General features: G+C 40.0%; 51 protein-coding genes and 1 pseudogene. 30 read left to right on the forward strand and 22 right to left on the reverse strand.

The genetic code is table 11. From position 1 onward, the window contains the following. Positions 1 to 608 precede the first annotated feature (608 nt). The gene (locus tag BP621_RS10275; protein WP_292389609.1) at positions 609 to 734 is read right to left on the reverse strand and encodes a hypothetical protein; all 126 of its coding nucleotides are present in this window, start codon (positions 732 to 734) and stop codon (positions 609 to 611) included. Positions 735 to 989: 255 nt separating this feature from the next. Between BP621_RS10275 and BP621_RS10280 the strand changes: the two genes are divergently transcribed. Both BP621_RS10280 and BP621_RS10285 read left to right on the forward strand, forming a co-directional pair. Next, entirely contained in the window at positions 990 to 1,544 is a 555-nt protein-coding gene (locus BP621_RS10280) for a hypothetical protein (RefSeq protein WP_292389612.1), read from the forward strand. A gap of 37 nt (positions 1,545 to 1,581) precedes the next feature. Beyond that, positions 1,582 to 1,707 (forward strand): hypothetical protein, encoded by a 126-nt coding sequence (locus BP621_RS10285; RefSeq protein WP_292389613.1) that lies wholly within the window; start codon positions 1,582 to 1,584, stop codon positions 1,705 to 1,707. A 211-nt stretch (positions 1,708 to 1,918) separates the two neighbouring features. Here the strand turns inward: BP621_RS10285 and BP621_RS10290 are convergent, their stop codons facing one another. Next, complete coding sequence (locus BP621_RS10290) at positions 1,919 to 2,290, reverse strand: PRC-barrel domain-containing protein (RefSeq protein WP_292389616.1); 372 nt, start codon at positions 2,288 to 2,290, stop codon at positions 1,919 to 1,921. A gap of 38 nt (positions 2,291 to 2,328) precedes the next feature. After that, positions 2,329 to 2,544 (reverse strand): hypothetical protein, encoded by a 216-nt coding sequence (locus BP621_RS10295; RefSeq protein ID WP_292389619.1) that lies wholly within the window; start codon positions 2,542 to 2,544, stop codon positions 2,329 to 2,331. 430 nt (positions 2,545 to 2,974) lie between these two features. Here BP621_RS10295 and BP621_RS10300 point away from each other — a divergent pair, with 430 nt between their 5' ends. Further along, positions 2,975 to 3,613 carry a DUF4145 domain-containing protein gene (locus BP621_RS10300; RefSeq protein ID WP_292389623.1) on the forward strand — a complete coding sequence of 213 codons (639 nt, stop codon included), beginning with the start codon at positions 2,975 to 2,977 and terminating at the stop codon, positions 3,611 to 3,613. 49 nt (positions 3,614 to 3,662) lie between these two features. Then, a complete protein-coding gene (locus BP621_RS10305) occupies positions 3,663 to 4,568 on the forward strand; it encodes a hypothetical protein (protein WP_292389625.1) in 906 nt (301 codons plus the stop codon). A gap of 65 nt (positions 4,569 to 4,633) precedes the next feature. Here BP621_RS10305 and BP621_RS10310 read toward each other — a convergent pair whose 3' ends face one another. After that, entirely contained in the window at positions 4,634 to 4,984 is a 351-nt protein-coding gene (locus tag BP621_RS10310; protein ID WP_292389626.1) for a cupin domain-containing protein, read from the reverse strand. A 276-nt stretch (positions 4,985 to 5,260) separates the two neighbouring features. On the opposite strand from BP621_RS10310, the gene BP621_RS10315 reads away from it, so the two are divergent. Then, positions 5,261 to 5,401: a hypothetical protein gene (locus tag BP621_RS10315; RefSeq protein WP_292389629.1), complete on the forward strand. Its 141-nt coding sequence runs from the start codon at positions 5,261 to 5,263 to the stop codon at positions 5,399 to 5,401. A gap of 185 nt (positions 5,402 to 5,586) precedes the next feature. On the opposite strand, the gene BP621_RS10320 is transcribed toward BP621_RS10315, so the two are convergent. The 3 genes from BP621_RS10320 to BP621_RS10330 form a co-directional block, all read right to left on the reverse strand. Beyond that, positions 5,587 to 6,297, reverse strand: coding sequence for an SAM-dependent methyltransferase (locus BP621_RS10320; RefSeq protein WP_292389631.1), 711 nt, complete (start codon positions 6,295 to 6,297; stop codon positions 5,587 to 5,589). Between the two features lie 284 nt (positions 6,298 to 6,581). Next, a complete protein-coding gene (locus tag BP621_RS10325) occupies positions 6,582 to 7,850 on the reverse strand; it encodes a nitrogenase component 1 (protein ID WP_292389633.1) in 1,269 nt (422 codons plus the stop codon). Then, on the reverse strand, positions 7,847 to 9,313 hold the full coding sequence (locus BP621_RS10330; RefSeq protein ID WP_292389634.1) for a nitrogenase component 1: 1,467 nt from the start codon (positions 9,311 to 9,313) through the stop codon (positions 7,847 to 7,849). Before BP621_RS10330 ends, BP621_RS10325 begins: the two co-directional genes overlap by 4 nt. Before the next feature lie 585 nt (positions 9,314 to 9,898). Here BP621_RS10330 and BP621_RS10335 point away from each other — a divergent pair. Continuing rightward, positions 9,899 to 10,081, forward strand: coding sequence for a hypothetical protein (locus BP621_RS10335; RefSeq protein ID WP_292389635.1), 183 nt, complete (start codon positions 9,899 to 9,901; stop codon positions 10,079 to 10,081). Positions 10,082 to 10,488: 407 nt separating this feature from the next. Here BP621_RS10335 and BP621_RS10340 read toward each other — a convergent pair whose 3' ends face one another. Beyond that, a complete protein-coding gene (locus BP621_RS10340; RefSeq protein WP_292389637.1) occupies positions 10,489 to 10,743 on the reverse strand; it encodes a PRC-barrel domain-containing protein in 255 nt (84 codons plus the stop codon). A 194-nt stretch (positions 10,744 to 10,937) separates the two neighbouring features. Beyond that, positions 10,938 to 13,265: a CDC48 family AAA ATPase gene (locus tag BP621_RS10345; RefSeq protein ID WP_292389639.1), complete on the reverse strand. Its 2,328-nt coding sequence runs from the start codon at positions 13,263 to 13,265 to the stop codon at positions 10,938 to 10,940. Between the two features lie 602 nt (positions 13,266 to 13,867). Between BP621_RS10345 and BP621_RS10350 the strand changes: the two genes are divergently transcribed. Beyond that, positions 13,868 to 14,632 (forward strand): NAD+ synthase, encoded by a 765-nt coding sequence (locus BP621_RS10350; protein ID WP_292389726.1) that lies wholly within the window; start codon positions 13,868 to 13,870, stop codon positions 14,630 to 14,632. A gap of 201 nt (positions 14,633 to 14,833) precedes the next feature. On the opposite strand, the gene BP621_RS10355 is transcribed toward BP621_RS10350, so the two are convergent. Further along, a complete protein-coding gene (locus BP621_RS10355) occupies positions 14,834 to 16,120 on the reverse strand; it encodes a tRNA(Ile)(2)-agmatinylcytidine synthase (protein WP_292389640.1) in 1,287 nt (428 codons plus the stop codon). Positions 16,121 to 16,270: 150 nt separating this feature from the next. Here BP621_RS10355 and BP621_RS10360 point away from each other — a divergent pair, with 150 nt between their 5' ends. The 8 genes from BP621_RS10360 (at position 16,271) to cofE (ending at position 25,791) form a co-directional block, all read left to right on the forward strand. Next, the gene (locus tag BP621_RS10360) at positions 16,271 to 17,254 is read left to right on the forward strand and encodes a transcriptional regulator (RefSeq protein ID WP_292389643.1); all 984 of its coding nucleotides are present in this window, start codon (positions 16,271 to 16,273) and stop codon (positions 17,252 to 17,254) included. Between the two features lie 326 nt (positions 17,255 to 17,580). Beyond that, the gene (gene purN / locus BP621_RS10365) at positions 17,581 to 18,189 is read left to right on the forward strand and encodes a phosphoribosylglycinamide formyltransferase (RefSeq protein WP_292389645.1); all 609 of its coding nucleotides are present in this window, start codon (positions 17,581 to 17,583) and stop codon (positions 18,187 to 18,189) included. 623 nt (positions 18,190 to 18,812) lie between these two features. After that, positions 18,813 to 20,051, forward strand: a complete 1,239-nt coding sequence (glyA, locus tag BP621_RS10370; RefSeq protein ID WP_292389649.1) for a bifunctional serine hydroxymethyltransferase/L-allo-threonine aldolase — start codon at positions 18,813 to 18,815, stop codon at positions 20,049 to 20,051. A gap of 24 nt (positions 20,052 to 20,075) precedes the next feature. Further along, positions 20,076 to 20,930, forward strand: coding sequence for a bifunctional methylenetetrahydrofolate dehydrogenase/methenyltetrahydrofolate cyclohydrolase (locus tag BP621_RS10375; protein ID WP_292389652.1), 855 nt, complete (start codon positions 20,076 to 20,078; stop codon positions 20,928 to 20,930). Positions 20,931 to 21,730: 800 nt separating this feature from the next. Further along, positions 21,731 to 22,957: a dihydropteroate synthase gene (gene folP, locus BP621_RS10380; protein ID WP_292389654.1), complete on the forward strand. Its 1,227-nt coding sequence runs from the start codon at positions 21,731 to 21,733 to the stop codon at positions 22,955 to 22,957. 2 nt (positions 22,958 to 22,959) lie between these two features. Next, positions 22,960 to 23,574: a methylenetetrahydrofolate reductase C-terminal domain-containing protein gene (locus tag BP621_RS10385; RefSeq protein WP_292389656.1), complete on the forward strand. Its 615-nt coding sequence runs from the start codon at positions 22,960 to 22,962 to the stop codon at positions 23,572 to 23,574. Between the two features lie 227 nt (positions 23,575 to 23,801). Beyond that, positions 23,802 to 24,680: a methylenetetrahydrofolate reductase gene (locus tag BP621_RS10390; protein WP_292389659.1), complete on the forward strand. Its 879-nt coding sequence runs from the start codon at positions 23,802 to 23,804 to the stop codon at positions 24,678 to 24,680. 301 nt (positions 24,681 to 24,981) lie between these two features. Next, complete coding sequence (gene cofE, locus BP621_RS10395; protein ID WP_292389662.1) at positions 24,982 to 25,791, forward strand: coenzyme F420-0:L-glutamate ligase; 810 nt, start codon at positions 24,982 to 24,984, stop codon at positions 25,789 to 25,791. Between the two features lie 451 nt (positions 25,792 to 26,242). Here the strand turns inward: cofE and BP621_RS10400 are convergent, their stop codons facing one another. Continuing rightward, positions 26,243 to 26,452 carry a hypothetical protein gene (locus BP621_RS10400; RefSeq protein WP_292389663.1) on the reverse strand — a complete coding sequence of 70 codons (210 nt, stop codon included), beginning with the start codon at positions 26,450 to 26,452 and terminating at the stop codon, positions 26,243 to 26,245. Positions 26,453 to 27,394: 942 nt separating this feature from the next. Here BP621_RS10400 and BP621_RS10405 point away from each other — a divergent pair. From BP621_RS10405 to BP621_RS10415, 3 genes are all read left to right on the forward strand, one after another. Further along, the gene (locus BP621_RS10405) at positions 27,395 to 27,532 is read left to right on the forward strand and encodes a hypothetical protein (RefSeq protein WP_292389665.1); all 138 of its coding nucleotides are present in this window, start codon (positions 27,395 to 27,397) and stop codon (positions 27,530 to 27,532) included. Between the two features lie 48 nt (positions 27,533 to 27,580). Beyond that, positions 27,581 to 27,847: a thioredoxin gene (gene trxA, locus BP621_RS10410; RefSeq protein WP_011307280.1), complete on the forward strand. Its 267-nt coding sequence runs from the start codon at positions 27,581 to 27,583 to the stop codon at positions 27,845 to 27,847. A gap of 603 nt (positions 27,848 to 28,450) precedes the next feature. Further along, complete coding sequence (locus tag BP621_RS10415) at positions 28,451 to 28,858, forward strand: DUF1699 family protein (RefSeq protein WP_292389668.1); 408 nt, start codon at positions 28,451 to 28,453, stop codon at positions 28,856 to 28,858. 277 nt (positions 28,859 to 29,135) lie between these two features. Here the strand turns inward: BP621_RS10415 and BP621_RS10420 are convergent, their stop codons facing one another. After that, positions 29,136 to 29,336 carry a hypothetical protein gene (locus BP621_RS10420; RefSeq protein WP_292389670.1) on the reverse strand — a complete coding sequence of 67 codons (201 nt, stop codon included), beginning with the start codon at positions 29,334 to 29,336 and terminating at the stop codon, positions 29,136 to 29,138. A gap of 142 nt (positions 29,337 to 29,478) precedes the next feature. On the opposite strand from BP621_RS10420, the gene BP621_RS10425 reads away from it, so the two are divergent. The 7 genes from BP621_RS10425 to BP621_RS10455 all read left to right on the forward strand — a co-directional run bounded on the left by BP621_RS10425 (position 29,479) and on the right by BP621_RS10455 (position 39,373). Then, on the forward strand, positions 29,479 to 30,498 hold the full coding sequence (locus BP621_RS10425; protein ID WP_292389671.1) for an MBL fold metallo-hydrolase: 1,020 nt from the start codon (positions 29,479 to 29,481) through the stop codon (positions 30,496 to 30,498). A 316-nt stretch (positions 30,499 to 30,814) separates the two neighbouring features. Next, complete coding sequence (locus BP621_RS10430; RefSeq protein ID WP_292389674.1) at positions 30,815 to 31,243, forward strand: hypothetical protein; 429 nt, start codon at positions 30,815 to 30,817, stop codon at positions 31,241 to 31,243. Between the two features lie 453 nt (positions 31,244 to 31,696). Then, positions 31,697 to 33,463, forward strand: coding sequence for a ribosome biogenesis/translation initiation ATPase RLI (locus BP621_RS10435; protein ID WP_292389676.1), 1,767 nt, complete (start codon positions 31,697 to 31,699; stop codon positions 33,461 to 33,463). A gap of 215 nt (positions 33,464 to 33,678) precedes the next feature. Then, positions 33,679 to 35,868, forward strand: coding sequence for an ATP-dependent DNA helicase (locus BP621_RS10440; RefSeq protein ID WP_292389679.1), 2,190 nt, complete (start codon positions 33,679 to 33,681; stop codon positions 35,866 to 35,868). 331 nt (positions 35,869 to 36,199) lie between these two features. Continuing rightward, positions 36,200 to 37,501, forward strand: a complete 1,302-nt coding sequence (hisD, locus tag BP621_RS10445; protein WP_292389682.1) for a histidinol dehydrogenase — start codon at positions 36,200 to 36,202, stop codon at positions 37,499 to 37,501. Between the two features lie 101 nt (positions 37,502 to 37,602). Next, positions 37,603 to 38,010, forward strand: coding sequence for a DUF1699 family protein (locus BP621_RS10450; RefSeq protein WP_095643667.1), 408 nt, complete (start codon positions 37,603 to 37,605; stop codon positions 38,008 to 38,010). Between the two features lie 955 nt (positions 38,011 to 38,965). Next, complete coding sequence (locus tag BP621_RS10455; protein WP_292389684.1) at positions 38,966 to 39,373, forward strand: DUF1699 family protein; 408 nt, start codon at positions 38,966 to 38,968, stop codon at positions 39,371 to 39,373. Between the two features lie 574 nt (positions 39,374 to 39,947). Here the strand turns inward: BP621_RS10455 and BP621_RS10460 are convergent. Next, entirely contained in the window at positions 39,948 to 41,246 is a 1,299-nt protein-coding gene (locus BP621_RS10460; RefSeq protein ID WP_292389686.1) for a TrpB-like pyridoxal phosphate-dependent enzyme, read from the reverse strand. Positions 41,247 to 41,596: 350 nt separating this feature from the next. After that, a complete protein-coding gene (gene thiD / locus BP621_RS10465) occupies positions 41,597 to 43,009 on the reverse strand; it encodes a bifunctional hydroxymethylpyrimidine kinase/phosphomethylpyrimidine kinase (protein WP_292389688.1) in 1,413 nt (470 codons plus the stop codon). A gap of 434 nt (positions 43,010 to 43,443) precedes the next feature. Between thiD and BP621_RS10470 the strand changes: the two genes are divergently transcribed. The 3 genes from BP621_RS10470 (at position 43,444) to purF (ending at position 45,468) form a co-directional block, all read left to right on the forward strand. Continuing rightward, complete coding sequence (locus tag BP621_RS10470) at positions 43,444 to 43,662, forward strand: LSm family protein (RefSeq protein ID WP_011032293.1); 219 nt, start codon at positions 43,444 to 43,446, stop codon at positions 43,660 to 43,662. Between the two features lie 152 nt (positions 43,663 to 43,814). Beyond that, positions 43,815 to 43,985 carry a 50S ribosomal protein L37e gene (locus BP621_RS10475; protein ID WP_095643671.1) on the forward strand — a complete coding sequence of 57 codons (171 nt, stop codon included), beginning with the start codon at positions 43,815 to 43,817 and terminating at the stop codon, positions 43,983 to 43,985. Between the two features lie 49 nt (positions 43,986 to 44,034). Continuing rightward, positions 44,035 to 45,468: an amidophosphoribosyltransferase gene (gene purF / locus BP621_RS10480; RefSeq protein WP_292389690.1), complete on the forward strand. Its 1,434-nt coding sequence runs from the start codon at positions 44,035 to 44,037 to the stop codon at positions 45,466 to 45,468. Positions 45,469 to 45,630: 162 nt separating this feature from the next. Here purF and BP621_RS10485 read toward each other — a convergent pair whose 3' ends face one another. From BP621_RS10485 to BP621_RS10515, 7 genes and pseudogenes are all read right to left on the reverse strand, one after another. Next, on the reverse strand, positions 45,631 to 46,047 hold the full coding sequence (locus BP621_RS10485) for a secondary thiamine-phosphate synthase enzyme YjbQ (protein ID WP_349682070.1): 417 nt from the start codon (positions 46,045 to 46,047) through the stop codon (positions 45,631 to 45,633). Between the two features lie 193 nt (positions 46,048 to 46,240). Further along, the gene (locus tag BP621_RS10490) at positions 46,241 to 46,531 is read right to left on the reverse strand and encodes a hypothetical protein (protein WP_292389691.1); all 291 of its coding nucleotides are present in this window, start codon (positions 46,529 to 46,531) and stop codon (positions 46,241 to 46,243) included. Positions 46,532 to 46,766: 235 nt separating this feature from the next. Continuing rightward, on the reverse strand, positions 46,767 to 48,572 hold the full coding sequence (locus BP621_RS10495; protein ID WP_292389693.1) for a PGF-pre-PGF domain-containing protein: 1,806 nt from the start codon (positions 48,570 to 48,572) through the stop codon (positions 46,767 to 46,769). Positions 48,573 to 49,984: 1,412 nt separating this feature from the next. Continuing rightward, complete coding sequence (locus tag BP621_RS10500; RefSeq protein WP_292389694.1) at positions 49,985 to 50,443, reverse strand: MarR family winged helix-turn-helix transcriptional regulator; 459 nt, start codon at positions 50,441 to 50,443, stop codon at positions 49,985 to 49,987. A gap of 370 nt (positions 50,444 to 50,813) precedes the next feature. Beyond that, positions 50,814 to 51,113, reverse strand: a pseudogene (locus tag BP621_RS10505) (cache domain-containing protein); the annotation flags it as partial. A gap of 18 nt (positions 51,114 to 51,131) precedes the next feature. After that, positions 51,132 to 51,308 (reverse strand): hypothetical protein, encoded by a 177-nt coding sequence (locus BP621_RS10510; RefSeq protein WP_292389695.1) that lies wholly within the window; start codon positions 51,306 to 51,308, stop codon positions 51,132 to 51,134. Between the two features lie 304 nt (positions 51,309 to 51,612). Further along, entirely contained in the window at positions 51,613 to 51,972 is a 360-nt protein-coding gene (locus BP621_RS10515; protein ID WP_292389697.1) for an MATE family efflux transporter, read from the reverse strand. 487 nt (positions 51,973 to 52,459) lie between these two features. Here BP621_RS10515 and BP621_RS10520 point away from each other — a divergent pair, with 487 nt between their 5' ends. Continuing rightward, positions 52,460 to 54,271, forward strand: coding sequence for a KUP/HAK/KT family potassium transporter (locus BP621_RS10520; protein ID WP_292389699.1), 1,812 nt, complete (start codon positions 52,460 to 52,462; stop codon positions 54,269 to 54,271). Positions 54,272 to 54,558: 287 nt separating this feature from the next. Beyond that, positions 54,559 to 56,370 carry a KUP/HAK/KT family potassium transporter gene (locus tag BP621_RS10525; RefSeq protein WP_292389702.1) on the forward strand — a complete coding sequence of 604 codons (1,812 nt, stop codon included), beginning with the start codon at positions 54,559 to 54,561 and terminating at the stop codon, positions 56,368 to 56,370. Positions 56,371 to 56,688: 318 nt separating this feature from the next. Here the strand turns inward: BP621_RS10525 and BP621_RS10530 are convergent, their stop codons facing one another. After that, a complete protein-coding gene (locus BP621_RS10530) occupies positions 56,689 to 57,147 on the reverse strand; it encodes a hypothetical protein (protein WP_292389703.1) in 459 nt (152 codons plus the stop codon). Positions 57,148 to 57,671 lie beyond the last annotated feature (524 nt).

Consider the following 57,671-nt stretch of genomic DNA (forward strand, 5'->3'; position numbering starts at 1 on the left):
AAAGTAAAGCACAACAAGGATAAACACCACAAATCTTTTTGGTTTAGCAATGAAAGATACTGGATCCCTGGCTACTGGTTCTGGAAGTAAAAACGTATAACCGTAGCTGAAAGTTGAATATAAATAAAAAATCCTAACTGGCTGATGTTTAAATGTTTACATTAGCCAGTTGTGCTGTTTTCTTTTTCTAATTCTAATCACTACTATTGGATTTCTTGTGATAGTGGTGTTTTAAATAAGTAATTCTGGCTCTTCGCTGTTTCGAGTGGGTAACTACCACCTATCTCTTAAATGTTAAAGTAACATATCTAAAATATATAAATATTCGTTATTGAAAACCAAATTCAAGCTTGATATTTCTCTTTTTGACTTGGCTACTTTCAAACTCAGCAATTATTTTAACCCATACAAAAAGCGAAGAGCCGTAATTCTCATCCATATCCAGCTGATATTCCAAAATGTCTCAGCATGGCTCCAAACAGATGAGCTTTAGCACCATATTCCATGACCAGATTCCAGAATCTCTGATGTCTTACAGGTGACTCTCATTTCCCCTATGTCCTCGGAATGATGAATCTATCCCGAACAAACTCATAAAACTTCTTAATTTAACTAATTTCATCATCAGTGCATTCTTTTAATTCAAGGCATTTGTCAACAATCAGTTTATGGTCGTAGTCTATGACTTCACTCTTTTTGAGGTAATCTTGAAGATTATTGATTTCAGTGTTCATCTTCTTACTTAGCTATATAAATAACCACTTCAAAAATTTTTCTCTACAAACTTGAATCTTACAGGAAACTACTCTTTTATTAGTACAAATATATAAGCACTCACAAATATCCTTCTAAAAGGATTTACCGAACAGAAGACAAACAGTATTGAAGGATACATTGTTTGATAAGTACTCTTTCAGGATTCTCTTTTCAGGATGCATTAACCGAATCAAGCCAAAGGAGATCCCAAAATTGAGAGTGGGGGCAACGATATGGTAGAGGAAGAAACCTTAGTTGATAAAAAGGTAGAGGATGAAATCCAAATTATGCAAAGAAATGTCGAAAAAGATTTATTCTATGAACAATCCAAAATTCTGGATAGATATTATTCGCTGATAACCCTGATAATTACAACATTTGGTTTCACTATTACGGCTCTCACTTTTTTTCTCAGCAGATTAACCCCTAATATCGGTGAAGCCCTTCGTTCTTATCATGTCTTTTTTTCTTTCTTGTGCTTATTTATGGCTTTTTTAATCTCACTTATTAATGTGCTGGCGATATTTCATCACAGAAAACTAGTAAGAAGAGGTGACATGGTAGTATATAGGGAATATAATGAATTGGTAAATAATAATTTGAGATTATATCTCGATATCTCAAGGCAAAAAAATTACTATATAATTGCAGTTACTCTTATTGGACTTGCACTCACATCTCTCTTTAACCATTTTTCGCAGCATCGTGTTGTAGCCGTTGTGCTTACAACTGGATTTGTTTTGATAGTATTGTTGCTAATACGCAATTCTCGCAGATATCTGTCCTAATTTACGGCAAAGATAGCTTGATGGAACATAAAAGAAGATGGTCTTCAGGATTCTCTTTCAGTATATCTTAGCCGAACTTAGCACGCTTTCAGACAAGAAATACAACAGTGTTAAGGATGTTGTCAAGGAACTCCATATTATTTACATGGGAATTCCTGCGTGAATTTACACCTAAAAAAGTAACTTATTTTCATTTTTTTCGTTTGAATACCACGCAGCAACGGGGTATTTATCTGAAACAAATTATTCAACAGAAGTGGACATATTCTTAAAAATTGTAAGGTTTTCGAGAACCTCAAGTCTTTCCTTTACTCTTCGATAAGAAAATCGGATTGGGAACAACAATTTTCATCGAATCATGCGAAAATAAACTTTTAAATTTCCCAGTAAGGATGAAGTTTATACTGTTCATACACTCTAGTTAAATCATTACGAGTTAAAGTCCACACATCATCATCCAAGCCTTCTGACTCTTCAAATACTCCTTTATCAATTCTAAGGAGATAATCGTCTCGATTTGCTTCAAGAGCTTCCCAAGGAACGGCAAATAATTTACAGGACATACCAAGAAAACAATCACAAGCAAGTACTACGTATGCTATTCTTCCCCGTTCAGAGTCAATCATGACTTCTTCAATCTTTCCGAGTTCTTCATCTTTAACAGTTAAGACTCTAGATCCTTTTATTTCAGTTGCCGGCACAAAAGTCATTTTCTTCATGACTTGCGTTTCTTCAACTATTCCCATACACCTCAACTCCCAATGTGTTATTCACTAATTGTCTTTTATTCCTCTCTTTCAAAAGTACAGAGAAGCGTTACATTCTTTCCGCCTGCCCTTCTCCATTCCAGACTTAAACATATAGGTTTCCTTTCCTGATTACCCCCATGAACTATTCTATCAATAAATAATTCATTATAATATACACTCCTTACGTACTTGAGGTTATGTCCACCAGTAATTAAAATGGTGAGCAAGAGAATGCCTATGAATTTTCCCAAAATGGAGGTATTTTTGCAAATTCATTGCTAAAGTACAGCCTGAAGAAATAGTGATAATTTTTACCAGTATTTGATTAATAATGAATCATTTTTGAAAAGAAAAAAGAGAAGTGCTTAAAGCTCGGAGTGAGCTTAAGAGCATGTCTTCCCTACGCTGTGCCGGATAGTAACGGAAATAAAAAAGAAATTAAAGGAAGGAACCAGAATTGTTACATACCGGCTTGAGCTGGAGATCATCGGGTATTTTATCAAATTGATGAAGCCGAAAATGAAGTGTACGTTTTTGATATTCTGACCGCTGAACAAGCGCATAAGAACTATTCCTATTTATACACAAAGTGTAAATAAATATAGTGGCCAAATAAGAAATGTAGTATGACTTGTGTTTAAATGAAAAAATTCTTTAATATTGTTCAATATTTTCTACATCATGACTAAATTTGTAGCTCCAACTTTCCATTTGCCTGCTTTTACTTGTCCTCATTGTGGTGTTCTTGCCCAACAATGGTGGCGGAATGTTTATAGTGAAGTTCCGGATGGTGAGACTTATCTTGTTGATTTCTTGAAATTCAGTACTTGTTTGAATGATGATTGTAATGAAGTTTGTATTTGGTTAAATGGAGAACTTATATACCCTTTAGGCTCTTTAGCCCCCCTTCCTTATGATGAGATGCCTGATGATGTGAAGAGTGATTTTTTGGAAGCTAGGCTTGTCGTTGGACTTTCCCCAAGATCTGCTGCTGCTTTGCTAAGACTTGCATTACAAAAACTGATGAAACACTTAGGTGAGCCTGGAAAGAATATTAATGATGATATTAAGAGTTTAGTAAAAAAAGGTTTACCTTTGGGGATTCAAAAGGCGTTTGATTCTTTACGTGTGTATGGAAATGAAGCTGTTCACCCTGAAGAAATTGACTTAACAAATGATAGTAAAACAGTTTTAAAATTATTTGGCTTGATGAATTTAATTGTGTATCATATGATTATTGCACCGAAGGAGCTTGATGAATTATTTGAAGGTATCCCTCAGAAAAAGAAAGATGGAATCGTAGCTAGAGACTGTAAATGATCTTATTTAGCGGAAAAGCAATTGAAATATCAGGATAAAAGGATAATCTATGACTAAAGTTTTAGGCGTTATGTCCATTAAAGGAATATTAGAAGTTAGGCCATTAGATGATATTGAATATCAGAAATTTGTAATTGCAAGAACTAAATTATTTGAATTTTCCAAAAAACAAGAGCTATTTAGGCTTGTTGATGCTAATTATATGGAGTACAAGAATGTTCTAAATCAGTATTTCAAGATACATTGTGAAAACTCAGATATACATGGGACATATGTGGAAAAAATGGTGTTTAATATAAATAGACTTGTACTTAATTTTCTTTCGGCTGTTCGTACATTCTTAGATCATGCCGAAACAAATCTAAAAAGAAAGTATGGAGAAAACTCAAATAATTTTCAAATTTTTGATAAAGCTTGCTCTTCGTGTTTTGACCACTATTTTTCCTATAGGTTTCTGTATAAACTCCGGAATTATTCTCAACATGTTGGAATGCCAATTATTGGACTAGAAACGTCTTCTGAAATGGTGAGTATTAATCCATTAGAAGCTGATCATATGTTGAGAACGATTACTTTGAAGAATGATTTATTGAAATATGATAAATGGGGTAAGGTTAAGGATGAAATATTTTTCCTCCCTGATAGAATTGATATCAATCCATACATTGATGAAATGATGCATTGCATTGATACAATTAATACCACTCTTTATGGGAAGGAAGAATTTATTGAATTACTTCAATATACAGCGTTTTTAGACAAATTAATAAAAGAAGCAAAAAGTAAAGACGGTATACCATGTATATTCTTAAAAATAGAAAATATTACTGATACAGAAAAATCGAGCCTTCTTTTTTCAGAGAGATTAAGACTCACTGTTGACCAATTTCCGTTTAATGCTATGGAATTAATTGATTTGTTAAATCTCCGCTCTCAAGGAAATTCTCTGAATTGAAGAACTTCAATTAATTCCACACAGCTTTATCCTACACAATATTATTAGAAATTTTGAAATTATCTTTATTCTTCAGCCCTACGAATCCGTTTTCCACCAAACGCATGAATAGTTCTCGTCCCAGCAATACACTTTCCCCACTGTTCGGTTCCCCTTGGAATGAATAATTCATCCCCTAGATTAAGAACAAACTCCTCGTCATTTAATATTGCTGTATACTGGCCACTAACACAAACCATGTACTCATCAAATTCGTGAATATGTTTCTTAGAAACCCTGCCCGAATAACAGGTCCAGAAAGCCATCTGGCTGCCGCCTGCCCCTTCGTAAAAATAACCGTCAATATCCTCAGTATTTTGCTCTTTACTGTTGATATGATTCCTTTTGTTTTTCATAAACTCCGGGAAATCTTTCATGCCTGAAACCTCCTAGCATTTAAGTAATCTATATAATATCAAATCAATGCATGAATTGTAACGCCAAATCAAAAAAACAACTCATAGAAAACTTGTATTCCTTGTTCGCAAGTTGAGACAACGTAAAGCAGTAATTGCAAAAATATCATAGTATTTATGCTATTGATTTTCTATTTAACATAAACACGGGTTTGTATTAACAAAAACAGTTCAGTATCAGTAAGCATTTCAGTATATTTATTACTTTAGCAGACATCAAACTATTGAGGTGAAAAAATGCCAGCGAGAAAAGTAAAGAATGATAATAAAGAAAGAGAATTAATGGAAAAACTAGAATCAATAGAAGAAAAAAGAAAAGATACAGCAGAACAAATAAACATAGAAGAGGAACCCGATGAAAGTAAAAGGCCTAAATAAACAGTATGTTACAAACAAAAAAAAGACTTGATTTAATATTTTTCATGAGTTAAATTCATCTATATTTATATCTCTTTTTAAATAGAATCAAAAAAGAAAGAAGAAGAAACCTTTTTTATTATTGCCGTATACTGGTCACTAACACAAACCATGTACTCATCAAAATCATGAATATGTTTTTTAGTTTACAATTTAGTAGCCATGAGTGAAACCAGATTAAAGTAATTTCCACCCTCAGCCTTCATCATTCCAATATCTCTGCGAGCATATTCATTGTCGCACAAAAGCCAGTCCTGCCAGGCTTCTTCTAAACACTTTAACTCCTTGCACTCCTGAATCCTTACCGAATCACAAGCTTTCCATAAATTATGCCACCAATCACATGAGTGTAGAGTTAAACTCATATCATCAAACCAGTATGGCTGTAACTCCGCCGGGACTCCATTTGTAAATTCCTGCTTCAAGCCCGGAACTGCAACTGCTATTTGTCCTCCTTTCTTTACAAGTGGAGCAAAATACTTTGTCAAATAATCTTCTTCAATCCCAAAATAGTGATAAGCATCTACACATACCGCAACGTCAAAAAACTCATGAGCAAACGGTAAATCATGAGCCTCGGCATGGATTGGAATTATTTTATCTTCCAGTCCCATTGACTTGATTCTTTCATAATTCTCGGTTGCACTGATCCAGAGGTCAGTTGCAAAAACTGTAACGCCATACTCTTCTGCCAGGAAGATTGAAGTTAACCCTCGCCCGCAGCCAAGATCAAGTACTCGCATGCCTTTTTCAAGTTTTAAAGACTCCGACAATTCCTCAACGATTTTCATTGAGTTTGGACCCATCATGTTTTCTTTAAGAAAATCAGTATCATATTTGCGGCTCTTTTTAAGCATTACTTGAACACCTTTCGCTTATTTATTCCACTTATTCTATATAGTTTGATCTTTATAATCCTGCTATAAACGACATGGTATACTCTAGAACCGCCGCAAAATATCACAACCAGTAATCTTACTAACCACTGACAGATCTTAATAGTGTCGCATAAATAGCAAAATGTCATACAATATCAATCGTAACTATTCAGGATCGTTAAATCTTTGAAGATTGACAAGACATTAGCCTGTGGTAAAAAAGAAAATAGAATGATTAAATTTGGATAAATAATTTATTTTTTTTAAAGTGGAGCTACAAACGCACTTAAGGCATCTTCTAGAAGGCTTACTGCGCCCCTATATCCAGCATAACCCCTATCAATTACAATTCTATCTGTAAAAGGGAAAGACACGCTTAGTTTTGTCGCTCCGAGCTTTGCTGCAAGATCTTTATCAAGAGAACTGCCAAATATGAAATTTGGAGCTTCTTTTTTTACAGAGTCCCAGATTTTTCCGGAATCTGACTCAAATACAACCTCTGGGGAAAGATTGTTCTTAAAACTAAGTTCTTTTTTAATTGAATCTTTGTAATCTTCCGGAACATCATCTGTTATCAGAGCAAGTGAAGGAATCCATCCAAACTCATTTACAAGGAATTTATTGAGGGCTATTGCATAGTTTGAATCCGTAATGGTTACAAATCGGAGCTGCACATCAAAATCCGTAACAAAATCCGCGACTTTTTCAATAGATTTATAGGTTTTCTTTTCTTCCTTTGCAGTAATATCACTCACATCTATCCCAAGTATAGCACCAACCTTTTCCAGGAACGAATTTGTTTCAGTAACTCCTATTGGGAGCGGATTAACAATATAAGGTGTTCCGAATCGTTTTTTTAATATTTCAGCTGCTTTAACACCGACCCAGGGTGATAATACAATATTCAAAGCAGCAGAAGATAAGTCCTCGATTTTCTTTTCGTTAAAGAGCGTGTTAACTTCTAAACCGATACTGTTTAGTATCCGTTCAATCTCTGCAAGGCTTCCTTCCCAGAACACATCCTGAGAAGGTACTATCCCAAGTATATTGACAAGCCTTTCCTCTTTGAGTCTTTCTTCAACTACCTGATCAATGAACGCGTCCAGAAGGATCTCATAACCTATATAGCTTGAGCCTTTAAAACCCGCAGTTTCAGCGTAGATAACTGGTTTATCTTTAAAGTTACGTAATACTCCTTTCACATCATCTCCAATAAGTTCTGCTGTACAGCCAGCAAGTACTACATACCTATCTCCCTCAATAAGCTCAATTGTACTTTCTATCTGCTCTTTCAGCCGCTTTTCTCCTCCAAACACAACTTCTTTTTCATAGGTGTTTGTACTTGGGACACTTACTCCTCCAATCCATCCAGATCCCCTAAAACCTCCAGTAAAACTCTGTCCGTAGAATAACTGAACACCGCATCCAGGTCCAGAGTGAATAATTGGGACACTGCCTTCTATAGCCATGATAGTGCTTAAAGCACCTCCAAGGGCACATGAATATCTTGGCGTCTCAATAATTTTGCTCATAATAATTCCTCCCCTTTTTGGTACTTGAATGGATTTTCACTTAACCAGCTTTCACGATAAATTGGTTTTGAATGTGCAGCAAGCTTTCTGCTGAATGAGGGATTATTGAGTAAGTTAAGTATTCTACTCCCAAATGAGATAACACCATTATAACCAGCATATATGACCGATAAGTTACAAACCATAGCTGTGGGAATTCCTTTTTTTGCAGCCCAAACTGTTTCTCCAATGTGACCGAAATATAAGTCAGGATTTTCTTTACTTAACATATTTATCTGTTCAAATGGCTGTACGTTTGCAACGTTAACACAGAAATCTCCACACCTTTTCTTTAAATTTGCAAAGCTTTCAAAAATTACCTCATCATAGTGATATGCAGTGACTCCCACTATTTCCATTCCAAGATCTGCAAGAAGGTTTGGAATTCCTATTGCCCTTGATTGTCCTGCGCTTACGAATACCCTTTTTCCCTCAAGTTTTTCTCTAAGTTCTTTTATTTTTGGTTCAACCCTTTCTCTTTCTTCTTTTATGACTATTTCCACCTCATCCTCTTTCCCAAGGAATTTCCCAATATCTCTAAGCCACAAATCGGTATTATCAAGACCAATTGGCATTACTTTTTGAGTATATGGTACCTGAAAACGTTCTTCTAATGATTTTGCAAAGTATTCACTGAAAGTTGGGCACATACTTGTAGTAAGGGCTGCCTCAGATGACTTTCCGATCGACTCTGTAGTAGCAAAATTTGGGATGAAATTCGGTTTAAGGCCTAATTTATCCAGAAGTCTCTCTAACTCAACTTCATCAAGTCTTCCAATTGTACCTGGATTAATCACATTGACTAAATCATTCTTTTTTTCTTCAGGTTCCTTTATAAGATGATTCAAGACTCCCTGGAACGATCCATCGTACCCAGAAGCCCATACTTTTGATTTAAATCCGTCACAGTATACAGGAATCACTTTTGCAGATACCTCTCCTTGAATCTTTTTTGTTATGGCGTCAAGATCCTCCCCAATAACTCCAGCAACACATGACGAAAATACGAATATTGCATTAGGATTGTGTCTTTCATCTGCTTCTAAAATTGCTTCTTTAAGCTTATCTTCTCCTCCATGAATAGCCTCTGCGTGAGTAAGATTTGTAGAGATCCATTTCCCAGTTTGTGGTGTTTCTCCTCTTAGAATTTGTCCAAAGCGGTTAAATATATTAATAAATATCAGTGAGCTAATGCATCCCACAGGTGCATGGACAATCATAACAGCATCTTTTATCGTTGCCAATGTTAACAGGGCCAGCCATTCCTGACAGAAAGTTGTCTGGGAGAATGTCCTATCTTTTGCTTTCAAACACTTCCTGTTTGTTAAATTCACAAGTTCACTTGCAGTTCCACCATATGTGATTGTCGTGTTCAGACGATTTTCTCTTATAGGAACTGTGCTTTTGTACACGCTCTTTGCCATTTGATCACTTCTTTAAATTCACATTTATTAAACAATGTATCACATAACGACACAGTATGCGGAAAATTCTCGAATAAGATCTATTTTTAAAATAGTTGGCCATTAAAAATGAGTCTTTTTCTCAAAACTACATTTTGACATGACCCAATCATAACAAAAGGAGGAAACCAATAAGTTCAATCAACAACAGCACGAAAATGTTAAGGATCCGATTATATACGAAGCCAAAGGATGAGCTGATTTGCGATGCCTTAAACCTTTTAAACTCATACTTTTACCTTCTTTAATTCGTATTTTTTTATTTGAGGATTCTTTGTATTTTGCAAATCATAATCATGTTTTTTAATATTTAAACCTGCATTTAAAGGCAAAAAGCGCCTGGTATTTTGTATTAATTTTGTATTAATATATATTGTGGTAAATATACCAAGGAGAAATTACAATTTACTTTCATGAAATATGGAATTTTTTATTCAAAATATATCTTAATAGTGTTATCTAATTACGAGAACTGAATTCCGATAAGTATAATTTTGACAACATGCCAATTAAATAAAATCTAATTGTCTTAATGGAGTAGGTGCGATGGAAAAAACATCTCCTGGAACATATGATACAGATGCAGAAATCAATCCAGAAACAGAAATATACTCTGAATATGGCAGAGAAAAAGTCAAATATAGAAGAAAAAATGCTTTCCTTGCTGCATTATTATCTTGCATAATTCTAGGACTTGGTCAAGTCTATGCAGGTGATCCTCTTCGGTAATTTGCAATAATTGCTGCTTTAGGGATTAGCTTCTGTTTGATGGTTCTTATTATTGAATTTTTTACATTCGTTGGTGCCTGGATATTTGCAATAGTAGATGCATACAATATGGTGAAAAAACAAAACAGTAAATTGGAGTTCCTTAAGTTATATCCTAAATGAAATCTACGCGGTTAAAGTAAGAATCAACATGTGAACACCAAATTGTTCAAATAGTACATATGTAAAACAATTTTGCTGTTTTGATTTTGCAAGCCTCACATGTATTGAAATCTTTAATGAAGAGTTTTACTAGACTGAAAATATTTATTGGGCTGAAAAATAATAGGACAAAATGAATACAAAAACAGGACAGAATAAAGACAAAATCTGAAAGAAGGGAAATTTTCTTTCCCGTCCTTTAGATTTTAGTTTATTTTTGCTTTCATCTTGTCTATTATTATATAATCTTTAATGGCACTTACAGAATCGAAAGGAATAAGGATAAAGTTATCCGCTTTCCTGTACCTGGAAGTATCTAAATTGACATTCGGGGCAACCACCATGTCAATAATATTTCCCCCTTTAATCTCGACTACAACGTTATTCAAAATTCCTATTTCTGTTCCGTCGGTAGCCATTACCTGCTTGTTAAAGAGGTTCTTTGCAAATTCCTTCGACATTTTATCATATCTCCGTTCGCAGTGTGTTATCGGTTTGGGTAAAGCTGGCATTTCACTTTGAAGATTTTATTCCATTTGAAACCAGGATCTTTAAAACTTTTTCCTTTTAAAACTACTCTTCTAAAGAGTTACTGGATTAAATTCTTACCTGTAATTCTTACCAGTAACCCTTACATGTAATTCTTGCCTGTATTTTACCTGTAACCGATATACCCAGCTGTTTCTGTGAGTCTCTGACCTCCCTTGAACTGCGCCTCGATCTTTTCGTAGAACTGAGCAATATTCTCTGTAATCGTGGGTTTTACCTTCTTCAGAGCTTCCCTGAAGTGTCTCATTTCTACATTTTCTACATCGAAGTTCTCCCTCAGGGCAATCATTACAGCTTCCCTGCACACAGACTCAATATCGGCACCAACGTAACCCTCAGTTATATCGGCAAGGGCTTCAAGGTCCACATCGTCAGCAAGGGGTGTATCCTTTGTATGGATCCTGAATATCTTAAGCCTGCCTTTCCGGTCAGGAGAACCTATGTAGACCAGCCTATCAAAACGACCTGGGCGCAGGATTGCAGGATCCAGGAGGTTAGGGCGATTGGTTGCGGCAATTACCACTACATCTCTAAGGGACTCAAGCCCATCCATCTCAGTCAGGAGCTGGTTAAGCACCCTCTCTGAAGTGTGGCTGTCCGTAGATTCCATCCCTGGCATCGAGGCAATCGAATCGATCTCGTCAAAGAAAATCACACAGGGAGCGACCTGCCGGGCTTTCCTGAAGGTTTCCCGGATAGCTTTTTCCGATTCTCCAAGCCACTTTGAGAAAATTTCAGGCCCTTTGACGCTTATGAAGTTTGCATTTGACTCCTTGGAAACAGCCTTGGCTATCAGGGTCTTTCCTGTTCCTGGCGGGCCGTAAAGCAGGATTCCTCTTGGAGCCTTTATGCCCATCTGAATGAACTTTTCCGGATTTTTAATGGGCCATTCCACAGCCTCAATAATGGACTGCTTTGCTTCATCGAGTCCTCCAACATCATTCCAGCTAACTGTGGGCATTTCCACATAAATTTCTCTAAGAGCCGAGGGTTCGGCCTCCGTCAGGGCATCTTCAAAGTTTCTCTTGGTTACAACAATTTTTTCCAGCCTTTCAGGTGGAACTGGTTCATTTTCCAAGTCAAGGTCAGGCAGATTTTCCCTGAGGCACCGCATGGCGGCTTCCTGCACAAGAGCCAGCAGATCTGCGCCTACAAACCCCTGGGTTCTTTCAGCCAGATACATCAGGTATTTATCTGCCTTTTCTTTCCTTTCCCTCTCCAGGGTAGCCTCATCAACTTCGGTTTCGGCTTTCTCGATCTCCTCGGTTTCCTCATCTTTTTCTATGGGCATACCCCTGGTATGGATCTGCAGAATTTCGTACCTGTCCTTGGTATCAGGCACACCTATATGGATTTCTCTGTCAAAACGGCCTGGTCTCCGGAGTGCGGGGTCAATCGCATCCACACGGTTGGTGGCTCCTATAACAACAACCTGTCCTCTCTCTACCATTCCGTCAAGCAGAGTCAGGAGCTGGGCGACCACACGTCTTTCCACTTCCCCTGTTACGTTTTCCCTTTTTGGCGCAATGGAATCGATTTCATCAATGAAAATGACCGATGGCGCATCCTGAGTTGCTTCTTCGAAGATCTTCCTGAGCCTTTCTTCACTTTCTCCATAGAATTTCCCTACGATTTCAGGGCCGGCAATGTAATGGAAACTTGCTCCGGATTCATTGGCTACAGCTTTTGCGATAAGAGTTTTTCCAGTACCAGGTGGACCATAGAGAATGACTCCTTTCGGAGGCTCGATATTCAGGTGGCCGAAAAGTTCGGGATGCTTCATGGGCAATTCTATCATTTCCCGGACGCGCATGATCTCATCCCCGAGGCCTCCTATGTCTTCATAGGTGGTTACGCCCCGGGTTGCCTTTTCGTACCCCTGTACCGGCTTTTTGCGCAGTTCGATAAGCGTTGCTTCTGTAATAAGGACAATTGTGTTTAAGGGATCAGTCTCAACAGCAACAAGGGGGATTACCTGGCTTGTAGTAAGGGATTCTGTCATTGGTTGAGACATCGAGTTTATTATAGGAATGATATCCCCCCTAAAAACCGGCCTTTTGAGGATATGCCGCTTTATGATTTCATTTGCATGTTCCCCGAACTGAAGTTCAGGCCCCCCCTGCATCATGCTTTCCGGAAGCGCCAGAATAAGTTTTTTTGCCTCCGGAGCTTCAACCTTTTTGATGGTTACCTTCTCTCCTATAGAAACGCCTGCATTTTGCCGGATGAAGTTATCAATTCTCACTAGTCCCTGGTCCCAGTCCTGCCTGTCAGCTCTCCATACCTTTGCCGTGGTTTTTTTCTTACCTCTTATTTCCACGATGTCGCCTGGCGAGAGCTGAAGCTTCAGCAAAGTTGTAGGGTCAAGTCGGATAATTCCTCTTCCAAGGTCGATAGGATATGCTTTTTCAACCTTCAACTGTATTTCTTCCATAGATCATCCCGAAAATAGTTGTCTTTTTGATTGTAATTGTTATATTAATAATCGAATAAAATAAAAGGACACTGGGTTTTTCTGATTTCTCCGGACTGCATATTATGAAGCTACCCGTTTTGTATATTAGACGTCTTTTTATTTCAATGCCTTTGATCAGGTAGATTTTCACCCCGGAGGGTTTGTAATGGAACTTTTATGCCTCTTGAATTTTCTGTCCAGTCTTCCTATCCAAAGAAGCCCCCTTTATAGCTTGTAACCCTGTCCGGATAATAATTTGTCGGTAAGAGGCACATTTGAGAATCAATTATTGGTTATAGGTACATTTGGTAATCAGTTATTTATATTATATTACCAGGCATATATTACTCCCTATATCTTCCATTTATTAAATAAGTTTACCATAACTCAATTTTTCCTCTGAGGTTTTATATATCTGGAACTTCTGTGTATAAAATTGCTTAATCCTCAAAATAGTCATTTAAATCTGAACAGTGATTTAAACCTGATATCTTTCAAATTTACTATCCTCAGGATCTTAAATTTAGAGTCTTGAGGTCATTTCAAATTATATGCCTGATGAGTACCCAGGAATTGACATCATGAACCTTGAAATTGCGCAGAACAGGATTATTGATTTTATCCGGAACGAAACCCTTAAAGCAGGCGTAGACGGAGCCGTTATAGGCATCAGTGGGGGAATAGATTCAGCCCTTGCCACAACGCTCACCGTAAAAGCTCTGGGAAAAGATAAAGTGCTTGGGATTCACATGCCTGAATCCGGCCTTACTCCTTCTGAAGACAGCAAAGATGCGAAAACTCTTGCAGACTGGTTGGGGATCGAGTTTAAGACTATTGATATTTCAGGAATTATTTCGGCTTTCATGGCTGCAGTTCCAAAGAATGAATCTGCAGACCGGCTCTCCATGGGCAACCTGAAAGCAAGGATCAGGATGTCCCTTCTCTACTTCCATGCAAACCGGATGAATCGTATGGTCATAGGAACCGGCAATAAAACCGAGATCTTACTTGGCTATTTCACGAAATATGGAGATGGAGGCGTTGATCTCGAACCCATAGGCGGGCTTTACAAAACCGAGGTCTGGGAGCTCTCACGCAGGCTTGGGGTTCCAGACCCTCTTATTACGAAAAAACCCTCCGCAGGTCTCTGGGCAGGCCAGACCGATGAAGCCGAACTTGGAATCTCTTACTTAAAAGTAGATGAGGTACTCAAAAGGCTTGAGCAGAACGAAGATCCTGAAACTATTATGAACACTCTCGGGATTTCAACAGAACAACTGAATTCAGTAATGAACCGTATAAAGAGAAGCAAGCATAAAAGAAATGCTCCGCCGCAAGCCTTTTGAAAAAACTGCTTGACCGCAAGCCTTTTCAAAAAAGGCTTGACCGAAAATGTTGCAATGAAAAACTTACCCCGAACGACGGCGTGATCAACCGGCGCAACGGTTGTGGTGCAACGGTTGCGCTCAAGCGGATTGATTTATAAATAAGGCAGCTTTTCTGTGGTTTTAATTTATTGAACGGGCTTTTTTAGCCCGCCGATTTTTTTAGCGGGCAGGGTGAATCTCTATATCAGATCTCTGTTCCCTTACCAGGGGTCTTGCAAGATGTCGGCGGGCGCAGGGTGGGACTTCATATAATCCTGCTATAAGGTTTCTTTTTGTCTCACATAGGATTTTTGAGGTAGCCTGAGTTCCGCATTTTTTACAGCGGAAGCCCTGGGTTTGGCCTGATGATTTCATATGTTTTCCGCAGGTCGGACATACAGGGTTTTCTTCCCTATAAAGGGAGACGATCTTTTTTATTTCTATTTTTTCGATGTTGATGGTTCCGGAATTTACACTTCCAGATACTACAACCCTATCTCCGGGTCTCAGTCTCCTTATAAGCAGCCGGAAGTTCTTTGTGGGTTCGAAGGCTGCACAGTCAATTTCACTTCCTTCCTTATCCTGAATGGGAAAAATAACGTGTCCCCCGTGAATAGTTTTTGGAACTGCAGAAACTGTGCCTTCAAGCCTGTAGGAATGCATATCCCTTATTTCTGCAATACTTTCCGCGGAAAGCAGGTGCATATCAGTACCCTGATTTGTTCTGTATATGGCAAAACGTTCAACAAGCTCAGCCCTGATAAAGGATGCGGCTTTAGTAACTATGAGTGGATTTTTTCCCCGGATTCCGAAAAGCACGGGATCGGCCGAGTGAGGTACACAGACAACAAGTCTGTTTTTAAGATCCACGGTGTCCCAGGTCTCAGGATAAGTTTCCTTGTCAGCCTCAAAGAAACTTCCCTTTTTGATTTCGCGTGGGGTTCCCCATTTTTCCTTTTGCCTGTATGCCAGGTACTCGAAAGTGTGGTCCCATTCTTCGAGGTTAAGCATAGCCCCGCATGCCGCAAGGGCGCCTATCAATCCTCTTCCGTTTTTGAAACCTTTTGAGGGAATTCCGGATTTAGAGATAAGGCTTTTTGCCTCCTCTATTTCAATCACGTCCTTTACGGCTTTTTCCAGAAAGCTCCTGAGGACAGGCTTGAGTTTATCGTAATCTTTTTCCAAGATAAAAACCGTGCCCGGATTAGTTTTTTCGCATTCCATACGTGCAAATTCTTCTATTCTAGACACGACATGGGCAATTACCTTTTCCGGGCAGCAAGTCTTGATTTCCAGCGCTACTGCAGCATTTCCTCTTGTTTTGTAAGGGATAGTGGGATTCAGGCGTATAAGGAGCGGAAGAGTCTCAACAGTTCCGTAGGCCTGAAGATCATCCAGCAGCAGAGCTCCCAGATACGTTGTACACATTCCTTCGTTTGAGTCGGTATCATCAATTCCGATAATCATTTTTTCGGTTCCAGTTTTTGCCTTTTAGTTTCCCATATGCGTTTCGGGTAATTACGGTTTTCGTTACTCTCCGACGTTTTTTCCCATTGTGAGGATTGTCAAAAGTAAAGAAAAATATATATAGATGTTCAAACAGAGATTGATACTGGAATGACAAAAGAGATTCTCATACATCAAATTATTGATGTATTGGCACGTGCAGGTTTTGCACTCTCCGATCGCTGCAATATTCGTCCGAGGAGCTTTGACGTTGCCGCACGGAAAGATGAAACACTATTACTTTGCAAGGTTTTATTTAATATTGACGGCCTGAATGAAGAAACTGCCAGGGAGATGAAGTACCTGGCCGAATACCTTGGAGGCTCTGCTATTGTCGTGGGGGCAAAAACCAGAGACCAGATGCTTGAAGATAGCGTTGTGTATATGCGCTATGATATCCTAGCCCTGAATGTGCAGACTCTCTATGATTACTTTATTGAGAATGTTCCTCCTCTGGTTTCAGCAGCTCCGGGCGGGCTATACATATCCATAGAAGGAGATATACTTAAAAAAGCCAGGATGGACCAGTCAATGTCTCTTGGGACTCTTGCTGCCATGGTAGGGGTTTCCAGGAGAACTATCAGCAAATACGAAGAAGAAGGCATGGACGCTTCGATAGACGTTGTGCTCCAGCTAGAGGATATCTTTGGGGTTGAGCTTGCAAAGCCCATAAATATCCTGAAATCCTGTGGAAGTAGGAAGCCCCGGAAAAAGGTAGAATCCAGAGCCAAAGCTCAAGAAAAGCCCTGCACACTTTTGCCGGAAGATTTGATCCTGAATACCATTTCCATGCTTGGCTATGACGTCCTTCCGACTGCACAGGCACCTTTTAAGGCCATTTCACGGGACAAATCTTCAATTATCCTTACCGGAGTCAGTGAATTCAATACGACCGTGGTCAAAAGGGCTCATCTGATGAGCAGTATTTCCTGCGTCACGGAGACTCAATCCGTATTTATCATAAACGGGCGCTCAAAAATAAAATCCGTAGAAAACACGGTTATGATCGAGAAAAAGGAACTTGACAGAATAAGTGATTCTGAGGAACTCCTTAACTTTATAGAGGAACGTAGAGAAACTCACGATGAAACGTAAAAGTTGAGTTACCCGAATCCAGTCTCGGGAGGACGGTGCCCTTTTCGCTACACTACGCTTCGCTCAAGAGGGCTGAATTATGGGTAAAATGAATTTTTTTTCAATTTTCTTAACTCGGGATACCACGATCTTACAATGTGGGATGCCTTGAAGTTCTTTTCCTTTTGATGTTCTGAGCCCGAGGATTTTTCTAAATTAAGTATTTTCTGGGTGCTCTGTTTCGCGGATTTTTTATTTTGATTTGTGGAGACGGGCAGAAGCTGTCTAGTCGGATAGAGGATAATTCCAAAACCCTAATATAGCACTGTTTCAATCTAAAAGCTTCGATGACTGTAAAGATTGCAGTGCTGGTTTCTGGAAGGGGTTCGAATCTCCAGGCGATTATGGACAGCATTGAAAAGGGTTACATTAAGAATGCGACAATTAATGTGGTTATTTCCAATAAGGCAAATGCCTATGCGCTCGAGCGTGCAAGAAATCACGGAATAGACGCGGTTTTCCTTGATCCGGGCAAGTACGACCGGGATGAATATGATAGGGCGATCCTGAATGTTCTGAACCAGTACGAGACGGATCTTCTTCTGCTTGCAGGTTACTTCCGACTTTTAGGAAACAAAATAATTAAAGCCTACAGGAACAGGATTATGAATATTCATCCTTCTCTTCTTCCGGCCTTCAAAGGACTTCACGCCCAGAAGCAGGCCTTCGAATACGGGGTAAAAGTTGCAGGTTGCACAGTGCATTTTGTTGACGAAGGATTGGACTCAGGGCCAATAATCCTCCAGAAGTGCGTGCCTGTGCTTACCGGGGATACGGAAGAAATCCTTACTGCCAGAATTTTGGAGCAGGAACACGTTATCTACCCTGAAGCTGTCAGGCTTTTTACCGAGGGTAAACTTAAAATTGAGGGTAGAAATGTAGTAACCGGGATTTGAGAAAGCGCTTAAGATCATGTAAAACCGGAATAGATTTTACCGACTAATCATAGTCTAGTTGGCACACCCCGCCGCAAGCAACGAGGTATGTTCGCGTCACCGCTCTAAATTCCGTTAAAGGAAATACTAACCCTAAACAATTAACTTTGAGCAGAAGTTAGTAACCGAAAAATGGAGTTGATAAATTATATTATCATCAACGGTTACCTGGGAAGTTTTCCATCCCCGCAGCCAAGCTAGCGGGGTATCGACGGAAATAACTTCTTTAATCCCTGATAGTTATAAATATTCCAAACTTATAGGTATTCCACAAAGCCATATAGGCCATTATGGCTTTTCAGGTTTCGAAATCTCCTATCTTCAAGATATTCAGGAGCTTTTTGTCGGAAGTTTTGAGACTTTAGAACGAAAAATCCCCATCAAGAAGGTTATAGAGCCTGTTTAAGTACACTCCCGCTTATCCGGTGGTTCTATCGCTGAACGCCGACTTCTTGAGTAACTTTCCAATCTGGAAGGTGATTCCTGTATATATGCACATGTTAGCACTAATCAACTCATCAATCCAAACCACAAAAACTCTTGATTTTGAGAAATTTTAAAGGAATAGGTTACAGGTGATAGTAATGTCTTATATTGAAAAAATTGATCCGGAATTGTTTGAGGCTATCAAGAAAGAAGCCGAGCGCCAGGAGTATAAATTAAACCTGATTGCATCCGAAAATTATGCAAGCAAAGCCATTATGGAAGCTCAGGGTTCGATTCTGACCAATAAATATGCTGAAGGATATTCCGGAAAGCGATACTACGGCGGCTGCGACTTCGTAGACGTTGCTGAAGACCTCGCGATTGCCAGGGCAAAGAAAATTTTTAAAGCAAATTACGTAAACGTCCAGCCTCACTCGGGTTCAGGAGCAAATATGGCTGTCTATTTCTCGGTTTTGCATCCCGGAGATACTATCATGTCCATGGACCTCTCGCACGGCGGGCATCTTTCTCACGGCAGCCCGGTGAGTTTTTCCGGAAAGCTCTTTAATATTGTACCTTACGGGGTCAGTAAAAAGACTGAGATGCTGGACTATTCCAATCTTATGAAAAAAGCAAAGGAAAGCAAACCGCAAATGATTGTTTGCGGGGCTTCAGCTTATCCTCGTGAAATCGATTTCAAGCAATTCCGCGAAATTGCTGACGAGGTCGGAGCCTATCTGCTTGCGGATATTGCCCACATTGCAGGGCTTGTAGTTGCAGGTGTGCACCAGAGTCCTGTACCTTATGCGGACTTCGTTACCAGCACAACCCACAAAACCCTCCGGGGCCCAAGAGGCGGAATTATTATTTCGAGGACAGAAGAACTTGCGACCGGAATTAACAAAGCGGTTTTCCCTGGCCTCCAAGGCGGACCTCTCATGCATATAATAGCCGGAAAGGCAGTAGCTTTTAAAGAGGCCATGAGTGAGAAGTTCAAACAGGATCAGATTCAGACCATAAAGAACGCAAAAACCCTCTGCAAATGCCTTAAAGAGAAGGGTTTTGATATAGTATCTGGCGGCACGGATAATCATCTTATGCTTGTCAATCTCAATAACATGAATATAACCGGCAAGGATGCAGAAGCCGCTATGAGCAAAGCTGGGATTATTGCAAACAAAAACACGGTGCCCTTCGAAACCCGCAGTCCCTTTGTCACGAGTGGGGTAAGGCTTGGAACCCCTGCCTGTACCACAAGGGGTATGAAGGAAAAAGAAATGGAATTAATTGCCGACTATATTGAAACTGCGATTAAAAATGCAGAAAACGATAAGACCCTGTCTGAAACAAGTGGCAAGGTTAGAGAACTCTGTTCAAGATTCCCTGTTTATCGTTAATCTAAGAAGTGGGATGTTTTACCAATGTCAGACGAAGGGTATGAATCACGAATTATAGATGGGAAAGTTCTTGCAAAGAAGATTGAAGATGAAGTGAAGTCTGGAGTTGAAGCCCTTAAAAGTGGCCGGGGAATTACGCCTGGACTTGCTACTGTCCTTGTTGGCGACGACCCTGCTTCTAAAATGTACGTCCGTCTGAAGCACAGAGCCTGTGAACGTGTGGGCATTCGGGCAGAAGACCACTTTCTTCCGGCAGAAACCAGTCAGGAGGAACTTCTCTCCCTGATCAATACCCTTAACAAAGACAAGAATGTGCATGGAATTCTGCTTCAGCTCCCACTTCCGAAACACCTTTTCCCTCAGGAAGCAATGGAAGCAATAGCCCCTGAGAAAGATGCGGATGGCTTTCACCCCTATAATATGGGAAAGCTAATGATCGGGGATGAAGGACTTGTTCCCTGTACTCCACATGGAATTATCCGAGCGCTTGAAGAATATAATGTGCCTATTAAGGGCAAAAATGTAGTTATTGTCGGGCACAGCAATGTTGTCGGAAAACCCATGGCAGCAATGTTCCTTAACCGGAATGCAACCGTTTCGGTTTGTCACGTGTTCACAGATGACCTTAAAAAATACACTCTCGGCGCAGACATCTTGGTGGTTGCTGCTGGAGTTAAACACCTTATCAAAGCCGATATGGTAAAGGAAAGTGTAGTTATTTTTGACGTGGGCATTACTCAGGAAAAAGATGGCGTATACGGAGATGTAGACTTCGAAAATTTGATCAAGAAAGCAGCTCTAATCACCCCTGTTCCTGGCGGCGTAGGCCCTCTGACAGTTTCCATGCTTATGAAGCACGTGCTTAAATGTGCAGAATGAATTTTTGAAACTTCTTTACGAAGGTCTTTTTACCAGGCCTTTTAATCTTTTTTGAGGCGTTAAAGCATTGGTTATGAGTTATTGAGTTAAGGCATCGAGCTCTCAATTTAAGGTATACATTTCTTATCTTACTCATTTCATACTAAAGCAAGAAAAGTTGATTTTCCCAATTGTGCCAGATCAGGAAAATCAACCTTATTCTTCCTATCTTGCCAGTTTACGATATTAGTAGTTGTTTTTATAGACCATTTTCTAATTAACGTACAACGTTGCTTTCCTAATTGTACCAGATCAATTCTACACATCAATATTTTTATGTATTATTGAAGCTTATACTATTACAATAATGTTTACTGCCAATAATATTCAAAATAATTCTTGAGTTAAATTATATAACCTTCGTATTATATAATATTCGGTCGGCGAAATGAGGCTTGTAGCAAGGCTTAAAACCTGCTTTAATGCTTCTTAAATATACACTAAACAAATATACCTGATAAGTCAGCTTATATATATTAATTAATATATGATTACAGTGATTATTAATCCAACCCTGTAATAATCGATCAAATAAACTCCCCCTATCTGGAAGCCTCTGCGGACGGAATAAAGAAGATTTTTCACGGAATGTAGTAAAAAGCGGAATAAATTATATTTTCGCGATTTAAAGGCATATCGTTGAAACCTACGATGATGAAAAAGCTCTGTGAAGCCGGCTTCCGTTAATATCTGCTTACTAATGCTTATTAAGCGCCAGCTGGCGTAATTAAATTAAAACCTATAGAGCCTGGTTGTCAAAAATGGTCGTTGATACTGAAATCTGCGGTATAAAAATAGGAGATAAATACCCTGCACACGTAATGGGTATTATTAACTTTAGCCCTGAGTCCTTTTACGGAAATTCGGTCATAAGCCCTGACTCCGCGCTTGAGACAGCCCTGAAAATGGTTGAGGAGGGAGCGACATTCCTGGATCTTGGAGCTCGTTCAACATGGATACACGCCGAGCCTATTAGCAGGAAACAGGAACTTGAACGTATTTTGCCAGTGCTTGAAGCACTGGAAGGCAATGTTGATGCTGTGATTTCCGTGGATACGATGTTTTCTGAAATCGCAGAAGAAGCTCTTAAAAGAGGAGCTGATATTATAAATGACGTTTCCGGTTTTACAGCAGATCCCAGAATGATTGAAGTAGTAGCAGATTACGGATGTCCTGCTGTTGTCATGGCCTCAAATAAATTGCCGGGTGACCCCCTCGGGATGGATGCCATTATTGAATCCCTTGATTCTATTATACAGGCTGCTGAGTCAGGCGGCATAAGTCCGGAAAAGCTCATACTTGACCCTGCATCAGGCAGGTGGATCGAAGAAAAACTTTCCATCTACGACTTTGAAACTCTTGACGATTTTGAACGCCTTAAAATTTTTGAAAAACCTTTATTAGCAGCTTTCTCAAGAAAATCTTTCATAGGAGATGTACTTGGAAAACCTGCAACTAAAAGGCTCTACGGTAGCCTGGCTGCAGCAGCTATTGCAGTCTACAAAGGTGCTCATATCGTCCGCACGCATGATGTACCTGAGACCGCTGATGTTGTAAAGCTTTCAGGAGCTATCAGGAGTAGGCCAAGTATAGTAAAAGAGGGCAGGTATGAGGTCTCTGTGGTTGAAGTAAAGACACCACAGGATGCAGCCATTGCAATGCGGAAACTTGGGGCTACCGCGACAGGCTCAAAGGTAATGCAGGATAAAAGCATCCATCTTATGCTGAAAATTCATAATCTTACAACTACAGAGGCTTTGATAATAAAACAGGAAATACTTGCCAGGGGAGGGGATGCAGCCCTGACAAGGAATGCAGTTTCCCATGAAACAGAAATGACTGATGTGCTTGTAATGGGCACTCTGCTTCAGCTTTGGCGCCTTGCCAGGAAACTTGAAGGTCAGGCGCGCTCCCTTCCACTTATTGCCGAAATGATCCGCGAATGTATTGCAAAGCGGAGCGATCTGGAATATCGATACTTGAGGTAGTTATGATTATAACTTCAGCAAAACCCCTTGAGGAAATCCTGACCCTGTTAAAGGACGAAGATGACATATTTATTATCGGATGCAACGTCTGCGCTGCAAAACTGAAGACAGGTGGAGAACCCGAAGTGCTTGAGATGATCAGACAGCTTGAGAAAAACAGAAAGCATGTAGTAGGCTGGGCTCTCCCCACCGCAGCCTGCAGTGTCCGGTCTTTTGACTCTCTAGTCCAGAAAAATGAGAAAATAAATGAGGCTCGCTGTATTCTGGTTATGGGCTGCGGTAGTGGAGTTTCAACTGTTGCCAGTGTAACGGAAGTGCCTGTGTTTGGCTCAAACGACACGCTTTCTCTGGGAGGTTCGAGCGAGGGTAAGCTGCTTTCAGACCAGTGTATAATGTGTGGAAAATGCACAATTGGTGAATTTGGGGGAATCTGTCCTAAATCGCGGTGCCCAAAAGGACTTCTAAACGGGCCCTGTGGGGGAGCCATTGACGGAATGTGTGAAGTCAACAGAGAGAACGATTGTGTATGGACTTTGATTTATAATAGGTTGAACAAAATCAAGAGGCTTGATCTCCTTTATACAGTTCATGCTCCTCAGGAGCATAGAATCGATTAAATTCATTTATAGTTTTTTATTTATTTTTTAATCAGATCTATTTCCAGTGCCTGAGACGATATCTTTTACGCATCAATGAAAGTCTGCTGTAACCTCATTGAGTTACAAAAATGGAGCGATGCGGCATTAAAGGTTTTTTGGAAATAATAGAAACAGTGTTAACCGACTGACAGTGAACGATCCCGGAGCATGGCTTTAAATAATTTCATATCTAATATTCTTACTCAATGCTTTTTAATTTACGTGAAAAACTGAATTCCAGCAAATTTCTGGTTACTGCTGAAGTCTCACCTCCCAGGGGCACAAAATTTTCAGTTCCCCTAGAAGATGCTCGCCAGCTCAAGGGTATTGCAGATGCTATAAACGTTACGGACAATCAGTGCTCAATTATGCACATGAGTTCCCTGGCTTTTAGCAAGCTTCTGCTTGATGAAGGGCACGAGCCTATTATGCAGCTTACCTGTAGGGATAGGAACAGGATAGGACTTCAGTCCGATCTTCTTGGAGCTTATGCTCTTGGTATACGGAACATTTGTGTGATGACAGGAGATTTTCCTTCGTGCGGAGACCACCCAGGTTCAAAACCTGTATATGACCTTGATTCCGTACAACTCATGCAACTTGTCCGGAAGCTTGATTCAGGCATTAATTTTGCAGGAAACAATTTGGATGGAGGCACTTCTTTCTGTGCAGGTGCGGTTTCTGGCATAGACCCTGAAAAACCTCTGCAGCTCATAAAGCTTGAAAAGAAAGTAAGGTGTGGAGCTGATTTTATCCAGACTCAGGCGGTCTATGATGTGGGCATGTTTGAGGAATTTATGGAGGCTACAAGCCACCTTGAAGTGCCTGTAATTGCAGGCCTGATTCCTCTTAAATCTCTGGGTATGGCCGAATTTATGAACAAAAATATTTCGGGAATTCACGTGCCTGAAGAAATCATGTTTCGCATAAAAGATTCACCTGATCCTGTCGAAGAAGGTCTCTCAATAGCTTCAGAGACTATAAAGGAGCTTATGAAACTCTCAAGAGGAGTTCATATTATGCCTGTAGGCTCTCATAAAAATACCCCAAGACTGCTTTCTATGGCTGGAATTTCCGGAAAATAATTTTCGTAAAGGTTTAAATCACTCTCTATCCCGGAAGACTCTTTTTCCTCTTTTTCAGCAGTAAGATCTTTTACTTCCTGTATTCCCTGCCTGAGGTTTTTATTTTTCTAGAGCACTTTATCTGGACATATTCTCGAATCTTATTTGGACATTTTTTGCATCTTTTTTGGATATCTTCTTGCATCTTTTTTGGGATTTTGGATACATTTATCAATATCTTCCGGTATTTTACGATTTGATTTCGTATTTATTTTTGATTCAGCAAAGCAATTAAATCATTAGCTTCTAAAGGCAGCAGAGTATGAGTTTAGAAAATACTTCCATCCAGATGTTCGGGATTAAGACCCCTATTATCAGGGAAGGGGACGATATCGTACAGATTATAGATAAGGCTCTGGAGGAAGCAGGGCTTGTCCCTATTGATGGGGATATTTTCGTGCTTGCCGAATCTGCGGTTGGCACGGCGGAAAGAAGAGTTGTCAGGCTTGCAAGCGTGACTCCAGGCGAAAGGGCAAAGGTGCTCGGGGAACAGTACGGGATCGATCCCAGAGAAATGGAACTCGTGCTTCAGGAATGCGATGAGATTTTTGGGGGTGTTCCCGGAGCTGCCCTTACAATTACAAAAGGCGTTCTGGCTCCGAATGCAGGGATCGATGCTTCCAATGCCCCTGAAGGTTATGTGATCCTGCTTCCGGAAGACCCGCGAAAAAGTTCTGAGATTATCAGGGATCGGCTTGAGCAGCTTTACTCATGCAGGCTGGGGGTAATTATAGGAGACAGCAGGACCCAGCCCCTCAGGCTTGGTTGCTCGGGAATTGCTCTTGGAGTCTCAGGCTTTGTGCCTGTGGAGGATGCACGGGGAACTGACGATATCTACGGGAAACCTCTCCGTATTACGTACAAGGCTGTAGCAGATAACCTTGTTTCGGCTGCCGAACTCCTTATGGGAGAAGCCGGGGAAAGAGTGCCCTGCGTGCTGATCCGTGGTGCTCCTGTAAGTATGATAAACGAGTCCCCGGATATGCCAACGATCCCAATGGAAGGCTGTATGTATTTCGGCAACATAATTAAAGGCCATGCTAAGGATAAAAGCAGCGGGAAAAATGTTTAATCCTTAACAAGTTCCCCGATAGAAACAATAGAAACAAATTTTTTTTAACAGTTTGATATTTATATATAAATAATATGGAAATTAGATGAATTTGTTCATGTATTTTTGGAGCTCTCGGGGATCTGATTATGACTGTGCACTCCATCAAATTGAATATCTTTTAGAATTAGCAAGTCTTCTTGCAGGAATTGTCACGCTAGTAAACTTAATAAACGGAGTGCCAAGTCCAGATCCCATTCCTTCAGGAACTTCCATTGGAGAGCCTGCAGCAACTTCTCAATTTTTAAAAAGTGATCAAAAGAAAGGAAAAATAAATAGTCATCGGTTCAAGAAAAGACAAGTTTCAGGGACTTGTCCGTCATAGGGACTTGTCCGTCATGCCGTGAAAAGATAGCTATTATGCTTTTTCCCTTCATACTTAGTAATTTTTTCAGACTCGGCTGTTATTATATCAGTCCCAGTCGAAGTCACGACCACATCCTCTTCTGCGGCCACAGCGACGCCCTCTTCTGAATCTATCATCACAGTCAAAACGGCCACCAAAGCCGCAGCCGTCAAATCCACCACAGCCTCCAAAGCCGCCAAAACCGCCGCCGCAACCATCAAACCCTCTTCCTCTTCCAAATACTCCAAATCCTCCACCCATTGTATTTGCCTCCATGATTTTACGATGTTCTTTTTTGTTCTTTTTATATTTTTTTGCTTTATATTCTTGCTTTATATTCTTAATACTCGTTCTGCATACTGGAGGAGATGATTTTTAAAATCAGGATACAATCTGATCAAATGGAGATGATTTTTAAAATCAGGATACAATCTGATCAAATTCCTCATCGACCTCCCCAATCCTGTAATATACCCACGGCAGTTATTTATAGAAATGATTCATTTTTCTCCTTTCTATTTGAGATAAAATGTTCAACTTTAATTGACATGAGTACAGGTATAAATATAATTATATATTATATAATAGTAATAGAATATTTATTCCTTATTAATAATAACTTTGAAGAATTTGTACTTATTAGCTAAAAAATAGGTTCAGTTTCGTATTAACATCCGAAAATTTTTAATTCCTGCCCAATTAGGCTAACTATAGAAATGTAGTATATAAATGCAGTAAAATGTAGTATATAAATGCAGTATTATGTATGAAATGCAGTATATAAATGCAGTATTATGTATAGAAATGCAGTATTATGAATGGAATCCGAAGAAAACCACAAACTGACGCGAGCAATAAGTAATGCTTTATGAGCAGCTTTATCTCCAAATTGGAATATAGAGCTCTCTGGTATTGGAAAAAATACTTGCAAATTGGCACTTTCAAACCATTATCCGGATAGTGTATTGCGACTATCTCAGTTCTAATTTGGTTTCAATGGATTGTATCGAACTTATCCTTTTTGCGAGATCATACACGATAGAAATATAAATGCAGCGATCAATATAAGACTATTGCACTTCGATATGGAAATAATTCACCTGGGGATTCCAGGGTAGAGCCTGTGGACTTATTCTCGGTAGAGAGAAATATGAAGCAGGAAGAAACAATTGGATATATGAAAAATTATTTCACATCATCGAAGATAGTATACAATTATTGAGTCCCGACCCTGTATTTGGTAAATCCAGCTTTCATGTCGCCTATCATCAGGATTGGGCTTCCGGCAGCTTTGTCGTACAGGCCCTTGAAGCTGTATACGTACGACTCTTCGGTATGCTTCCCGGAATGGATTAAACAAAAACAGAGAAAGTCTCAGACGTTTCAAAATATAAAGGTGATTTTATGAAACCGATGTTATTGGACTTTTCCGCAACATGGTGTGGACCTTGCAGGATGCAAAAACCGATTCTTGAAGAGCTTGAGAAAAAGTACGGGGATAAGGTTGAGTTCAAGGTTGTCGATGTGGATGAAAACCAGGAAATGGCTTCCAAATATGGCATACACGCTGTCCCGACACTGATTATTCAGAAAGATGGGACAGAAGTAAAGCGCTTCATGGGAGTTACCCAGGGCAGTGTACTGGCGTCAGAACTCGATAAGATCCTCTGACCCTCAGTTTTTCTGACAAAAGACCGCCCGGGGTTCCAGAAACCTGGGGCTAATCTTTTTCCATATCCGTTTTTATCTGTTTTAGGGCTTTCTATAATTCCTAAAGTGGAAGAAAGTCTTACTACCTGCATTTCTCAGTATTTAGAAACTGAATATATTTACTAATAGTGTTTTCAAAACTTATTTTAATAATATAAGACCTAAATGGAAAATTGATGGGACTTAATGCTATCGTTTTTTGTTTTTAAATTAAACTATGTAGCTGTTCTCAACTTCTTATAGAAGCCCAGTAAATTCATGTTAAATCGGAAAACAATACCAGAGCAACTATGTATATACAAATTTTGCTGCGGAAAGCGAGTCGCTGAGATCCCGAGCTGAAAAGTTATGAAATTCTGTAGATATCATAATTATTTTATAAGTTTTCATAAAATAAGTTTATAAGTTAACTGAAAAATTTTGATTAAAAAAATGTTTCTTGAATCAAAAATTCAGAATACTATCTAAATAATGTTAGTTTAATGGGATAAATATTTATAGTCAGTATATCCTAATAGTATCAATGTAAAAACGTAAAAAAATTTAAAGTGAGATGAGAAAAACATGAAGATCCGAGTGGTTAGTTCCAGAGAAGAAATATTTACACTTAATCCGAATGAGCGCATTGTTCACCTGGCCTTCAGGCCGTCGAACAAGGACGTTTTGGGCCTGGTTGAGACCTGCCCAAAAATTGAGGTAATTCAGTTACCGAAATCCTATATGGCTACAGTTTCGAAATCCATAGAAATGTTCCTTGAGATGCAGAGAATCCAGCTCATCGAAGGCGACGTCTGGGGCCACAGAAAAGATATAAACGAATATTACACCATTCCGTCCTCAGTGACTGAAAAAATAAAGGAAATGAGATCCGAAGGGATATCCACTGAGGATATTGAAGCAAAGGTTTCAAGGGAAAATATGCTTAACCCTGAAATGGTCGCTTATATCATAACCAAGGAATCCCCTGCCTGAATTTGAGCAGGATAAATACGCTACCAGGCGTTTCACTGGAGATTAAACCGCAAAGGCGTTGAATTTTCGCGTTTTCGCGATCTGATCTCCGGCTTAAATCTTCTACTTTAGAGAAGGCTTATGTCTGGAGAAAGTGAGAAAACCCGAAAGCATAATTGAGATCCGCTTTTCAAGAGGATTTCTTATTTATTAATTTCTTTTACTACATTTTTTAAGAGATTTAGAATATGGGAAGAAATTGGGACTCCCAGTGTTGCTGTCGAAGTTGCTGTCAACACTAACTAGAAAATGAATTTTTACGATTTTTTTCAGCGGCGTGACCCACGAGAATTTCATTCGTGACATCTTTTCCAAATGATTTTATGGGATGTTTGACTTTATCGAGTACTGACCTTACTTTCGAGATGCTGGTTTTTGATTCTTCTTTTTCTTTCAGAGACGCAGAAGAGTTTTTGATTTCTTCAATCAGTGCATTCATATTTTTGAGTACTTTTTCAAGGAAATTGATAATATCCTTGACAGGCTGGATAGTTACCCTATTTTTATAAACCAGTCCCTTAGGAATCTATCGTTTTTCCCTAACCTTAAATACCTTAAGTATTATTTCCTCAAGGATTTGCGTGATTTCTAAAAAACTGATTGATCTTGGTGTGCTAGCGCTCAGGCAGCGTAATTCTCGCGGGACTTTTAAACCGCATATCTCACTCCGGTTCAGGGACAATGCCGGAGATTTGCGCACCTTTTCCATTGATACTACCAGGACGCTGGGAAAGCATCCTCAGCCCGATGCCTATCTGATCACCCATGCCCATTCCGACCACCACGGAAAATCGGCTATGCTTTCTCCCAATGCAGTTTGTTCGGAAAAAACCGCGGTGGCGCTTGAAATCAGGCACGACAGAAAATATGCGGGCAGCATGTGCACGCTTGGGGATGAAATCGATATAGATGGAACAAAGATAAAGACCTTCCCTACTGAACATACCGCAGGCGCGACTGCTTTTTACTGGGAAAACGATGTCGGGACAAAGATTCTGGTTACAGGTGACGTTAAAGATGCAAGCAATCTTCCTCCCTGTGATGTCCTTATCACTGAAGCTAACTACGGAGACCCTGCTGATCCCTCCTGCTATTTTGCAGATGACCTTGAAGGCATGAAATCTGCCCTTTTTGAAAACGGACCTGTAGCCTTTGGAGCATATGAATTTGGAAAGACACAGCGTGCAGTCGAACTCATAAGAGGCTTCGGATATGACGGCGCCATTTGTATGGAGGCGAGGACAAGGGCTCTTACCCGCAACATGCTTGAGGATGCCGGAGAACTGGCAGGGCTTGATTCCGGAGAAGGTGACGGGGTTTTCATAGTTGCTCCCTGGGACCTTGACAAGTTGCCCTGGAGCATGAAAAAATACGTGCTGAGTTGCCGCATGGATTACCCTTACCCAACAATCAGGATAAGCGACCATCTTGATGCTTGCGGACTTGAAAATATGGTCAGGAAACTTTCCCCTGAAGTCACTCTTGTCTATCATCCAGCAGGGAATAGACCTTCAAAATTTTCAAAACATTTAAATTCAATAGGAATTGATTCGATATCTATAGATCAGATCGGTAATGTTTTAAGTAATGAATTTATTTAAAGCTGTGAAGTCCAGTCTTAATACTTAATCCCAATAATTCAATTTAGAGAATCTTGTTTCAGAAATGAATTCCAGAATATAATTCCGTATCGTAATTCCAAGAATCTTATTTCAGCAATAAATCATAATAACTTAATAAATAATTTAATTATAATAATTTAAATACAATGATTTTAATCTGATATCTCAAATCCGCAAATTAAAATCTTTTCGCAAACTGAAATCTTATAATTCAGGTCTAATTTTTAATTGAGATTAGATCCTGACTATGATTACATCCCGGGAATGTCGATTGCCGTTCAGGAGAGTATACAGGTTGAGTAAGCAAAATCCGAAGTCAAAGTCCAGAAAGGAACCTGCAAAAATAACAGAGGGTACTTCAGAAGTTCCTGCAGCAAAGATTGAGACTCCAGAGAAGAAGACTCTAATTAAGGAAAGGACGCCTGAGGAAAAGCAAAAGGAGCATAGGGACGGAATTATAAAGACGATAGTAGCCGCAATACTTGGCACAATCGCAGGAATTTTATATTTTCACTTGTATGGAACCGGAGAAAACAATATCTGGTATGTGGAACTTACGATAGTCATTGGATTTACGTATTTCATACAGAAGTTTCTCTATCCTCAACTTCAGATCAGTACAAAGGAGTTCAAATTAAAGGACTGGTTCTACGTAGAGTTTATAGTGGTTGATTTCTTCCTTGTTGTCTGGACTATCCTCCTGAACTTAAGTCTTCGTTCCTGAACTGCAAAAAGACTCTCTTAAAGTCAAGGACCTTTCATACAGCCTTTTTATCACAGGCTTTTTCCTTTTTAATTTTCTCAACACCTGTATTACCTGGCCGTTTATTTCATTAAACTCCTGCATGACTGGTATTTTACGCCTGCAATAGTCCAACGGTTCATATACCAGAGCAGGCATTTCATAACCGATGACTGCTCTATAAGATAACTACTGTATTGCGAAATATCTTTCAAATAACTGCTGTGTATGCACAATACTCTCAGATAACTGCTGTATATATGTGATATACTCTTAACATACTGGACATTATTATCAACTGCCTTGCCGTGACAACCGTCTTATGCTATAGCAAGTACTTACATTGCTACGCTCCGGTTACGCTTGAAATCACAGCAGGCGCTTCATCTAATATTATTAACAAATTAACGAAAAACGTATTTTTCGGGGACTATCATGAGAATAGCTATACTTAATAAAGATAGGTGTCAGCCCAGACGGTGTAGTAAGGAGTGCGAGAAATATTGCCCGAGGGTCCGGACAGGGGATGAGACAATTGTTTTTGAGGAAGACGGGAAACCCGTCATTTCCGAGGAACTCTGTGTAGGCTGCGGAATTTGCATTAACAAATGTCCTTTTAAAGCCATTATGATCATAGGGCTTCCTGAAGCCCTGAAGGAACCCACTCACAGGTACGGAGTAAATGGTTTTGCCCTTTTCGGGCTGCCTGTGCCAAGGGCAGGAAAAGTAACAGGGATTCTCGGCCCTAACGGGATAGGAAAAAGTACGTCCGTCCAGATCCTTTCAGGAACTTTGATCCCTAACTTCGGACAGGAAAAAGGCGATTGGGATACTGTGCTTGAACACTATGCCGGAACTGCACTTTATGACTACTTCAAAGCTGTCGTGGATGGGAAGTTTAGGGTTTCCCAGAAACCTCAGTACGTGGACCTCATCCCTAAAGCTTTCAAAGGAAAAACCTCAGAACTGCTCGAAAAAACCGATGAAAGAGGAGTCCTTGATGAGCTTATCGACTATCTCGATTTAAAAAGTGTAGTTGACAGGAAAATCTCGGAATTGAGCGGTGGAGAATTGCAGCGTGTGGCAATAGCAGCATGTGCGGCAAAGGATGCCCAGTTCTATTTCTTTGACGAAATTAGCCCCTACCTTGACATCTACCAGAGGATTAACGTCGCCCGCCTTATCCAGAATATTTCAAAGGACAGGGCTGTGCTCGTGGTAGAGCATGACCTTGCGATCCTGGATATGCTCACAGACGTCATTCACATTGCCTACGGAGAGCCTGCAGCTTTCGGTGTGGTTACTCTTCCAAAGAGCGTACGTGTGGGGATCAACCAGTACCTCAAAGGCTATCTCCCTGAAGAAAATATAAGGATCCGGCCTGAAGCCATTAAGTATGAAGTCCATCCTCCAAGGGAAGACTACCAGTTAAGGTCCATGGTTACCTTTAATGGTTTTTCTAAAAAATTCGGGAACGGCTTTTCCCTGAAAGCCACAGGCGGTAGCCTTCGGGAAGGAGAAGTGCTCGGAATAGTGGGTCCTAATGGTATAGGAAAATCAACCTTCGTAAAAGTGCTTGCAGGGGAAATAAAGCCTGATGAGGGCGATCCCGGCATAGACGTCAAAATTTCTTACAAGCCTCAGTATATTAAAGCCGATATCCCTATGCGCGTGCAGGACTTCCTGCGCGGGATCTCAAAGCAGTTTGGAACCAGCTACTACGAGGTAGAGATTTCGAACCCGCTCCAGCTTGATAAGATATATGACAGCCTGCTAACGGATCTGAGCGGCGGAGAACTGCAAAGAGTTGCGATTGCAGCCTGCCTCACCCAGGAAGCCGACCTTTATATTCTGGATGAACCCAGTGCCCACCTTGACGTGGAACAGCGTTCCATGGTCACAAAAGTCCTCAACCGTTTTGCTGAAAACAACCAGAAGACAGCCCTCGTCGTAGACCACGATATCTACATGATAGATATGATGAGCCAGCGACTCGTGGTTTTTGAAGGTAAGCCTTCTGTATACGGTGAAGCACACGGCCCGTTCAGCATGGAAAACGGTATGAACAGATTCCTGAAAAACCTGGGCATAACCTTCCGCAGGGACGAGGAAACAAAGCGTCCGCGTGTAAATAATCTGGGCTCAAGGCTTGACCGGGAACAGAAAGAGAGTGGAAACTACTATTATTCTGCAGAGATTTAAATTCGGGATCAGTAAGTGATGTTAAGTAAATGATGTTAAGTAAATGATGTTCAATAAGTAATGTTCGAAAAATCTTAAAGAATCGGGGTTCCCTTAACAAGGGACCAGATTTTTGCAGAATCTTTTGAAGAAGTTTCTGCAGATACTAAATTTTTCGATACTGGCGTGCAATTCCAAAATAGTTTTTTATCCAATGTGTGAGTTTCTGATTTTCAATGAAGATAGAAAGTCTCGATCTGCCCAATGAAGTAAAGCGGTTTTATCTTGATTCCGGGATTCTGGAACTTTATCCTCCTCAGGCAGAAGCCGTGGAAAAAGGGCTGCTTGAAGGAAGAAACTTGCTTGCTGCAATCCCAACAGCTTCAGGGAAGACTCTCTTAGCCGAGCTTGCAATGTTGAAGTCTATCCGTGCAGGAGGAAAAGCACTCTATATTGTGCCTCTTAGAGCTCTTGCCTCCGAGAAGTTCAGGCGATTCCAAGAGTTTTCGGAACTTGGAATCAAGGTTGGTATCTCAACAGGAGATTATGACTTGCGGGACGAAGGGCTAGGAGTAAACGACATTATTGTTGCAACTTCAGAGAAAACCGATTCACTGCTCAGGAACGAGACCGCCTGGATGCAGGAAATTTCGGTTGTTGTGGCAGATGAGGTGCATCTTATAGACTCGCCGGATAGGGGCCCCACGCTTGAAGTTACCCTTGCAAAGCTTAGGAAAATGAACCCTTCCTGCCAGATCCTTGCACTGTCTGCAACCGTCGGGAACGCCGACGAGCTAGCAGCCTGGCTGGAAGCCGAGCTTGTAGTAAGTGAATGGAGGCCTACCGAACTTCTTGAAGGGGTATTTTTTAATGGGACATTCTATTGCAAAGATAGGGAAAAACCTGTTGAGCAGTCCACAAAAGACGAAGCCGTGAACCTTGTACTGGATACCCTCCGGAAAGATGGGCAGTGCCTGGTTTTCGAAAGCAGCAGAAAAAACTGCATGGCCTTTGCAAAAAAGGCGGCGTCTACTGTTAAAAAGACGCTTTCAGCAAAAGACCGGGAAGTCCTTTCAGAAATTGCAGGCGAGATCCTCGAAAACAGTGAAACCGATACTTCAACGAACCTTGCGGCCTGTATTCGTTCAGGAACAGCTTTTCACCATGCGGGTCTTACCACGCCTTTAAGGGAACTTGTTGAGGACGGTTTCAGGGCTGGAAAGATCAAGTTAATTTCGAGCACGCCTACTCTCGCAGCCGGGCTCAACCTGCCTGCTCGACGCGTAATTATCCGAAGCTATCGGCGCTACTCCTCTGAAAGCGGGATGCAGCCTATTCCTGTGCTTGAGTACAAACAAATGGCAGGCAGGGCAGGCAGGCCGAGGCTTGACCCGTACGGAGAAGCTGTGCTTGTTGCAAAATCATATAATGAATTTGTTTTCCTTTTTGAGAACTATATCGAGGCCGAAGCTGAAGATATCTGGTCCAAACTCGGAACCGAAAACGCCCTCAGGACCCATGTGCTTTCTACAATCTCCAACGGTTTTGCGCGGACCCGTGACGAGCTCATGGATTTTCTGGAATCAACATTTTTTGCTTTCCAGTACTCAAACTTCGGGCTTTCTACTGTTGTGAATGAGTGCCTTAACTTTTTGCGTCAGGAAGGTATGCTTGAGAAAACTGACGCCCTTATTCCTACAAACTTTGGAAAGCTTGTCTCAAGGCTTTATATCGACCCCCTGTCGGCCGCCCGCATTGTAAAGGGACTGAAAGAAGCAGAGGACCTGAGCGAGCTTACCCTGCTGCATCTGGTCTGCAGCACGCCTGATATGCGCTTGCTCTACATGCGAAACCAAGATTATCAGGATATCAACGATTACGTAATGGCTCACGCCAGCGAGTTTGTAAAGGTGCCCAGCCCCTTCGATGTTACGGAATATGAGTGGTTCCTGGGAGAAGTCAAGACTTCCCTTCTTCTGCTTGACTGGATCCATGAAAAATCAGAAAATGATATTTGTTTAAAGTTCGGCACCGGGGAAGGTGACATTCATGCAATTGCGGATATTGCGGAATGGATAATGCACGTCGCCGCCCAGCTTGCCGAGCTCCTTGACCTCAACGGGGCAAAAGAAGCAGCAGAACTTGAAAAACGTCTTCATTACGGAGCAGCCCCCGAACTCATGGATCTGCTCGGCATTCGAGGTATAGGGCGCGTGAGAGCTCGGAAACTATATGAAGCAGGCTTCAGGTCTTCAGCAGAACTTGCAACGACTGATCATGAGAAAGTGGCTGCTCTTCTGGGACCGAAAATTGCAGACCGGATTTTTAAGCAGATTGGGGACAGAGAGGTAGTCCCTGGAATTATTGAGCCTGAACCTCCTGAGAAAAATCCTTTCTCAGGGCAAAAAACAATAAGCGATTATTGATTTTACCTGCTCCATATTTATTATTTTTTATATGTTTAGTCTATTTTACAATTTTTCCTCTGTTAACGGACCCAGTAAGGGATAAAATATTAAATGAAAGCAGGGATTTAATGGGATTGAACTATCAGGTTAATCGATTATCTGATTATCCAGTGTCAGATTAATCAATTATCTGGTTATTCGTTCTCAGATTAACGAGTTATCCATTTGTTCGGGTCTCAGATTATTGATCACCAGTTTGTAGTAGAGTCATTTTATATCGGATTTGATTAGCACTTTATGTCAAGTTCAGATTTCAACCTGTATCAGGTCCTGTTAGGTTCTTTGAGAGATGGTCATGATGTTATTCAAAAAGTTATCTGATGTTTCGGAAGCTGAAATGCAAAAATTACTCTCCCGGGGTTCCGGGCTTGAGAATGTAGCGAAAACCGTTTCATCCGTGCTTTCGGATGTGCGTACCAGAGGAGATGCCGCGCTCAGGGAATATACGGCTAAATTCGATAAAGTCGAACTTGCAAACTTTGAGGTGAGCGAGGAAGAGTTTGAACAGGCCCTTTCCAGAATAGAGCCTGAACTTCTGGATCACCTTAAGTCCGCAGCTGCAAACATACGGGCTTTCCATGAAGCTCAGCTTCCGAAAGCTACCTGGTTTATGGAACTCAAACCAGGGATCGTACTGGGTCAAAAGGCAACGCCTCTGGAAAGTGTGGGTGCATATGCCCCTGGGGGGCGGGCTTCCTATCCGTCAACGGTGCTCATGACTGTAATTCCTGCCAGGGTTGCAGGTGTGGAGCAGGTCATAGTGTGTACGCCTCCAAGGCCTGATGGCTCCGTTCACCCACTTACGCTTGCTGCCGCAAAGGTTGCAGGAGCGGATAAAGTCTTCAAACTCGGTGGTACACAGGCTATAGGGGCAATGGCTTATGGGACTCAAACGGTTCCTAAGGTGGATAAAATCGTAGGACCTGGAAATGTTTTTGTCACATCTGCCAAAATACAGATCAGGGATGTTGCAGAGATTGATTTCCCTGCAGGCCCAAGTGAGGTACTTATAATTGCAGATGAGTCGGCAGATGCCGTCATGGCCGCCTCGGATATTTTAGCACAGGCCGAACACGATCCAAATTCAGTTTCGATACTCGTTACAGGTTCGGATACGCTAGCGGAAGCTGTAAAAAGAGAAGTACTTGTTCAGGCTGAACAAGCTGTAAGAAGCAGCATTATAAAGGCTTCTCTTGAGAATGCTGCAATTCTTATTGCAGATTCCCTGGAACAATGTATTAGCTTTAGCAATAAATTTGCTCCCGAACACCTTGAGATTATGGTATCGGATTCGGATTTCGTACTTGACAGGATTAAAAATGCAGGATCGATTTTTATAGGAAACTATTCTCCTGTTCCTGTTGGAGATTATGCCTCAGGGACAAATCACGTGCTTCCCACGTCCGGATACGCCAGAGTTTACTCAGGTCTCAATATAAACCATTTTATTAAATACTCAAGTATTCAGAGAATCAGCAAGAGTGGGCTTGAAAGTCTGAAAGAAACTGTAATCGCATTAGCCGAGGAAGAGGGTCTACAGGCACATGCTGATGCTATTAGAACTCGTTTTGGGTATAAACCCTCTAAATAATATCTTGGCTAATCGATATGTATTTAAAATGTAAATGCGTAAACAAAATTTGACTTTTAAATAAATGAAAATCTAATTATTAAATAAGGAGTGGGGATAGTATGAAGATAAGAGTAGTTAGTTCACGGGAGGAAATTCCTACCCTGAATCCGAACGAGAAGGTTATCCACCTTGCTTTCAGGCCATCTAACAAAGACGTATTCATGCTTGCGGAAACATGCCCGAAAATTGAAGCGATACAGCTTCCTAAATCTTACAGAAGGACGGTTTCCAAATCAATTGAAATGTTTCTGGAGATGCAGAAGATAAATCTTCTGGAAGGGGATGTATGGGGACACAGGAAGGACATAAACGAATATTATAATGTATCTCAGAATGTCCTGGAAAAAATACAGGAATTAAAAGCCGACCGCTTTACCAATGAGGTTATTGCCGAAAAGCTTTCGAGAGAAAGTAAATTAAATTCGGATATGATCCTTTACATCCTGAGCAAAAGAATTGTGGATTAATCTGTTAATTCTTTCGCTATCTCTCTGGAGTATATTTCAGGATATGACCTTTTCCGACATTATCCTGTGAAAGGTAGTGAACAGGAAGAAATGAGCATTTCTTCGAAAAGGAGTAAATGGACAGACCTTCAAATAGGAATTAATAGAAATAAAATAAAACAAACTGAAATAAAATAAACAAAAATAAACTAAAATCTATTAAAAGGGTCTGATGTTTTCTAAAGCATTTAAACCTAACTTCCGCCTTTTTAGGCGCATATATGCTTTTCCGTGAATTGAAGAGGTCAGGTGAGCCATTTATAGATTTTGCTTTGCATCTGATGTGTTTAAGTTTAAGCGCATGTATCGATATCAAGCGACATTTATGTGCTTAAAAATGTGGAACTAAGGTTTAAAGTTTGAATCCTTCTTTTCCGGATGGAATTCCTGATTGGAATTTCCATCTAATATGTACTTTTCTCAAATTATTCTTAAATTTTACAGTTGGCAGAGCTGTGTTTCGCTTTTGTTTGAAGACGGATCAAGGGTCTTAATTGTAAACCTTATTTCTCACTTCACCTCTCATGCCTTATTTTCCATCTCAGCTTGTGGGGCTTTCATTCTTCAAGCTATTTTCATTTTTTCCTGAAACATTCCTGTACTTTGGGCATAATATGTTATAGTATTTTAATTTTATTTCTTTTAAAATAATATCTTGATGCAATCTCTTATACCATACTCTCAAGACATTCTTTTTATAGTTAGGAAGAATATTATAATTAATTTATAAACATTTGAAACACGAGAACTTATTTTTACTCAGCGTTTTTAATTTCTACTTTTTCCACATACTTTTTTTGAAGTATTCTCAAATTAACAGGACAAAATCAATGAGTATACATAGAAAATTATTTAAATAAAGTAGTGTAACTTATTTTATTGATTCTTTAGTTAAGTTTTGGGTCGGGGGATCTATATGAAAATAAGAGTTATCAGTTCAAGAAATGAAATTCTGTCACTGAATCCAAATGAAAAGGTCGTTCACTTTTCATTCAGGCCGTCGAATAAAGATATTTTTCTGCTTGTTGAAACCTGTCCGAAACTGGAGATAATCCAGCTTCCTAAGTCATATAGAAGGACAGTTTCAAGAGCCATAGAGATGTTTTTGGAAATGCAAAAGGTTCAACTCTTGGAAGGCGATGTCTGGGGACATAGGAAAGATATAAACGAGTATTATACTGTTCCTCCGTCCGTAATTTCAAAAATAAGAAGCATGAAAGCTGAAGGCATTCCCGATGAAAAAATTGCGGAGAAAATAGCGCATGAAAGCAAACTTAGTCCTGAAATGGTTTCTTACATTCTGGACAGAAAAGATTTAGAGTAAGACATTAGTCTCCGCCCGAGTCCCGCAAACCTTTTGGAAAAACTACTTGCAAGCCTTTTTTCAAAAGGCTTGACCGAAAACCACTGCAAAATCTAAAACATCGGTAGTCGGCGTGATCAACCGGCGCAACGGTTGCGGGTCAACGCTTGTGCTCAAGAGAACTAATTTAAATTCAGAATCAAGCGAAAGATCACAAAAGGAGACCATATATAATCAAATGATTACGAAATTTTAAAAAGTTTGAGTTTTTTAAGGAAAGTGCGTTTTTTTACGAAGGTGCCTTACTATATAAACCTGTGTAAGGAAATATAGTTTTCAATCCTAAATATTAAATTCTTAATTACTCTTAACTATCCTTGAGGCAAAAACATCCTGGAGTATTTTGGGTAACTTGAGATTCCACGGAGTGCTCCCGACCCTTTTGGCTATATCTGTACAGATGCAGTTTTTATAATGTATTTCTTCTCTGTAGCATTGCAAGAGAGGTAGAAGGGTATGAATTTACTGATTGTTAGGATGCCTTAAAGGCATCCTGTTTGAGTTCTGTCCTGATTTTTGATTTTTATCAATTGTTTTAGGTAAGTTCCTTGTTGAAATATTTATCATAGGAACTCATGTCGAAATGCCCATGTCCGCTGAGGTTGAAGACGATTGTTTTTTCTTCTCCGGTTTGTTTGCATTTGAGAGCTTCGTCGATTGCACAGCGGATAGCGTGGGAGGATTCCGGAGCAGGGACTATGCCTTCGGTCCGTGCGAACTGCACAGCGGCATCAAATACCGGATACTGATCATATGAAACAGCTTCAATAAGCCCTTCAGCGCAGAGTTTACTTATGATTGGAGAGGCCCCGTGATAGCGAAGCCCACCCGCATGGATGGCAGGAGGCACGTACTTGTGGTCCAGAGTATACATTTTTAGAAGCGGAGTCATTTCAGCGGTATCTCCATAGTCATACTTGTATTCTCCTTCGGTCAGGGATGGACAGGCTGAAGGTTCGACTGCTATTACTCTTGCATTGCCCTTTCCTTCAAGCTTGTCTTTAATAAACTCAAGGGATATTCCCGCAAGGTTGCTTCCTCCTCCGCAGCAGCCTATGACTATATCAGGATAGGTTTCAACCTGCTCAAGCTGTTTCTTGCTTTCAGCCCCAATTACTGTCTGGTGGAGTATAACATGGTTGAGCACGCTTCCGAGAGAGTATTTAGTGTTATCGTGAGCGATCGCATCCTCTACGGCTTCACTGATTGCTATTCCCAGGCTTCCCGGGGTTTCCGGCTGCTCCTTCAGAATCTTTCTCCCGAATTCGGTATCTTCACTTGGCGAGGGCACAACATTTCCTCCCCAGATCGCCATCAGGGACTTCCGGTAAGGTTTCTGGTAATAGCTGGAACGGACCATATAGACTTTACATTCGAGATCAAAGTAGTTGCAGGCAAGAGATAATGCACTTCCCCACTGCCCTGCACCGGTTTCGGTTGTGATCCTCTCGGTTCCTTCTTTCATATTATAATAGGCCTGGGCAATCGAGGTGTTTGTCTTATGGCTGCCGGCAGGGCTTACCGCTTCATTTTTATAGTATATCTTTGCAGGGGTCTTGAGAAGCTTTTCCAGCCTGTGAGCCCTGTAAAGAGGGCTGGGCCTCCAGAGCTTGTAAATTTCTAGTATCTCGTTAGGGATATCGATAAATCTTTCACTGCTCATCTCCTGCTTGATGAGAGCTTTTGCGAAAATCGGCTCAAGAGCATCGGGACTTATAGGCTCCCAGGTCCTTGGATCAAGAGGCGGCTCGATAGGAGAGGATAAATCTGAAAGGACGTTATACCATTGCCTGGGCATTTCATTCTCGTCAAGGATAATCTTGGTCTGTTCCATAGGTTTTCTCCGTCATTCGTATTTGCACAAATTCGTACTTCGACGTATATAAGTGTTATTTATTTTACAGTTAAGGTGCGTATATTCCATTTATGTACTTTTGGCAAAAAAGGATGTTTGAAAGAAATCTACTTATCAAAAATAGAGCCTGAAATAAGAGAGACTGCCAGAAACAGGAATCAAAAAAGGAAAAACAGTTAGAAGAAAAAACTGGGAAATAAGTAAAGCGGACAGAAATAGGGACCGAATAAAACAAAAAAGGTCAGAATCAAAATCTTGATTCAAAATAAGTTTTTGATTCTAAAAATTTCACTCGATCCTGAGCGTTTTCACTTGAGATTCTGAGCGTTTTACTTGAATTTAAGATGGCTTGTCGATACCTGAAATTCTTGATTCTTAACCGGATTTTTACTGTATCTTTTCTGCAAGNNTGCAAGCTCCACAGCAAGTTTTGCCACTTCAGTAGCACATCTCCCGAGCAGGCGTATCATTGGTTCTTTTCCCGGGCCCCCTTTGTCATAGATGACTCTCGGGACGCTTCCGTACTTTTTGATTGCTGCGGCTGTACCCCAGTCCATAGTACTGGAGTTTTCCGGTTCTTCGGCTCTGTCAAAAAAGGAAATTCCAAGTTTCATCTCTCTGCAAGCTGCAAGGGCCTCCCTGGAGTATTTTACGTTAATTGCTGCCCTTATTTCAGGATTATAACGAAGAGACGCGAGAATAATCCTTGCTACATGTCGGCTGGCCCCAAAATCCACACAGCCTACAGGAATTGCCCGTCCTCTGTGCCTTACTATCCTGCCTTCGACGGCCGCAACGTCTTCGTAGCTGTCAGCTTCGGGAATAGCCATTCCTATGTTACAGCCTACTTCGGGAATCAGTTTTGAAAAATCAGGGCTGCCTTCAAGAATCAAAACTGCTTCTTTTAATTCTCTTAAAACCAGGTAGCGATCTTTTTCCTCCAGAATCGCTCCAAGCTGGTTTACAGGACTTACTCCCCTGCCTGCAGGCCGGCTCCTGAGGATTGCCTCTTCAACGAATTTCTTTGCTTTCCTTGCAGCCCCCTCCAGGTTCTCTCCTGAAGCTAGGAAGGCAGTCACCGCCGCAGAGTAAGTGCAGCCCGTGCCGTGTGTTCCTCCTTTAACAAAAGTGCCTGGAATATGGGTAAAAGTCTCAGAAGCAGCTTCATAAATTAGGTCAGTGGCGTCCAGATGTCCTCCTGTAACAATGACAACTTCGACACCCAGATCCGCGATCTTCCTGGCTGCAACTTTCGCATCCTGAGGGGTTTTGACAGCCATGCCAGCGAGTGCGCCTGCTTCGGACGCATTGGGTGTGGTAACCTTGCAGAAGGGCAGCAGTTCTTCAATAAGGACAGAGAAAGCTTCTTTTCGCAGCAGGTCTCCTCCTGCCTCAGCAGCCATAACAGGATCCAGCACAAGGGAAAGCTCGTATTTCCTGACTTCTTTTGCAACTTTCCTTACGATCTCAGATGATGCAAGCATACCGCTTTTTGCCCACCTGACCTCCATATCGGTGCAGACAGCTTCAATCTGACTGGCGACAGTCTCTGGAGTGAGGTCAAAAGTCTTCAGCACTCCAGTAGTATTCTGCGCAGTAACCGATGTAATAGCGCAGGTTCCATGCACTCCAATAGCGGCAAACGTCTTCAGATCCGCAGCAATTCCGGCTCCTCCCCCTGAATCCGAACCTGCAATAGTCAGAACAATCGGGTTTTTTGTTTTTAAGGTTTTTTCGGTCATGGATTTCTCTCTTTTTTTCGTTCGTTTTCCTACTACTTTCTGGAACTTTTTCTTCTGGTAATGAGAAGTTAATTTAATATCGTGCCTTTCAGGAAGATTTTGTTAATTTTGATGGAATTGTTTATAAAAAATCTTCTCAGCAGGTTTAAGTGATACTTGTTTTCTTCTGGAGGATTGTTTCTGTCCTGAAGAAATTCTCGTTTATTTCGCGTTAATATCAGTATATTCTGAAGAGAATTCTGGTTGACATCAGGGTTTTTTCTGTATGATAACTTAAAAAATGATATATTGCTTCGATACATTTATATATTGTATTTGCGACTTTGATGCAACTAATCATAGTTAAGGCGCAGCGATCAATTTAAATCTGGATTAACTATTTATATTGATATAGATAATGACTTGATTTATAATGTTTTAAGGGGACTGTAAGGATGGCAAACCGACCTCTGGATATTTTGAACAACGCACTGGACACACCTGTAATCGTTAGATTGAAAGGCGCACGTGAGTTTAGAGGTGAGCTGAAAGGATACGATATTCACATGAACCTCGTGCTTGACAATGCTGAAGAGCTAAGAGAAGGAGAAGTTGTAAGCAAGTTCAGCAGTGTCGTTATTCGCGGTGACAACGTGGTATACGTATCTCCGTAATCTATATCAAGCACTTCATCTATTATCGTTAAACCTCGGTAAGCACCAGGACTTATTGTGACTGGCCGCAGGGAGTAAATTCAGAAAAATAGAATCGCTTCAGATTATCGAATATTGCTCTAGCAAATTAATTTTTATCAGGAGATTTAGGAATGAGTAAAGGTACGGCATCAATGGGAAAAAGGCAGAAACGCACACACGCCAAATGCAGGCGCTGTGGGAGTGTTTCTTTTAACGTGCATACAAAACAGTGTACTTCATGCGGTTTTGGAAAAACATCTCGTATGAGAGCTTACAAGTGGCAGGCAAAGTGCAAGTACTAAACCCGTCTGTTTCACTTTTTCTATTTTTTACCTTTATTGGAGGTCAAAATTGAAAGAAGAATGTGGCGTTGCAGGCATAATTCTACCAGGCGACAGGCCACAATCCAATACTGTCGCATTCAAGCTGTATTACGCCTTGTATGCCCTCCAGCATAGAGGACAGGAATCCACTGGCATAATGGTATATGACGGTACATCCTCTCATTCCATTAAAGGCATGGGTCTTGTCCCTGATGTGTATAATAAAGAATCTCTGGGGCGCCTGATCGGAAATGTAGGAGTAGGACATGTCCGCTACTCAACTACCGGAGGATCAAAAATAGAGAACTGCCAGCCCTTTATCCTGAAATTTAAAGGAGGAGCAGTTGCAATTGCCCATAATGGGAACCTGGTTAATGCCAGAACGCTCAAAGACGAACTGGAATGCGAAGGTCGTATCTTTATCAGTGATTCCGATACCGAAGTTATCGGCCATCTTCTTGTAAAAGAATTGATAAGACACGATCCTATAGAATCAATCCGGAACGTCATGCGTAAACTTGTCGGTTCCTATTCCCTGGTTATCCATATCGGCGGCGTTATATATGCTGTGCGGGATCCTCTCGGTCTTAAGCCGCTCTGCTTCGGGAAAGTCGATGGTGGATACGCAGTCTTCTCGGAAAGCGTAGCTCTGGATACTCTTAACGGTACCCTTATCAGGGATGTGCGGCCAGGTGAGGTAATAGTCTTTACGGGCGATGGCTTTGAGAGCTACCAGATAGGAAACGAGCCTCATCCTGCACATTGCGTGTTTGAGTTTATCTATTTTGCAAGGCCTGATTCTATTATTGATGGAAAACTGGTCTACAAAGTGCGGGAAAATATCGGGAGAGAGTTAGCCAGAGAGCATCCGGTAGAGGCTGACATTGTTTCTCCTGTTCCAGACTCTGGGATTACTTCGGCAATTGGCTATGCCAGGGAATCAGGCACCAAATACCTTGAAGGCCTGATGAAGAACCGTTACATAGGGCGTACATTTATCCTGCCTGGTCAGGAATTGCGTGAAACCGCAGTCCGGCTCAAAATGAATGCTATTCAGGATAACATCAAAGGCAAACGTGTGGTTCTGGTTGACGACAGCATTGTCCGGGGTACAACCTCAAGGCGAATTATAGATATGGTTCGCAGGGCAGGTGCGTCAGAAATTCATGCAAGGGTTGGAAGTCCTGCAATTATCGCTCCCTGCTATCTGGGTATAGATATGGCTACTCGACAGGAACTTATAGCCTCGTATAAGACCGTAAAAGAGGTCGAAAGCCTTATTAATGCAGATTCCCTCGGATATCTGAGTATTGATGGACTTATGAGGGCTCTTGAATGCGATAAGAACGACATGTGCATTGGCTGCCTCACGGGTGAGTATCCTGTAGAAATTCCGGGAGAAAACTGCATAAGAAAGCAGACACGCCTGGATGATTTCAACAATAATCAGGAAAGTTCCTGAAAGGCTCTTTCAGGCAATTCGTAAGGAACTTTCTTCACTATTCTTTTTGATTTCACAATGATTTTTTGAATTTTCTCACTATTTCTTTGATGTCTCACTATTCTTTTTGATCCGCCTTGACTTTTTATCCATTCTACATTTATTTTTATCGTGTTATCACGTTTATTCTTTATAGCGTTCAGCCCTTAAAAGCGTAACATTAACTGTCCTACTTCTTGGCCCATCCATTTCTGCAAAAAAGATTCTCTGCCAGGTCCCAAGCTCAAGCTTTCCTTCTGAAACAGGCAAGCCTTCACTTGCTCCAAGCAGTACTGCCCTGAGGTGAGAGTCTGCATTGTTATCTAGGAGGTCGTGCCTGTACCCTGCGCTGGCAGGGACCAGTCTATTTAAAAGATCCATGATGTCATCTTTTAGTCCAGTTTCATTTTCGTTTATTATGATACCTGCGGTAGTGTGCCTTGTGCTGATAAGGCATATGCCTTCAGGAATTTCGCTTTTCCTTACTTCTTCCTGAACTTGTGAAGTGATATCAACCAGCTCAACGCGTTTGGAAGTATCAATTTTGAGTTGCAAAGTCATTTCCTCTGAGGCTTTCCAGATTCTATTTCAGTCTTTTTTACAAAAAATGCATTGATTCAACGTAATATCTTCAGAAAGCTGGATATGATACGGAAAAATAGTATCCTGAAAAAGAATACTCGGGAAGATAGCACTCTATATAATAAAGGGGGCAGTTTGAGTTCCATACAATTCATATAAAGTAATTACCTTATTATAGACGCTTGCCGTACCTTAGAATTTCATTATTTTCAGACAGGGCTATAAATCGGTGGTCGTTTTGAAAAACGATAGTCCCATTTCCGACAGTAGAATAAAAATAAATTCTATCATTCTGCCCAGGAGTACTATCCCAGTGGCCAACCCACTTATCTCTATCTTTCATGAAGTGTGCTTGGTCACCATAAAATTCCCATATTGCTTGATTTGAGTTTTCGAGTGAGTCATTCTCAAAAGCAAGAACATTCCATTTTGTATTATTTGGATTAAAAGGTTGCTCAAACATATAATACCTCCTTTTCTACTTTTATAGCTCTTATCAAACTTTCCCAACTTTGAAACACTTTTATTAATTTATAGCTCATACTATAAAAAAAATTTGTAAATTAAACTCAAAAAATATTTGAATCTAAAAAAGTGATCAGGAGGGTAATTTTTCCAATCTGGCCATAAAAGACAGATATACTCGCTTGCCAGATTAGATCAATAACCCTCACTACATTACTACAATTGATACTGCTTTATTTTCCCTTACTTCTATACAGGAAAATACAGAATAGACATACAATGCCGCTAATTATACTAAATCCTGGAGATTTTATACTTTCTTCAGCTATCTTATTTCCAATAGTGTTTGCATTACTGCTTGCATTGCTGCCTGTAGTACTGTTTGTGTCTGTGTGAGTAGGTTCTACAGTTATTTTTTTGTGTTTACTTTCTGTACCTGTTATTGCGAAGGAAAAATAGCCAGGCACGTCTGCTGTGAAATGCAAGAACTGATCATCTTCGCTTGTTAGATTTACTGGCAGGTCTACCCATTCTTCTTTCTCGTCATCGTACCGATTAAGTATAATCGAGGACTTGTTTATGTTGTTCTCGTCTACCCATGAGTTATTGACTTTAAAATTGACAGATGAATTCTCAATACTCTTTGAGTTACCATAACCACTGTTTCCAACCCATATATTGAATGACTTGTAGACAACACCTTCAGGAAGCTTGGGAACTAGGCTCGACTTATTTTTCAGTTCCTCCACTATTGTAGTGGTCTTTCCAACGGTTTTCGTTGATCTAAATGTTATTGATTCAACACAGATTGCGTTCTCTGTAAAATTAAAATTCACGTCCTTTCCACTGGCAATAAAGGTCTGTAAAATCTCTTTTACCTGGACGTTCTTCGCTGGCTCAGGGGATCCACCACCGCTGCTACCCCCGCTCTTGTGGCTATGTCCTCCACTACTGCTATCACTACTGTTGTCACTGNNACTGTTACTATCGCTGGAATTGCTTTCTTCCAGTACGTTTATTGTACTGATTTTTGAGGAAGTTTTGTTTTCATTGACTACTGTCAGGTTAACATCATAGTTTCCGGCTGAGGAATAGGTATGCGCTGGATTCTGCTCAGTTGAGGTAGCTCCGTCTCCAAAATTCCAGTTCCATCCGTTTGCATTCTGCGAGAGATCGGTAAATTGTACAGAAAAAGGAGCATAGCCACTGACAGTGAATGCATTAAAGTCTGCTACAGGAAGAATTTTATCTGGAATGGGTTCACTCTGAACAATTATATTTTGAGTCTTTGAGCTTGAGCCCTTTTCATTATTTACAATTAGGACAACGTTATAGTTTCCTGCTTCAGAGTATGTATGTGTCGGGTTCTTCTCTGCTGAAGTACTTCCGTCTCCAAAACTCCAGGCCCAAGAAGTTGCACTTGTACTTTTATCAGTAAATGCTACATTCAATGGGGCTTTTCCAGAGGTAGGAGATGTAGCAAATGCAGCAACCGGCAGGCTTAAATCGTTATTACCGGGAGTTTCATCGTTTTCGTTTGTATCATCGCTTCCGCTAGGGTCCCATCTTGCATAATAAGGCATTCCTTCTTGATACACGTCACTAATACTTTCTGTGGTAACTGTTTTTGTATCAAAAGATGTGCCTATGAACTGCCCACTCCCTATGTATATTCCCACATGACTGACAAGCCAGTAATTCCTGTTATTTTTAGTAATGTCTTTTTTCCAAAAAATTACATCTCCCGGCGTGGGAGAAGCTGTAGTAACATAATATGCATTTTTTTTCATGTTAGGCACAGTTTGGAAAACTATGTCTTTGGCCCCGGCTTGCTTGTATACTTGAAACACTAAGTGAGAGCAGTCAATGCCCGATCGGCTGTTGCCTCCATGCACGGATTTAACTCCAATCCAGCCTTTTGCGGCTGCTACTACTGTGGACTCGGATGTTCCTGCAGGAGCTGCTGATACAAGGGGTATGAATGCTATTAAGATAGCTACGAGGAGTATGGCTATTAGTCTACGTTTATTTATCTTCATTTTTGCTCAGTGTCCGTATTTTACTAACTTAAATATACTATCTGTATTTTGTAATCATTAGAGTAATGCAACGACTCAACTGAACTTTTAAAAACATAGCTCAATTTGAATGTAAAAGCTGTACCAATATTCAGTTATGGATATAAAACAAATACACTTAATTTGCATTTATAATCAATTATATGGATTTATATAGTATCTTACTCACTAAATATCTAATCTTTCCTTTATAACTCTGGATTTATCACTAAAAAGGGTAGCAACTTTTGGCTTAAAATACAGTTACAAATGCAGTTACTCTGGTGCGAACTGTGTGTCCAATAATTTAGCTTTAAAGTAGAAAGATAACAAAGAGATGACAAAAAGGGATAACAAAAAGAGCTTAAAACCTTTAAATTGAAAAATAAGAAATTCGTTTCTTATGGCTATTACTGCGATTCCGAAGTAATTCATAAAACTTGACTTTTGAACCTATTTCCCGATTACGAATTTCCCAGTAAATAGTTTTATTTTGGAATCGAAGCACTAGTAATTGTCGGGCGATATCTTTTGAGTGGAATGGCCGCCTACAATTTAATTTCATAGGATAATGTAAAGTAAGAATAACAATTACATAAATATCTGAATTGCAGGTGAAAGATAAGATTCTCTTGTCTGGCTCTCTGTCTCTCAGCTTTTCTTACCTTTTCGGGTATAATTTCGTTTTCAGTATTTTTATTGTTTTTCCATTTTGCTTTGAAATAAAACTTGTATGCTTATTTTTAAATTGAGCTTTAAGCTTTATTATTCAGATTTAATCTTTTGCGGGAAACGCTTTAGAGGGCTCATAATTTTGATATCTGTACGGGTCTGATATCTCTCAGGAGGAAACTACGTAAAACTGGATCCAGGAGATTTGTGGAACTATTTCCTTCATTCTCGCTACCTTTTGACTCTATTCTTTTTAATTCTAATATTAACGGCTTAGTCAGCTTACAGTAGCTTATTACCTAGTAACTACATTTAATATTTTTTCACACTCTCGAGCTTTCGTACCTTTGAGGCTTTAAAAAAACAGGTTCCAGGTTCACAGTGTTAGGTTTTCGATTCTCTGTGGAATTAAGTTTCTTTAAGGTTTCATTAATAGAGAGAAGGAATTCAGCTTTGAGTCTTTCTGTAAGTAGCTCCAATTAAGTGCTCTTGAAGAAGGCAGGAATTCCGTATTCAACTTTTACATATCCTTTCTTTTTCATCCTTTACAGCACAGAATAGATTTTTGGTCTTGTCACATGAGTAAATTCATGGATTTCCCTTACTGTAGCTTCATTTAAACTCAGGAGTCAACATAAATTGCCTCATTTTCTGTAAACTCCAGCTTCTTGAGTTTGCTTATGAGTTTGATGTCCATCGCATTATTCTTACACTATTTTTATTCAGGCGGTGTCATCAAGTTTCTTTAGCGTTGAAAGCATTATTTGCAAGCTCTCCTTGTATGCAAGAATATCCTCTTCATCCAGCTTTCTGAGAATCTCGGAGGCATTTTCTTCGAGTTCTCCCATGAACCATTCCCTGTAAGCTTTCCCTTTTTCGGTGAGGGAAATAAGGGTTTTCCTCCTATCCTCTGGATCTCCTTTCCTGTAGACAAGCCCGTCTCTTTCCATGGCATCAATCATGCTTGTCAGGCTTCCCTTCTGAAGATCAAGGCACTTTCCCAGGGTTGTAGGCATAATATTATCTATTGCCCCAATAATCATAATAGCTCGGTTCTGATTTTTATTGAGGTTATACGGACTGTCCCCTGTTCTGTGGAAAATTTTAGCAAAATTTTTTTGAAACAGATTAATTATCTCAAACTGGAGTTTTACTGTTTCTTTTATTTTTTCTTCCTTCATTGGTATCACAGTCAGGGATTTCTTACAATCATAATTTTCCAGTCATGATTCAGATGATAAAGGCAGGATAGTATCCATTAGAGGTCTTTTTACGAGACATCCCTTATCCAGTAGATTTATTTGCGAGGTTTTTCTTAGTTGAGTCTGCTGGTTCTAACGGACTTTACGGGTTTTCTTGAGTTTGACTGCGTTTTAATATCTCTTATCATCCGAATAATGACCGAATTTAATCTAACAACTCAGTTTCTAACTGTTAGATTTCAAACTAAAAAAGAACTGGTTTTATTTATATCTTATGATTTGACAACTCGGGTATATTCAAGCATCAGGCTTCCTTGTGTAAGCAAAGTTTTTCCCGGTTTTCCATTCGTTAACTCTGCCCCTTTCTGAGAGGAATGGGCACCTCATCAATATTCTCTGTATTTCTCATGAGGAGATAATCCTCAACATAAGAGCCCAAACATACGAGATATATTTCTTCTCCAAAAGTAGCTCTTTTTATGAATCCGTACTTAGTAGAGAGCTTGGTTTCTCCGATTTTCGGCCATTCATAGAGTATCCGCCCTTCTCCTTTTCCGTTGAGTACGGTCTCAATGAAAAGCTTTCCTATAGGCTTACCGTTGAAATTCACAAGATTACTCAAGTCTTGCCCTCCCCCTTTCAGATCTGGATGATAAACGACCCCTGATTAGCCCCCGGTTCCGTTAAGCTTCCAGACAAAGACATGGAAATCATCATAAAACCATTCGCTGTCTTTTTTCTGAAAATCGGGAAAAGTCTCTTCTCCTTTTTCTTCTACAAGGCTTGCAGCTTCTAGGACCTTTAAAGCGACAGCATTCTTCTGAGCCGAAAGCTCTGACTGCACCTGGGTTTGAGTACAGGTTTTGTTCCTGCCCTATTCCCTTATCTGGTCTTCCTGCTGAGAGTAAAAAACTGAAATACTCAGGAACAGAAGAATTAGAGAAATTGACAGGATGAGCTGAATACAAATTTTCGAAGCTTTCATATTCCACCAACTTTGACTATTGTGAATTCTAGTATATCTACCAAAAGCCTCGATAGGATTATGATCAAACTGTGATAGGATCATGATCAAAGGTTCATTTTCAGACCCGATTTCTCAAACCTGCAGGAAAATTTCAAACCTGCTAGAAAAAGAAAATTCAGATTTAAGAACCAGTGGCTTCGTACTTGGAGGGCTTTATTATAAAAATGAGTTTAAAAAAGATATTTTTTGAAAACCGGGATTCTGAAATCTGGATTACATAAAAAGGAACAGCAAATCCGACAGCAGCCAGGGCATCAGCTCCAAGCTCGGAGATCCAGAAGGTATCAGTAAGGCTGTATATAGTCTGGACAGACATGGCAACTATTGTAGGAATTGAGAGCTTGACAACGGCTTTCCTGGGATCGCCGAGGAGAATGTTCACTCCTTCTGTACTTTTTTGAAGGATTCCTTCTTTTTCTCTCCTTCTGCCCCATGAGTATTCATCGGCATCTTCGCTTCCGACTAATGGTTCCTCACTCATTTTCTCCCGCCGTTTTTCTCCCCTTGCCTTTAAAATCAAGCGTCTTTTGTCTATTTTTTTCTGATCTCTTCTGTCTTTAACGTTTCTTTACGTGCCAGACCCTTCTTACTTTTTATATAGGTGAACTATAAGGAAACATATTGTCTATAGGGAAACATATATTTACGAGAGAGAACAAGTAAAAATGAAAAAATGAGTTTATAGGAAGGGACTTGTGAGTATTAAATAATAAATTTCAGTTTTATAAAACAAGTATGATATTTATTATACTTAATATGGTGATGAAGATTATATTCTTAATTAAATAGGCAAATTTTGAATAAAAATAGTAAATAATGTAACAGGTCAAAAGCTATATAAAATATAATTAGTCTTCTACTTTTTTTAATAGAGAAAGTTGCAACTATAACCTCATGCTTACGAGTTTATAATCTTTTGTTTGAACACTTTTAGTCTAAGTGAATACTAAAACCCCAGAGAGTATACTATGTATAGCAATTATAATTTCAGGGAAGCAGTAAAGTCTATGGGTCTTGTTTTTGGAGATATAGGAACCAGTCCAATTTATACCCTGACAGTTATCTTTCTCCTAACAAAACCTACCGAGGATCATGTAATAGGAGTTTTATCATTAATTATCTGGACGCTTATCATTATTGTGACTATGGAATATACATGGCTCGCCATGAGCCTTAGTAGAAAAGGGGAAGGAGGCACTATTGTCTTAAAAGAAATACTTATTCCCCTATTACGGTCAGGCAGAAAAGTTTATTTAGTCACAATATTAGCCTATGTCGGGATTTCGTTTCTTATCGGAGACGGTGTTATTACGCCTGCAATAAGTATACTTAGTGCGGTTGAGGGAATACGCATTGTTTCCGGATTTGAGAATACAGGACAGGGTGTTCTAGTTTTAATTGCCGGTATAATTGCTATAGTTCTTTTTTCAGTTCAGATTAAGGGAATTGAAAAAATTACCTGGGTGTTCGGTCCGATAATGCTTTTATGGTTCGCATCTCTCGCTTTTTTTGGTATTTCTTCAATAATCTATACTCCAGGTGTGCTTAAAGCCATCAATCCTTATTATGGCATCAGATTCCTTCTGAACAGTGGGATTGCTGGATTTTTTGTACTCTCCGAAGTGATCCTGTGTGCAACAGGGGGCGAGGCGGTGTATGCCGATATGGGTCATTTGGGGAGAGAGCCCATATTAAATGCGTGGAAACTGGTATTTTTTTCTTTATTACTTAATTATCTTGGACAGGGAGCATTCCTTATTAGAAACTCTGATTCAACAAATATCCTGTTTGAGATGGTATCTCAACAGGCTAGTATTATTTACATACCATTCCTCATTCTGAGCATCGTGGCCACGATTATTGCTTCTCAGGCTATGATTAGCGGCGTATTCTCAATAGTATATCAGGGAATTACGACCCGAGTAATGCCAATGTTAAAGATTGATTACACCTCCGGGCAGTTGAGATCACAGATATATATAGGTGCAGTAAACTGGATGCTCCTTATTTCCGTACTCTATATGATGCTTGTATTTAAGGAATCCAGCAGACTTGCGGCTGCATACGGACTGGCAGTTACCGGGGACATGACAATTACAGGCCTACTCATGGCTTCGATATTCTATCACAAAAAAGATATTTCGAAGACTATAATCTCACTATTCATAACATCCGTTGACATTCTGTTCCTCTTCTCAAATACTTATAAAATCCCGCATGGAGGCTACTGGTCAATCATTATAGCAGCTGTTATATTTTCCCTTATTGTCATATACACGTCGGGACAGAAGAGACTGTATGGAGTACTAAAACCTATGAAAGCTGATAACTTTCTTGAAAAATATAACCATTTATATATTACTGAAAATAAAATCAGTGGCACTGCCCTTTTTTTTGCACGAGATATCACCAGAATTCCTCAATACATTTCCCATGTAATGTTTAAAAACAACATTATTTATGAAAATAATATTTTTATTTCAATTCTCAAGTCTGACAGTCCTTTTGGAGTGGAAAGTGCTTTCGTAAGAGAACCGGCAAAAGGATTGAAAGTTTTTGAGATAAAAGCGGGATATATGGAAGTTGTTGATGTTGAGAAGATCCTGAAAGAGAAAAACATTTACGAAAAAACAATCTTTTACGGAATAGATGATATATTTACCGACAATCTAATCTGGAAAGTTTTTTCCTTTATCAAAAGAAACTCTCCTTCCTTTGTTCAGTTTTATAGACTCCCTCCTGATGAGCTTCATGGAGTTATGACAAGATTTGAGATGTAAAGTCTTGATTTTTATAGAGAGGGTCATGAGCTTTATATATAAAAACGTAATACTCAGAACCATATTTCATTGAATCGCTATTTACTGTTAGGCTTATTGACCAAAAATAGAGATGAAAACAATATGAAAACAGTAATATTTGCAAGTCAGAATTTTAGAAATAATCCGTTTTCTTTTTTCTTATAGGGCAGAAAAAAATCATGATTTATCGCCTTAGGGCTTAATGCGTGGAACTTTTATTTCAAATCATATCTTTGTGCAAATTTCTGGGACGAAAAGGTGATATTATGTTTTCCAAGTCAGAGTTTAGAGAAGTAGTGAAGTCTATGGGTCTTGTTTTTGGAGATATCGGGACGAGTCCCATTTATACTTTGACCGTTATTTTCCTTCTAACAAGACCTACACCCACTCACATAATAGGAGTTTTATCTTTAATTATCTGGACACTTATCATACTTGTGACTATGGAATACGCCTGGCTTGCAATGAGTCTGGGTAAAAAAGGGGAAGGTGGTACAATAGTCTTAAAAGAAATACTCGTTCCTCTGCTCAAGTCGGGTAGGAATGTAGCTCTGGTCACGTTGTTAGCTTATATAGGAACATCTTTCCTCATGGGAGATGGAGTAATTACTCCTGCAATAAGTATTCTGAGCGCGGTAGAGGGGCTGCGGATCATTCCTCAGTTAGAAAATATAGGCCAAGGTACTATTATACTTATTTCTGCCGCAATTGCAATAGCACTTTTTTCCGTTCAGAGTAAGGGAATAGAAAAAATTACATGGGTTTTTGGGCCTATAATGGTTATATGGTTTGCAGCCATTGGATTTTCAGGCATTGCCTCTATTTTTTATACACCAGACGTACTTAAAGCTATCAACCCTTATTATGCCATTAGATTCCTTCTGGATAATGGAATTATGGGATTTTTTGTACTATCTGAAGTCATCCTGTGCGCTACAGGGGGTGAAGCATTATATGCTGATATGGGACACCTGGGAAGAGAGCCTATTTTAAAAGCCTGGAGATTCGTATTTGTAGCATTGGTTTTGAATTATCTCGGGCAGGGTGCATTCCTTCTCCGAAATCCGGGTTCGAGAAATTTTTTGTATGAGATGATAAATCAGCAGGCAAACATGCTTTATATCCCATTCCTTCTCCTCAGCATTGTAGCTACAATTATCGCTTCTCAAGCTATGATAAGTAGCATGTTTTCTATAGTATACCAGGGAATAACAACCCGGATAATTCCAATGTTAAAGATTGATTATACCTCTGGGTTATTAAAGTCCCAAATCTATATAAGTACCGTAAACTGGCTTCTCCTCATTTCGGTATTATTTATGATGCTTATATTTAGAGAATCAACCAGACTGGCAGCTGCATACGGATTGGCAGTTACAGGAACTATGTCTATTACGGGCATGCTGATGACTTCGATATTTTATCACAGGAAAAATATAACCAAGGCTCTTATTTCACTATCTATAACGTTTATTGACATAGTATTCCTTCTCTCAAATAGTTATAAAATCCCGCATGGAGGCTACTGGTCGATCATTATAGCGTTTGTTATATTTTCTCTTATAATTATATATACATCGGGACAAAAGAAACTGTATGAATTGATGAAACTCATGAAGGGAGAAGACTTTCTTGAAAAATATAATCGTCTATATGCTACTCAAAATAAAATCATGGGAACCGCTCTCTTCTTTACGCGTGATATCGAAAGAATTCCCCAGTATATTTCCCATGTAATGTTTAAAAATAACATTATTTACGAGAATAACATTTTTATTTCCATAATCAAGTCTGACAGTCCTTTCGGAGTAGAAAGCTCGTTCACAAAAGAGCCGGCAAAGGGGTTAAAAATTTTTGAGATACGAGCGGGATACATGGAAATTGTGGATGTTGAACAGATCCTTAAAGACCAGGGCATTTATGAAAAAACAATTTTCTATGGAGTCGAAGATATCTTTACTAATAATATAATATGGAGAATATTTTCCATAATTAAAAAGGTGTCACCATCCTTTGTCCAGTTTTACAGGCTTCCTACTGACGAACTCCATGGGGTTATGACGAGGTTCGAAATGTAAAAACGGGTTAAAAACGGTATGTACATTCCGGGCTTTAGACCCGGATCTAATACAAAAACTCAGCCGCATGATAATTGGGCTGCTATCTGTAAATATCCAATCCAAACTTAAGTAAAAGGCCTCTCTGGATTACGGACGCCTTTCTTAGCGATTAAAATATAAAAAGAAAAAAATGTGTGTGTTTTTCCTGCAATTGCATTTAAACTATTTTTTAACCGGATTTACTTCTTCTTAACAGCATAAACCCCTAAAAGGCGCCTATAGCTGTAATTAATATTCAAAATATGGGAGCACTAAATGAGCCCTCTCCTTCGGCTTTTACTCCTCCGGTTTCTTCGGCTTTGGCTCCTCAATTCTCATCAGAGCGGGAAGTTTCTTCGGAATTTTCGGAAGCTTCCTTGACTCAAAGAGATGGCTGAGTGAAATTGGGTTGTAATTATCCTTATTGTCTCCATGCCAGTAGAAACTACTGAAGTGCACCGTATAGGGGCCTATTTTGTCTCCCTTGAGATCAATAGAGATTGTTCGGGCGCTTTTCCTGGGGGCACGGAAATGTTCCATAGGCCATACCTGCTGCATACCGGTCTGAGCAAAATCCTGTCCATATACATGAATTCCAGAGGGCACGCTGATCCTTGGATCTACATTCAGAGTCACATCATTGAGGGATAGATTATCAATATAAAGTTCAACAAAGCCATATTCGTTTTTAGTTGTACCGTCATTAACCGGACTCAGTACCACGGTCGGGTCCACCCTGAACTTCTGTTCAGCCACAGGAGTTTTTGTAGTGGGTTCGATCTGGTTTATGGATTCTTTCGGGTTTATGTTACATGTCTTATTCAGGGATACGGATTGGTTGATGGACTGATTGGCAGATTAATTGGCAGATTGATTGAAGGATTTATCGGTCTTTAAAATCTTTGATGCCGTTTCATTTACTAATGGGTTATCAACTACATTGGCAAAGCACTTGAGAATAGAGCCCCAGAAATAAAGATCAACATCAGTAGAACAAACAAATATTTTTTCAATTTTGATACTTCCTTTCAGGGGTATTAAATTAACTGTACACTAATTTTTTGAAATGGTTTTCTCAAAGTTTTGGAAGTATTTGAATATGTACCTTTTGCCGTGATGTTTGCACATTTCTCTTTTTTTGCAGGATTTGTGTGCCTGGATCTTCGGAGTTTCTGCGAATATTACTTTTTCATACACAAACGAGAACATTTCAATAAAATTTATTTAAAATTTCAAACCGCAATTCTTATCTGTATAAAATTATGTGATAGATTAACCAA

It is taken from the genome of Methanosarcina sp. UBA5, assembly GCF_002505485.1.
Classification (GTDB): domain Archaea; phylum Halobacteriota; class Methanosarcinia; order Methanosarcinales; family Methanosarcinaceae; genus Methanosarcina.

Coding starts and splice junctions, on each gene's coding strand:
- BP621_RS10275 (WP_292389609.1), bottom strand. CDS start 734: ATGAACACTGAAATCAATAATCTTCAAGATTACCTCAAAAAGAGTGAA.
- BP621_RS10280 (WP_292389612.1), top strand. CDS start 990: ATGGTAGAGGAAGAAACCTTAGTTGATAAAAAGGTAGAGGATGAAATC.
- BP621_RS10285 (WP_292389613.1), top strand. CDS start 1,582: ATGGTCTTCAGGATTCTCTTTCAGTATATCTTAGCCGAACTTAGCACG.
- BP621_RS10290 (WP_292389616.1), bottom strand. CDS start 2,290: ATGGGAATAGTTGAAGAAACGCAAGTCATGAAGAAAATGACTTTTGTG.
- BP621_RS10300 (WP_292389623.1), top strand. CDS start 2,975: ATGACTAAATTTGTAGCTCCAACTTTCCATTTGCCTGCTTTTACTTGT.
- BP621_RS10305 (WP_292389625.1), top strand. CDS start 3,663: ATGACTAAAGTTTTAGGCGTTATGTCCATTAAAGGAATATTAGAAGTT.
- BP621_RS10310 (WP_292389626.1), bottom strand. CDS start 4,984: ATGAAAGATTTCCCGGAGTTTATGAAAAACAAAAGGAATCATATCAAC.
- BP621_RS10315 (WP_292389629.1), top strand. CDS start 5,261: ATGCCAGCGAGAAAAGTAAAGAATGATAATAAAGAAAGAGAATTAATG.
- BP621_RS10320 (WP_292389631.1), bottom strand. CDS start 6,297: ATGCTTAAAAAGAGCCGCAAATATGATACTGATTTTCTTAAAGAAAAC.
- BP621_RS10325 (WP_292389633.1), bottom strand. CDS start 7,850: ATGAGCAAAATTATTGAGACGCCAAGATATTCATGTGCCCTTGGAGGT.
- BP621_RS10330 (WP_292389634.1), bottom strand. CDS start 9,313: ATGGCAAAGAGCGTGTACAAAAGCACAGTTCCTATAAGAGAAAATCGT.
- BP621_RS10335 (WP_292389635.1), top strand. CDS start 9,899: ATGGAAAAAACATCTCCTGGAACATATGATACAGATGCAGAAATCAAT.
- BP621_RS10340 (WP_292389637.1), bottom strand. CDS start 10,743: ATGTCGAAGGAATTTGCAAAGAACCTCTTTAACAAGCAGGTAATGGCT.
- BP621_RS10345 (WP_292389639.1), bottom strand. CDS start 13,265: ATGGAAGAAATACAGTTGAAGGTTGAAAAAGCATATCCTATCGACCTT.
- BP621_RS10350 (WP_292389726.1), top strand. CDS start 13,868: ATGAACCTTGAAATTGCGCAGAACAGGATTATTGATTTTATCCGGAAC.
- BP621_RS10355 (WP_292389640.1), bottom strand. CDS start 16,120: ATGATTATCGGAATTGATGATACCGACTCAAACGAAGGAATGTGTACA.
- BP621_RS10360 (WP_292389643.1), top strand. CDS start 16,271: ATGACAAAAGAGATTCTCATACATCAAATTATTGATGTATTGGCACGT.
- purN (WP_292389645.1), top strand. CDS start 17,581: ATGACTGTAAAGATTGCAGTGCTGGTTTCTGGAAGGGGTTCGAATCTC.
- glyA (WP_292389649.1), top strand. CDS start 18,813: ATGTCTTATATTGAAAAAATTGATCCGGAATTGTTTGAGGCTATCAAG.
- BP621_RS10375 (WP_292389652.1), top strand. CDS start 20,076: ATGTCAGACGAAGGGTATGAATCACGAATTATAGATGGGAAAGTTCTT.
- folP (WP_292389654.1), top strand. CDS start 21,731: ATGGTCGTTGATACTGAAATCTGCGGTATAAAAATAGGAGATAAATAC.
- BP621_RS10385 (WP_292389656.1), top strand. CDS start 22,960: ATGATTATAACTTCAGCAAAACCCCTTGAGGAAATCCTGACCCTGTTA.
- BP621_RS10390 (WP_292389659.1), top strand. CDS start 23,802: ATGCTTTTTAATTTACGTGAAAAACTGAATTCCAGCAAATTTCTGGTT.
- cofE (WP_292389662.1), top strand. CDS start 24,982: ATGAGTTTAGAAAATACTTCCATCCAGATGTTCGGGATTAAGACCCCT.
- BP621_RS10400 (WP_292389663.1), bottom strand. CDS start 26,452: ATGGAGGCAAATACAATGGGTGGAGGATTTGGAGTATTTGGAAGAGGA.
- trxA (WP_011307280.1), top strand. CDS start 27,581: ATGAAACCGATGTTATTGGACTTTTCCGCAACATGGTGTGGACCTTGC.
- BP621_RS10415 (WP_292389668.1), top strand. CDS start 28,451: ATGAAGATCCGAGTGGTTAGTTCCAGAGAAGAAATATTTACACTTAAT.
- BP621_RS10420 (WP_292389670.1), bottom strand. CDS start 29,336: ATGAATGCACTGATTGAAGAAATCAAAAACTCTTCTGCGTCTCTGAAA.
- BP621_RS10435 (WP_292389676.1), top strand. CDS start 31,697: ATGAGAATAGCTATACTTAATAAAGATAGGTGTCAGCCCAGACGGTGT.
- BP621_RS10440 (WP_292389679.1), top strand. CDS start 33,679: ATGAAGATAGAAAGTCTCGATCTGCCCAATGAAGTAAAGCGGTTTTAT.
- hisD (WP_292389682.1), top strand. CDS start 36,200: ATGGTCATGATGTTATTCAAAAAGTTATCTGATGTTTCGGAAGCTGAA.
- BP621_RS10450 (WP_095643667.1), top strand. CDS start 37,603: ATGAAGATAAGAGTAGTTAGTTCACGGGAGGAAATTCCTACCCTGAAT.
- BP621_RS10455 (WP_292389684.1), top strand. CDS start 38,966: ATGAAAATAAGAGTTATCAGTTCAAGAAATGAAATTCTGTCACTGAAT.
- BP621_RS10460 (WP_292389686.1), bottom strand. CDS start 41,246: ATGGAACAGACCAAGATTATCCTTGACGAGAATGAAATGCCCAGGCAA.
- BP621_RS10470 (WP_011032293.1), top strand. CDS start 43,444: ATGGCAAACCGACCTCTGGATATTTTGAACAACGCACTGGACACACCT.
- BP621_RS10475 (WP_095643671.1), top strand. CDS start 43,815: ATGAGTAAAGGTACGGCATCAATGGGAAAAAGGCAGAAACGCACACAC.
- BP621_RS10485 (WP_349682070.1), bottom strand. CDS start 46,047: ATGACTTTGCAACTCAAAATTGATACTTCCAAACGCGTTGAGCTGGTT.
- BP621_RS10490 (WP_292389691.1), bottom strand. CDS start 46,531: ATGTTTGAGCAACCTTTTAATCCAAATAATACAAAATGGAATGTTCTT.
- BP621_RS10500 (WP_292389694.1), bottom strand. CDS start 50,443: ATGAAGGAAGAAAAAATAAAAGAAACAGTAAAACTCCAGTTTGAGATA.
- BP621_RS10515 (WP_292389697.1), bottom strand. CDS start 51,972: ATGAGTGAGGAACCATTAGTCGGAAGCGAAGATGCCGATGAATACTCA.
- BP621_RS10520 (WP_292389699.1), top strand. CDS start 52,460: ATGTATAGCAATTATAATTTCAGGGAAGCAGTAAAGTCTATGGGTCTT.
- BP621_RS10525 (WP_292389702.1), top strand. CDS start 54,559: ATGTTTTCCAAGTCAGAGTTTAGAGAAGTAGTGAAGTCTATGGGTCTT.